This window comes from Gordonia sihwensis NBRC 108236, from assembly GCF_000333035.1.
Classification (GTDB): Bacteria; Actinomycetota; Actinomycetes; order Mycobacteriales; family Mycobacteriaceae; genus Gordonia; species Gordonia sihwensis.
The window spans coordinates 112,608-170,278 of record NZ_BANU01000008.1 but is presented as its reverse complement, the minus strand read 5'-3'; the positions used below and the strand labels follow the sequence as shown (position 1 = coordinate 170,278).

The 57,671-nt window shown below is 70.6% G+C and carries 36 protein-coding genes (2 of these 36 cut by a window edge); 24 read left to right on the top strand and 12 right to left on the bottom strand.

Annotated features, from left to right (window positions below; translation table 11 throughout):
* Positions 1-31,479, top strand: the 3' portion of a protein-coding gene (locus tag GSI01S_RS06295; protein WP_006895634.1) for a non-ribosomal peptide synthase/polyketide synthase. It extends 11,805 nt beyond the left edge of the window; 31,479 of the gene's 43,284 nt are visible here — the last part of the coding sequence; its start codon lies beyond the left edge, outside the window; its stop codon occupies positions 31,477-31,479.
* A 50-nt stretch (positions 31,480-31,529) separates the two neighbouring features.
* Here the strand turns inward: GSI01S_RS06295 and GSI01S_RS06290 are convergent, their stop codons facing one another.
* Together GSI01S_RS06290 and GSI01S_RS19470 are read right to left on the bottom strand one after the other, a co-directional pair.
* Complete coding sequence (locus GSI01S_RS06290) at positions 31,530-32,408, bottom strand: glycosyltransferase family 2 protein (RefSeq protein ID WP_006895633.1); 879 nt, start codon at positions 32,406-32,408, stop codon at positions 31,530-31,532.
* A gap of 211 nt (positions 32,409-32,619) precedes the next feature.
* Complete coding sequence (locus GSI01S_RS19470; protein ID WP_156150513.1) at positions 32,620-32,934, bottom strand: hypothetical protein; 315 nt, start codon at positions 32,932-32,934, stop codon at positions 32,620-32,622.
* A gap of 366 nt (positions 32,935-33,300) precedes the next feature.
* Here GSI01S_RS19470 and GSI01S_RS06280 point away from each other — a divergent pair, with 366 nt between their 5' ends.
* The 5 genes from GSI01S_RS06280 (at position 33,301) to GSI01S_RS06260 (ending at position 38,104) form a co-directional block, all read left to right on the top strand.
* Complete coding sequence (locus GSI01S_RS06280) at positions 33,301-33,525, top strand: MbtH family protein (RefSeq protein WP_006895631.1); 225 nt, start codon at positions 33,301-33,303, stop codon at positions 33,523-33,525.
* Positions 33,526-33,592: 67 nt separating this feature from the next.
* On the top strand, positions 33,593-34,780 hold the full coding sequence (locus GSI01S_RS06275; protein WP_006895630.1) for a sensor histidine kinase: 1,188 nt from the start codon (positions 33,593-33,595) through the stop codon (positions 34,778-34,780).
* Between the two features lie 8 nt (positions 34,781-34,788).
* Complete coding sequence (locus GSI01S_RS06270; RefSeq protein ID WP_231650316.1) at positions 34,789-35,835, top strand: hypothetical protein; 1,047 nt, start codon at positions 34,789-34,791, stop codon at positions 35,833-35,835.
* Positions 35,832-36,992, top strand: coding sequence for an ATP-binding protein (locus GSI01S_RS06265; protein ID WP_101841534.1), 1,161 nt, complete (start codon positions 35,832-35,834; stop codon positions 36,990-36,992). Before GSI01S_RS06270 ends, GSI01S_RS06265 begins: the two co-directional genes overlap by 4 nt.
* Positions 36,977-38,104 (top strand): DUF8320 family protein, encoded by a 1,128-nt coding sequence (locus GSI01S_RS06260; RefSeq protein ID WP_006895627.1) that lies wholly within the window; start codon positions 36,977-36,979, stop codon positions 38,102-38,104. Before GSI01S_RS06265 ends, GSI01S_RS06260 begins: the two co-directional genes overlap by 16 nt.
* 39 nt (positions 38,105-38,143) lie before the next feature.
* Here GSI01S_RS06260 and GSI01S_RS06255 read toward each other — a convergent pair whose 3' ends face one another.
* Both GSI01S_RS06255 and GSI01S_RS06250 read right to left on the bottom strand, forming a co-directional pair.
* A complete protein-coding gene (locus tag GSI01S_RS06255; protein ID WP_006895626.1) occupies positions 38,144-38,653 on the bottom strand; it encodes an MTB12 C-terminal domain-containing protein in 510 nt (169 codons plus the stop codon).
* A 57-nt stretch (positions 38,654-38,710) separates the two neighbouring features.
* Positions 38,711-39,469, bottom strand: a complete 759-nt coding sequence (locus GSI01S_RS06250; protein WP_039867056.1) for an acetoacetate decarboxylase family protein — start codon at positions 39,467-39,469, stop codon at positions 38,711-38,713.
* Positions 39,470-39,639: 170 nt separating this feature from the next.
* Between GSI01S_RS06250 and GSI01S_RS06245 the strand changes: the two genes are divergently transcribed.
* The 10 genes from GSI01S_RS06245 to GSI01S_RS06200 all read left to right on the top strand — a co-directional run bounded on the left by GSI01S_RS06245 (position 39,640) and on the right by GSI01S_RS06200 (position 46,916).
* Positions 39,640-40,332: a response regulator gene (locus GSI01S_RS06245; RefSeq protein ID WP_372452498.1), complete on the top strand. Its 693-nt coding sequence runs from the start codon at positions 39,640-39,642 to the stop codon at positions 40,330-40,332.
* A 227-nt stretch (positions 40,333-40,559) separates the two neighbouring features.
* Positions 40,560-40,844 carry a LuxR C-terminal-related transcriptional regulator gene (locus GSI01S_RS06240; RefSeq protein ID WP_085950743.1) on the top strand — a complete coding sequence of 95 codons (285 nt, stop codon included), beginning with the start codon at positions 40,560-40,562 and terminating at the stop codon, positions 40,842-40,844.
* A 65-nt stretch (positions 40,845-40,909) separates the two neighbouring features.
* A complete protein-coding gene (locus GSI01S_RS06235) occupies positions 40,910-42,088 on the top strand; it encodes a sensor histidine kinase (protein ID WP_006895622.1) in 1,179 nt (392 codons plus the stop codon).
* Positions 42,085-43,173, top strand: coding sequence for a DUF8320 family protein (locus GSI01S_RS20615; RefSeq protein ID WP_006895621.1), 1,089 nt, complete (start codon positions 42,085-42,087; stop codon positions 43,171-43,173). Before GSI01S_RS06235 ends, GSI01S_RS20615 begins: the two co-directional genes overlap by 4 nt.
* 243 nt (positions 43,174-43,416) lie before the next feature.
* A complete protein-coding gene (gene rplN / locus GSI01S_RS06225; RefSeq protein ID WP_006895620.1) occupies positions 43,417-43,785 on the top strand; it encodes a 50S ribosomal protein L14 in 369 nt (122 codons plus the stop codon).
* A 3-nt stretch (positions 43,786-43,788) separates the two neighbouring features.
* Positions 43,789-44,106 carry a 50S ribosomal protein L24 gene (gene rplX / locus GSI01S_RS06220; protein WP_006895619.1) on the top strand — a complete coding sequence of 106 codons (318 nt, stop codon included), beginning with the start codon at positions 43,789-43,791 and terminating at the stop codon, positions 44,104-44,106.
* A 1-nt stretch (position 44,107) separates the two neighbouring features.
* Entirely contained in the window at positions 44,108-44,686 is a 579-nt protein-coding gene (gene rplE, locus GSI01S_RS06215) for a 50S ribosomal protein L5 (RefSeq protein ID WP_006895618.1), read from the top strand.
* 16 nt (positions 44,687-44,702) lie between these two features.
* Positions 44,703-44,888 (top strand): type Z 30S ribosomal protein S14, encoded by a 186-nt coding sequence (locus tag GSI01S_RS06210; RefSeq protein ID WP_006895617.1) that lies wholly within the window; start codon positions 44,703-44,705, stop codon positions 44,886-44,888.
* A gap of 125 nt (positions 44,889-45,013) precedes the next feature.
* Positions 45,014-45,706 carry a DUF6629 family protein gene (locus GSI01S_RS06205; protein WP_006895616.1) on the top strand — a complete coding sequence of 231 codons (693 nt, stop codon included), beginning with the start codon at positions 45,014-45,016 and terminating at the stop codon, positions 45,704-45,706.
* Between the two features lie 43 nt (positions 45,707-45,749).
* On the top strand, positions 45,750-46,916 hold the full coding sequence (locus GSI01S_RS06200; RefSeq protein WP_006895615.1) for an IS256-like element ISGsi1 family transposase: 1,167 nt from the start codon (positions 45,750-45,752) through the stop codon (positions 46,914-46,916).
* A gap of 238 nt (positions 46,917-47,154) precedes the next feature.
* Here the strand turns inward: GSI01S_RS06200 and GSI01S_RS06195 are convergent, their stop codons facing one another.
* Positions 47,155-47,394, bottom strand: a complete 240-nt coding sequence (locus tag GSI01S_RS06195) for a hypothetical protein (RefSeq protein ID WP_006895614.1) — start codon at positions 47,392-47,394, stop codon at positions 47,155-47,157.
* 161 nt (positions 47,395-47,555) lie between these two features.
* Here GSI01S_RS06195 and GSI01S_RS06190 point away from each other — a divergent pair, with 161 nt between their 5' ends.
* Genes GSI01S_RS06190 through moaA form a run of 4 tightly spaced genes read left to right on the top strand, consistent with a single transcriptional unit; the run spans position 47,556 to position 50,204 of the window.
* On the top strand, positions 47,556-48,233 hold the full coding sequence (locus GSI01S_RS06190; protein ID WP_006895613.1) for a trimeric intracellular cation channel family protein: 678 nt from the start codon (positions 47,556-47,558) through the stop codon (positions 48,231-48,233).
* Positions 48,230-48,781 carry a MogA/MoaB family molybdenum cofactor biosynthesis protein gene (locus tag GSI01S_RS06185; protein ID WP_006895612.1) on the top strand — a complete coding sequence of 184 codons (552 nt, stop codon included), beginning with the start codon at positions 48,230-48,232 and terminating at the stop codon, positions 48,779-48,781. The genes GSI01S_RS06190 and GSI01S_RS06185 overlap by 4 nt, the downstream gene beginning before the upstream one ends.
* Positions 48,778-49,206 (top strand): molybdenum cofactor biosynthesis protein MoaE, encoded by a 429-nt coding sequence (locus GSI01S_RS06180; protein WP_006895611.1) that lies wholly within the window; start codon positions 48,778-48,780, stop codon positions 49,204-49,206. Before GSI01S_RS06185 ends, GSI01S_RS06180 begins: the two co-directional genes overlap by 4 nt.
* On the top strand, positions 49,203-50,204 hold the full coding sequence (gene moaA / locus GSI01S_RS06175; RefSeq protein WP_006895610.1) for a GTP 3',8-cyclase MoaA: 1,002 nt from the start codon (positions 49,203-49,205) through the stop codon (positions 50,202-50,204). Before GSI01S_RS06180 ends, moaA begins: the two co-directional genes overlap by 4 nt.
* Before the next feature lie 16 nt (positions 50,205-50,220).
* Here moaA and GSI01S_RS06170 read toward each other — a convergent pair whose 3' ends face one another.
* Genes GSI01S_RS06170 through GSI01S_RS06150 form a run of 5 tightly spaced genes read right to left on the bottom strand, consistent with a single transcriptional unit; the run spans position 50,221 to position 52,976 of the window.
* Complete coding sequence (locus tag GSI01S_RS06170; protein ID WP_006895609.1) at positions 50,221-50,457, bottom strand: MoaD/ThiS family protein; 237 nt, start codon at positions 50,455-50,457, stop codon at positions 50,221-50,223.
* Complete coding sequence (locus GSI01S_RS06165) at positions 50,454-50,699, bottom strand: DUF6457 domain-containing protein (protein ID WP_006895608.1); 246 nt, start codon at positions 50,697-50,699, stop codon at positions 50,454-50,456. Before GSI01S_RS06165 ends, GSI01S_RS06170 begins: the two co-directional genes overlap by 4 nt.
* The gene (gene mobA, locus GSI01S_RS06160; protein ID WP_006895607.1) at positions 50,696-51,283 is read right to left on the bottom strand and encodes a molybdenum cofactor guanylyltransferase; all 588 of its coding nucleotides are present in this window, start codon (positions 51,281-51,283) and stop codon (positions 50,696-50,698) included. Before mobA ends, GSI01S_RS06165 begins: the two co-directional genes overlap by 4 nt.
* Entirely contained in the window at positions 51,280-51,753 is a 474-nt protein-coding gene (gene moaC / locus GSI01S_RS06155; protein WP_006895606.1) for a cyclic pyranopterin monophosphate synthase MoaC, read from the bottom strand. Before moaC ends, mobA begins: the two co-directional genes overlap by 4 nt.
* Positions 51,750-52,976: a molybdopterin molybdotransferase MoeA gene (locus GSI01S_RS06150; protein WP_006895605.1), complete on the bottom strand. Its 1,227-nt coding sequence runs from the start codon at positions 52,974-52,976 to the stop codon at positions 51,750-51,752. The genes moaC and GSI01S_RS06150 overlap by 4 nt, the downstream gene beginning before the upstream one ends.
* Positions 52,977-53,157: 181 nt before the next feature.
* Between GSI01S_RS06150 and GSI01S_RS06145 the strand changes: the two genes are divergently transcribed.
* The 4 genes from GSI01S_RS06145 to GSI01S_RS06130 are packed head-to-tail and all read left to right on the top strand — an operon-like array spanning position 53,158 to position 56,288.
* Positions 53,158-53,568, top strand: a complete 411-nt coding sequence (locus tag GSI01S_RS06145) for a TOBE domain-containing protein (protein WP_006895604.1) — start codon at positions 53,158-53,160, stop codon at positions 53,566-53,568.
* Positions 53,568-54,326, top strand: coding sequence for a molybdate ABC transporter substrate-binding protein (modA, locus tag GSI01S_RS06140; RefSeq protein WP_006895603.1), 759 nt, complete (start codon positions 53,568-53,570; stop codon positions 54,324-54,326). The genes GSI01S_RS06145 and modA overlap by 1 nt, the downstream gene beginning before the upstream one ends.
* 46 nt (positions 54,327-54,372) lie before the next feature.
* Positions 54,373-55,158 carry a molybdate ABC transporter permease subunit gene (modB, locus tag GSI01S_RS06135; RefSeq protein WP_039867053.1) on the top strand — a complete coding sequence of 262 codons (786 nt, stop codon included), beginning with the start codon at positions 54,373-54,375 and terminating at the stop codon, positions 55,156-55,158.
* Entirely contained in the window at positions 55,155-56,288 is a 1,134-nt protein-coding gene (locus tag GSI01S_RS06130) for a sulfate/molybdate ABC transporter ATP-binding protein (protein WP_006895601.1), read from the top strand. The genes modB and GSI01S_RS06130 overlap by 4 nt, the downstream gene beginning before the upstream one ends.
* Here the strand turns inward: GSI01S_RS06130 and GSI01S_RS06125 are convergent.
* Both GSI01S_RS06125 and GSI01S_RS06120 read right to left on the bottom strand, forming a co-directional pair.
* Positions 56,256-56,585 (bottom strand): cupin domain-containing protein, encoded by a 330-nt coding sequence (locus GSI01S_RS06125; protein ID WP_006895600.1) that lies wholly within the window; start codon positions 56,583-56,585, stop codon positions 56,256-56,258. The two genes, GSI01S_RS06130 and GSI01S_RS06125, sit on opposite strands and share 33 nt — an antisense overlap.
* Positions 56,582-57,671, bottom strand: the 3' portion of a protein-coding gene (locus tag GSI01S_RS06120; protein ID WP_006895599.1) for an MFS transporter. 146 nt of this gene lie beyond the right edge of the window; 1,090 of the gene's 1,236 nt are visible here — the last part of the coding sequence; the start codon falls outside the window, past its right edge; the stop codon is at positions 56,582-56,584. The genes GSI01S_RS06125 and GSI01S_RS06120 overlap by 4 nt, the downstream gene beginning before the upstream one ends.

The window sequence follows — 57,671 nt, the reverse complement described above, 5'->3', positions numbered from 1 at the left end:
GTCGGCATGTTCGTCGGCACCCTGGTGCTGCGCACGGAGATCGACGAGAACGCGGCCTTCACCGATCTGCTGGCGCAGGTGCGCGAGCGAGACCTGGGTGCCTTCACCAACACCGAGATCCCGTTCGAGCGTCTCGTGGACGCGCTCAACCCGACCCGGTCCGCGGCGTACCACCCGCTGTTCCAGGTCTCACTGTGGTTCCAGAACATCGCGCGCGCCGAGCTGGAGCTTCCCGGGCTCACCGTCTCCCCCGCCGAGTTCGAGACCGGTCTGTCGCGGTTCGACCTGCAACTCACCGTGACCGACCGGACCGACGCCGAAGGCGCGCCGGGGGAGATCGACGTGGTGCTCACCTACGCCGAGGATCTGTTCGACAGGTCGACGGCGGAGCGTTTCGGCGACCGATTCACGTCGGTGCTGACACAGGTGGCGGCCGATCCCGCGGTGGTGGTCGGCGACATCCCGATCATCGGCGACCAGGAGCGGACCCGGGTCCTGGAGACCTGGAACGCCACCGATCACCGGATCGAATCCATCGATGCGGACAGCGACACGCTCGTGTCCCTCTTCGACGCGCAGGTGGCGCGATCGCCCGAAGCCACCGCCCTCGTATACGAGGGCGAGCAGATCACGTACGCGGAGTTCGACGCGCGAGCCAACCGTCTGGCACGGCATCTCATCTCGATGGGTGTCGGTCCGGAGTCGTTGGTCGGCCTGTCGATCCGCCGTTCGATCGATCTGCTCGTCGGCATGTACGGCATCCTCAAGGCCGGCGGCGCCTACGTGCCGCTCGATCCGGACCACCCCGCGGAGCGCAACGGATACGTTCTGGAGAGCGCCTGCCCGGTGACGGTCGTGACCACGACCGCCGACTCCGGAGCGGTCCCCGCGGACGTGCCGACGCTCGAGATCGACGTCCTCGACCTGTCCGGCGTCGCGGGCACCCCGGTGACCGACGCGGACCGCCGTTCGCCGCTGCGCCCGCAGAATCCGGCGAACCTGATCTACACCTCCGGCTCCACCGGCCGTCCCAAGGGCATCGCGGTGCCGCATGCCGGTCTGGTCAATCAGCTGTGCTGGATGCAGGGCGAATACCAGCTGACCGCCGACGACGCGGTGATGCTCAAGACCCCGATGACCTTCGACGTCTCCGTGTGGGAGTTCTTCTGGACCCTGCAGACCGGTGCCCGCCTCGTCATCGCCCGTCCGGACGGCCACCGGGACCCCGAGTACCTGTCGACGCTGATGCGCGAGCAGAACGTCACCGTGGTCCAGTACGTCCCGTCGATGCTGGCGATGTTCGTGTCGAGCTCGTCCGCGCGGATCCCCGACACCGTCCGCGCCGTGATCGCGATCGGCGAGGCGCTGCCGATCGAGACCGCCGAGGCCTTCCGCGAACTCTCCGCCGCGCCGCTGGACAACCTGTACGGACCCGCGGAGGCGTCGCTCGCCGTCACCTACTGGCGTCACACCGAAGCCGACCAGGGCGTGGTCCCGATCGGCGTCCCGATGTGGAACACCCGCCTGTACGTGCTCGACTCGCGCCTGCAGCCGGTGCCTCCGGGCGTCGCGGGAGAGCTGTACCTGTCGGGCGTCCAGCTGGCGCGCGGCTATCACGGTCGTCCCGACCTGTCGGCGGACCGGTTCGTCGCCGATCCGTTCGGCGCCCCGGGCGAGCGGATGTACCGCACCGGCGACCTGGTCCGGCACCGCGCCACCCCGGACGCCGACGACGCGGGGGTCCTCGAGTACATCGGCCGCACCGACTTCCAGGTCAAGGTGCGCGGAAACCGCATCGAGCTCGGCGAGATCGAGGCGGCCCTGCTGTCCGCGCCCGGCGTCACGCAGGCGGTGGTGCTGGTGCGCCACGACCCGCACACCGGCGACCAGCTGGTCGGCTACGTGGTGGCGCCCGCGGACGTGACCGGCGAGTCGGTCGCGGCGCATGCGGCGGGATCGCTGCCCTCGTACATGGTCCCGGCGGCCGTGGTGGTGATGGACGAGTTCCCCCGGAACAGCAGCGACAAGCTGGACCGGAAGGCGCTGCCCGAGCCGTCCTTCGACCTGCTCGCCGCCGAGTACGTGTCTCCGCGCGACCCGGTCGAGGAGATCATCGCGGGCGTTTTCGCCGGCGTCCTCGGTCTGCCGCGGATCAGCGTCGAGGAGAGCTTCTTCGACGCCGGCGGCAACTCTCTGATCGCGACCCGAGTGATCTCGCAGGTCAGCGACGCACTCGGCGTCGACCTCGGGGTACGCGACCTGTTCGACGCGCCGACGGTCGCCCAACTGGCCGCCCGCGTGGAGCAGAGCGGGGGCGCTTCGCGGCCCGCACTGACCCGGGCCGACCGCGGCGACACCGCACCGCTGTCGCTGGCACAGCAGCGGATGTGGTTCCTCAACCGGTTCGATCCGGCCTCGCCGGCCTACAACCTCCCCCTGCCGGTCCGGATGACCGGTCCGCTCGATGAGCCCGCTCTGCAGGCCGCAGTCCGCGACCTCCTCGACCGGCACGAGTCGCTGCGGACCCGGTTCCCCGACTCCGACAGCGGTCCGTACCAGCAGATCCTGCCGGTCGGCGACGCGGTGCCCGACCTGCGCCCGATCGAGGTCACCCGGGACGGCGTGCAGCAGGCGGTCGCGAAGGCCGTCATGACCGGATTCGACGTCACCGCCGAGGTGCCGCTGCGGGTTCGGCTGCTCCGGGTCACCGACGGTGACCCGCGCGGCGAGCACGTGCTCGTCCTGGTGCTTCACCACATCTCCGGCGACGGTCTGTCGATGGCGCCGCTGGTGCAGGACGTGATGGTGGCCTACGGCGCGCGGGCGGCCGGCGAGCAGCCGGCCTGGGCGCCGCTGGAAGTGCAGTACGCCGATTACGCGATCTGGCAGCGCGACGTGCTCGGCGATCCCGCGGACTCCTCGTCAGTGGCCGCCGCCCAGATCGATTACTGGCGCGAGACCCTCGCCGGGCTGCCCGACCGCCTCGAACTGCCCACCGATCACGAACGCCCGCAGGTGCAGTCGATGCGCGGCGCCATCCATCGCACCCCGATCGGCGCCGAGCTCTACTCCGCGATCGGCGCGTACGCCCGCGCCCGGGGCGTCACGCCGTTCATGGTCCTGCACGCCGCCTATGCGACCGTCTTGGCCGGGTTGACGGGTACCGCGGACATCGCTGTCGGCACCCCCGTCGGCGGTCGTGGCACGCGTGCGCTCGACGACCTGATCGGCATGTTCGTCAACACGCTCGTGCTGCGCACCCGGGTGCGTCCGGACGAGAGCTTCGATGCGCTCGTGGCTCAGGTCCGCGCCGCGGACCTCGCGGCCTTCGAGCACGCCGAGGTCCCGTTCGAGCAGCTGGTCGAGGTTCTCGACGTCACGCGCTCCACCGCGCATTCGCCGCTGTTCCAGGTGGCGCTCGCACTGCAGTCCGAGGCCCCGACGAGCTTCGAGATGGCGGGGCTGGACGTCGAGGCCGTCGACGTCTCGACCGACACGGCCAACATCGATCTCCAGCTCACGGTGCGCGAGAACACCGAGGTCGGCGCCGAAGCCGTCTTCACCTACGCCGCCGATCTCTTCGACGAGCCGACCGTCGAGTCGTTCGGCGACCGCCTGGTCCGCATCCTGCGGGCAGCGGTCGAGGCTCCCGAGACCGCCGTCGGCGATCTTCCTCTCCTCGGCGACGCCGAGCGCGCCGACCTCGTGGACCGGCGCGGCGGGGACGCGGCGGAGCCGCGGACCCTCGCCGATCTGTTCGGCGCCACCGCCGGGCGGCACGCCGACCGCGTCGCTGTCGAGTTCGACGGGCAGAGCCTGACCTACGCCGAGCTCGCCGAGCGCTCCAACCGGCTGGCGCGACGGCTGATCGACCACGGTGCCGGCCCCGACACGGTGGTCGCCCTCGCCATGACCCGATCGATCGACGCGATGGTCTCGATCTGGGCCGTGGCGGCCGCCGGAGCGGCCTACCTGCCGATCGATCCGAAGCTGCCCGCCGACCGCATCACGCACATGGTCTCCGACTCCGGCTCGGTGATCGGTCTGACGCATTCGGCCACCGCCGACACCCTGCCGTCGCAGGCGCGGCCGGTCGACGGCTGGACCCTTCTCGACGACGCAGCGCTGGCGGAGGATCTGGCGGGCCGCTCGGGCGCACCGCTCACCGATGCGGACCGGCGTGCGCCGCTGACCGTCGACGACCTCGCCTACGTGATCTACACGTCCGGCACCACCGGTCTGCCCAAGGGCGTCGCGGTGCCGCACCGCGGGCTGTCGACGCTGGCCGACGACGTCGTCGGGTACTACGAGACCTATCCGGGCGCGCGGATGCTGCAGTTCGCGGCGATCAGCTTCGACGCCGCCGTCGGCGAGATCCTCGCGACCTTCTGCGCGGGTGCGACGATGGTCATCGCCCCGACCGACCTCTACGGCGGTGCCGAACTGGCGGGCTTCATCCGCGATCAGCGGATCACGTCCTTCGTCGGCGCGCCGAACGCGGTGCAGACGGTCGACGCGAGCGAACTCGACCTGGTGACCCGCGTGGTGGTGGGCGGCGACGTGTGTCCGCCGGAACTGGTCGCCCGCTGGGGCGGGAGGCTGCGCAACGCGTACGGGCCCACCGAGACCACCGTGATCGTCACGATGACCGATCCGCTCGCCGCGGGCGAGCCGATCACGATCGGCTCGGCGATGAGCGGCGTGCACACCCTGGTTCTCGACGACCGGCTGCGGCCGGTCCCGGTCGGGACGCCGGGCGAGCTGTACATCACCAACGCCGGCCTCGCGCGCGGCTACCTCGGCCGGCGCGGTCTCACCGCCGAGCGGTTCGTCGCGAACCCGTACGCGGTGGGGAAGCGGATGTACCGCACCGGCGACGTGGTGCGCTGGACCGCAGACGGCGAACTCGCCTACATCGGCCGATCCGACTTCCAGCTGCAGATCCGCGGCTTCCGCGTCGAACTCGGCGAGATCGACGCCGCGCTCACCTCGCACCCCGACGTGGCCTTCGCCGTCACGTTGGGTGTCCCCGGACCGGCCGGCGACACCGTGCTGGTCGGCTACGTCCAGCCGGTGGCCGGAGCTGTCGTCGACACCGATGCGCTGGCGGCGCACGCCGCGCACCGGCTGCCGCCGTACATGGTCCCCGCGGTCATCATGGTGATCGACGAGGTGCCGTTGACCCCGATCGGCAAGGTCGACCGCAAGGCGCTGCCCGCACCGGAGTTCACCCGCGCGGCGGTTCACGTCGCGCCGGTGGGCGAGGTGGAGGTCGGCGTGGCCGAGGTGGTCGGCCGGGTGCTCGGTGCCGAGCGCGTCGGCGCCACCGACGACTTCTTCGACCTCGGCGGCAACTCGCTGATCGCGACGCGCGTCGTCGCGCAGATCAACGCCGAGTTCGGCTCCGACCTGGGAGTGCGGGATCTTTTCGAGGCACGGACCGTCGCCGAACTCGCCACCCGCGTGTCTCGAGGCTCGGCCGACGGCCGCCCGGCGCTGACGCCGCGTGAGCGGGCGGCGCGGGCACCGCTGTCTCTGGCGCAACAGCGAATGTGGTTCCTCAACCGGCTCGACCCCTCGTCGGCGGCGTACAACATCCCGCTGGCGGTCCGGCTCACCGGTGAGCTCGACGCCGATGCCTTCGGCGCCGCGCTGGGCGACGTGGTCGCGCGGCACGAGACGCTGCGCACCGTCTACCCCGATGCGGGGGACGGCGGGCACCAGCAGATCCTCGACGCGGAATCGGCGGGACTGGACCTGATCCGTGACCGGGTCGGCCCGGACGAGGTGGCGGGCCGCGTCGCGGCGCTGGCCACCGAAGGCTTCGACGTGACCGCCGAGGTCCCCATCCGCGCCGCTCTGCTGCGGGTGGCGGAACCGGGCGAGGACGTGACCGATCACGTCTTCGTGCTGGTCCTGCACCACATCGCGTCCGACGCGTCGTCGCTGGCACCGCTGGTCCGCGACGTCATCACCGCCTACACCGCCCGCGCAGCGGGTCACGCCCCGGACTGGGCGCCGTTGCCGGTGCAGTACGCCGACTACGCGATCTGGCAGCGTGAGCTCCTCGGAGACCTGGACGACCCGCACTCGCGCGGTGCACGCCAGCTGGCCTACTGGACCAAGGCGCTCGCCGGGCTCCCCGATCAGCTCGACCTGCCCACCGACCGGTCGCGCCCGGCGCGTCCGTCGATGCGCGGTGGCCGTGTGGAGTTCACCATCGACGGTGAAGTGCATCGCGCGGTCACCGAGATCGGTCGCGCGCACGGCGCGTCGACGTTCATGGTGATGCATGCGGCGCTCTCGGTGCTGCTGGCCCGACTGTCGGCCACCACCGACATCGCGATAGGCACCGCGGTCGCCGGCCGCGGGGAACCCGAACTCGACGGGCTCGTCGGCATGTTCGTCAACACCCTGGTCCTGCGCACCGTGGTGGAGCCCGAAGTCGACTTCGCCGGTGTCCTCGCTCAGACGCGCGCCACCGACCTGGCCGCGTTCGGGCACACCGAACTGCCCTTCGAGCGTCTGGTCGAGGCGATCAGCCCCACCCGCTCGCAGGCGCACCATCCGCTGTTCCAGGTGGCGCTCGACTTCCAGAATGCGGGCGAGGTCGCGGTGGAGCTGCCGGGCCTGGCCATCGCGCCGGAGCAGATCAGCGCCGACGTCGCGAAGTTCGACCTGCAGCTGACGGTCGCCGAGACCGTCGACGAATCGGGTACTCCGGCCGGGATGCGGGCCTCGTTCGACTACGCCACCGACCTCTTCGACGCGTCGACCGTCCAGGTCTTCGCGGAGCGGCTCGTGCGCATCCTGTCGACCGTGGTCGTGGACCCGACGGTGCCGATCGGCGACGTCCCGATCCTGTCGCCGACCGAGAGCGACGAGTTGAGCGCGGTCGCCGGCCCGGCGTCCGTGGCGCCCCGCACCTTCCCGCAGATCCTGGCCGACGCCGTCGCCGACGATCCGAACCGGATCGCGGTGGAGGAGGGCTCCGCGGCGCTCACCTATCGTCAGCTCGACGAGCGGTCGAACCAGCTGGCCCGGCTGCTGGCCGAGCGCGGCATCGGCACCGGCGATTACGTCGCGGTCGCCATGCCGCGATCGATCCGCACCGCGACTGCCGTCTGGGCGATCGTCAAGACCGGCGCGGCGTTCCTGCCGATCGATCCGAGCTATCCGGCCGACCGCATCGCGCACATGCTGACCGATTCGGGTGTACGGATCGGTCTCACGACGTCGACCGAGCGTCCCGAGCTCTCCGGTGAGGTCGACTGGATCGTCTTCGACGAGATCGATGCGCTGCTGGCGGCCGAGTCGGTCGCCGAGGTGACCCCGGTGCGCCGCATGCGCGTGGACTCGCCGGCCTACGTCATCTACACCTCCGGGTCCACCGGTCTGCCCAAGGGCGTCGTGGTGACCCATCGGGGACTGGCGAACCTGGTCGCGGAGCAGCGCGCGCACATGCAGCTGGTCCCCGGCTCGCGGTCGCTGCAGTTCGCGTCACCGAGTTTCGACGCCTCGGTGTTCGAGATGATGATGGCCTTCGGCAGCGCGTCGACGATGGTCGTCGCGCCCGCGGGGCTGCTGGGCGGCGTGGAACTGTCGGACTTCCTGCGCGCGAACCGGGTGACCCACGCCTGCATCACGCCGGCCGCGCTGGCCGCGGCCGATCCGCAGGGACTGGACGACCTGCGCGTGCTGGCCGTGGCGGGCGACGCCTGCCCGCCCGAACTCGTGGCCCGCTGGGCACCCGAGCGCACCATGCTGAACCTGTACGGACCCACCGAGACCACCGTCTGGTGCACGGTGTCCGAGCCCCTGCGTGCGGGTGCGCCGATCACGATCGGCGCACCGACGCGCGGCTTCCGGCTGACCGTGCTCGACGGCCGCCTCCGGCCGGCTCCGGTGGGAGTGGCCGGTGAGCTCTACCTCGCCGGACCGGCCTTGGCCGCCGGCTACCACGATCGCGCCGGGCTGACCGCCGAGCGATTCGTCGCGAACCCGTTCAGCGAGGGCGAGCGGATGTACCGCACCGGCGACGTGGTCCGGTGGACGCGCGACGGGCGGCTCGAGTACGTCGGCCGCTCGGACTTCCAGGTCAAGGTCCGCGGCTTCCGCATCGAACTCGGCGAGATCAGCGGCGCGCTCTCGTGCCACGACAGCGTCGGATTCGTCACCACGGAGGGCGTCACCGCACCCGACGGCGGCACCGCGCTGGTGTCGTACGTGCTGCCCGCTCCCGGACACGTGGTCGACGAGGTCGCGCTGAAATCGTTCGCGGCGGAGTTCCTGCCCGCGTACATGGTTCCCGCTCAGGTCGTCGCACTCGACGAGGTCCCGCTCACGCCTGCGGGCAAGCTGGACCGCCGGGCACTGCCCGCGCCGTCGTTCACCATCGAGGAGGGCGACTACCAGGCGCCCCGCAGCCTCACCGAGGAGATCGTCGCAGGCGTCTTCGCCGAGGTCCTCGGCCTCGAGCGCGTCAGCGTCAGCAGCGGGTTCTTCGACCTCGGCGGCAACTCGCTGTCGGCGACGAAGGTCACCGCGCGCGTCGGCGCGGCGCTCGGCGTGCGCGTCGGGGTCCGCGACCTGTTCGACGCCCCGACGGTGGCCGAGTTCGCCGCCCATCTGGAGACGGCGACCGCCGACGAGCGGCCTCCGCTCACGGCCCGCCCGCGTCCGGATCGGATTCCGCTGTCGCTGGCCCAGCGCCGGATGTGGTTCCTCAATCAGTTCGACACGGAGTCGGCCGCGTACAACGTGCCCCTGGCCGTGCGGTTGAGCGGCGAACTCGACGTCGCCGCCCTCGAACAGGCAGTGGAGGACGTGCTCGCGCGTCACGAGGTGCTCCGCACCGTGTACCCGGACTCCGCCGACGGTCCCTACCAGGAGATTCTCCCGGCCTCTCGCGTGGACATCACGCCGATCCCGGTGACCGAGGCCGAGGTCGTCGCGCGCGCGGTCGACCTGATCTCCGAGGGCTTCGACGTGACCGCGCGGCCGCCGGTGCGGATCGCGCTGCTGGAGCAGAGCCCCCGCGAGCACGTGCTCGTGGTCACCATGCACCACATCACGGCCGACGGTGCGTCGGTCGCGCCCCTCGCCCGCGACATCATGGTCGCGTACACCGCGCGTGCCGCCGGTGCGGCGCCGCAGTGGTCGCCGTTGCCGGTCCAGTACGCCGACTACGCGCTCTGGCAGGGCGAGACGCTCGGCGACGTGGACGATCCGGAGTCACTGCTGGGGCGCCAGCGCGATTACTGGACCGATCGCCTCGCCGGTCTGCCCGAGGTGCTGGACCTGCCGATGGACCGGCCGCGTCCGGCGGTCCAGTCGACGGCCGGTGCGGGCAGCCCGTTCACGATCGACGCCCGCCTGCACAGGCGGCTCCTCGAGGTCGCGGAGGCGCACGACGCGACCCTGTTCATGGTGCTGCACGCGGCCTTCGCCGCGCTGCTGTCCCGGTTGGGCCGCGAATCCGACATCGCGATCGGCACGCCCGTGGCCGGGCGCGGCGAGCAGTCACTCGACGAGTTGGTCGGCGTGTTCGTCAACACCCTGGTGCTGCGTACCCGCGTCGACGGCGGTGCGAGCTTCGCCGACCTGCTGGCGCAGGTCCGGCAGAACGATCTCGCCGCGTTCACCCACGCCGACATGCCCTTCGAGCAACTCGTCGACGTGCTGGCGCCGTCGCGGTCGACGGCGGTCTCGCCGCTTTTCCAGGTGATGTTCACCATGCAGAACAACGCCCCGGCGAGCTTCGACCTGCCGGGTCTGTCGGTGAGCGGACTCACCTCCGACTTCGATGTCGCCAAGTTCGATCTGCAGCTGACCGTGACCGACCGGCGGGACGCCGACGGGTCGCCCGCCGATCTGCCCGCGACGTTCAGCTACGCCACGGCGCTGTTCGACCGGACGACCGTCGAACGCTTCGCCGAGGCCTACCTCGCGGTCCTGCACGGGATCTGCGACGACGCCGACCGCATCGTCGGCGACGTGCCCGTCACCTCCGCGCAGGACCGAGCCGACCTGGCCGCGGTCAACACGACCGCTGCTCCGGTGGAACCGGGCACGCTCGCGGGAGTGTTCGCCGCGCAGGCCGCGCGCACTCCGGACGCCACGGCGCTGGTGTTCGGCTCCGGCGCCTCCCGGCAGAGCCTCACCTACGCGGAGTTCGACGCCCGGACCAACGCGCTCGCACGGATGCTGATCGACGCGGGCGTGGGACCGGACGTCCCGGTGGCACTCGGCCTTCCGCGGTCGCTGGAACTGCTCACCGCGATGTACGCGATCGTCAAGGCCGGCGGCGCCTACGTCCCGGTCGATCCCGACCATCCCGCCGAGCGCACCCTGTACGTGCTCGACTCCGCCTCGCCCGCCGTGCTGCTGACGGCGTCGGACACCGACCTTCCCGCGCCCGACGGGTTGCCGGTGTGGACCGTCGACACGGTGGACCTCGACGGATGGTCGACAGCGCCGATCACCGATGCCGAGCGGTCGGCGCCGCTGCGCGGGACGAACACCGCGTACGTCATCTACACCTCCGGTTCCACCGGCCGCCCCAAGGGCGTCGCGGTGCCGCATTCGGCGATCGTGAATCGCCTCGCCTGGATGCAGCACGAGTACGCGCTCACCCCGGACGACGTTGTGGCGCAGAAGACCCCCGCGACCTTCGACGTGTCGGTGTGGGAGTTCTTCTGGCCGCTGCAGGTGGGCGCGTCGCTCGTCATCGCGCAGCCGGACGGGCACCGCGACCCGCTGTACCTCGCCGAGCTGTTCGAGGCGGAGTCGGTCACCACCGCGCACTTCGTCCCGTCGATGCTGTCGGCGTTCACCGGGGCGGTGGCTCCGGGATCGGTCGGCTCGCTGCGCCAGGTGTTCTGCTCGGGCGAGGCACTGACGCCGCGGGCCGCGCAGGCCTTCGCGGCGTTGAGCGATGCGCGTCTGCACAACCTCTACGGCCCCACCGAGGCGGCCGTCGACGTCACCTACCACGAGGTCACCCCGGCCGACACGGCCGCCGTGCCGATCGGCGCCCCGGTGTGGAACACCGGAGTCCACGTCCTCGACGACCGTCTGCATCCGGTGCCGGTCGGCGTGGCAGGCGAACTGTATCTCGCCGGCGTGCAGCTGGCGCGCGGTTACGTGGGACGCGCGGACCTCACCGCCGACCGCTTCGTGGCGAACCCGGCGGCCGACGGGGAGCGGATGTACCGCACCGGCGACCTGGTCCGATGGGTCCGGACCGACGGCGGGCTGGAACTGGACTACATCGGCCGCACCGACTTCCAGGTCAAGCTTCGCGGTCTGCGCATCGAGCTCGGCGAGATCGAGGCGGCGCTGCTCGATCAGCCGACGGTCGCGCAAGCCGTCGTGGTGGTGCGCGAAGACGTTCCGGGCGCACAGCAGCTCGTCGGCTACGTCGTCGGCGACGTCGCGTCCGGTGAACTCGATGTCGACGCTCTCACCGAGGCGATCTCGGCTCGCCTGCCGGAGTACATGGTGCCCACGGTGCTGATGCCGCTCGACGAGTTCCCGTTGAACGCCTCGGGCAAGCTCGACCGCAAGGCGCTGCCCGCGCCCGACCGGACCGAGTCGGTCACGCAGTACCGCGCACCGGCCGACCGTGTCGAGACCGTGCTCTGCGATCTGGTCGCCGAACTGCTCGGTCTCGACCGCGTGGGTGTGGACGACTCCTTCTTCGCGCTGGGCGGCGACTCGATCATGGCCATTCAGCTGGTCTCGCGCGCCAAGCGCGAGGGCATCGTCCTGCGTCCGGCCCAGGTCTTCGAGCACCGCACCGTCGCCGCGCTGGCGCGGGTGGCCGCCGCCGAGGCCGCAGCCGGCCTGGACGAGCTGCCGGGAGGCGGGGTCGGCGAGGCACCGCTGACGCCGATCATGCACTGGATGATCGAAGACCTCCGTGCGTACGACGAGTTCTCCCAGGCCGTGCTCCTGACGCTCCCCGAGTCCGTCGAGGAGTCGGATCTGGCGGCCGCGATCGCCATGCTGCTCGACCACCACGACGTCCTGCGCGCCCGCCTCGTCACGAGTACCGGAACCGCTGCCGACGCCACCGGTCTGTCCATCGGCCCGGTGGGCTCGGTTCCGGCGGCCGGACTGCTGACCCGCGTCGACGTCGACGCCGCTCCCGGAACCGAGGCCTTCGCCGCGGCCGCGGAGGAACAGATGCGCCGCGCCGGTGCCCGGCTCGATCCGCGGTCCGGCGTGACGACCCAGTTCGTCTGGCTGCACCGCACCGACGGCGGGCGCGACCGTCTGCTGGTCCTGGCCCACCACCTCGTGGTGGACGGTGTCTCGTGGCGGTCGCTGGTTCCCGACCTCGCGCTGGCCTGGTACCGCGTCACCGAGGGGGCCACGGCGGAACTGTCGCCGGTGGCGACGTCGTTCCGCCGCTGGGCCCACGCCCTCGCCGAGGCCGCACCGTCGCGGGCCGGGGAACTCGAGTTCTGGCGTTCCACTCTGACCGGCGACGATCCCGCGCTGGGTGCGCGGTACGCCGACCCCGAGATCGACACCGTCGAGACCGTCGATGACCTGCGGATCGAGTTGCCGCCGCAGATCGCCGAGGCCGTCCTCGGCCGGGTACCGGGAACGGTCCACGGCTCGGCGACCGACTCCCTGATGACCGCGCTGGCACTGGCCGTCGCGGCGTGGCGAGCGGCGCGGGGAGTCCACGCCCCGAGCGCACTCGTCACGCTGGAGGGGCACGGTCGCGAAGAGCAGGCCGTCCCCGGCGCCGACCTGTCCGGCACGGTCGGCTGGTTCACCAGCTCGTACCCGGTGCGCGTCGACCTCTCGGGACTCGACGTCGACGACGCGCTGGCCGGTGGTCCGGCGGCCGGCGCCGCGCTCAAGCGGGTCAAGGAGCAGTTGCGCGCGGTGCCCGACAACGGCATCGGCTACGGCATGCTGCGCTATCTGACCGAGGAGGGGCGCTCGGCGCTCGCCGGACTGCGCACGCCGCAGATCGGCTTCAACTACCTCGGCCGCGTCTCCGCGGGCACCGGGACAGTCGACGACGCCCCGTGGCAGCTCGACGGCGACTCCGGAAGCCTGGGCGGCACGCGTGATGCCGCGATGGCCCTCCCGGCCGCGCTCGACATCAACGCCTCGGCGGTCGACTCCGCCGACGGCACGCGCCTGGGCGCCACTTTCTCCTACGCCACCGGTGTCTTCACCGCCGAACAGGTCCGCGAGATCGCAGATCTGTGGGTGGAGGCGCTCACGGCTCTGACCCGGTACGCGGACGCGCCCGGTGCCGGCGGTCTCACCCCGTCGGATCTGCCGCTGGTGCGGCTCGACCAGCGAGCCGTCGAGGCCGTCGAGGAGCGTCACGGCGACGTGGCCGACATCTGGTCGCTCTCGCCGCTGCAGGAGGGACTGCTCTTCCACGCGCAGTTCGCGGGTGACGAACTCGACGCCTACATGGTGCAGACCGTCCTCACGCTGGAGGGCGTGGTCGATCCCGCCCGCCTCCGCGCGGCGGGCGAGGCACTGCTGCGCAGGCATGCGAACCTCCGGGTCGCTTTCGACTCGATCGACGGACTGCCCGTCCAGGTGGTGCCCGCGGCCGTGAGGCTGCCGTGGGCCGAGGTGGACCTCCGGGCCGCCGCGGACCCGCAAGCGGCCTTCGACGATCTGCTGGCCGCCGACCGCCGGCGCGGCTTCGACATGGCGACGCCGCCGCTGCTGCGGTTCACCCTCGCCCGACTGGGCGAGTCCGACTACCGGATGCTCTCGACCAACCACCACGTCCTGTTGGACGGCTGGTCCACACCGCTGCTGCTCAAGGACCTGCTGTTCCTGTACGCGGCCTCCGGTGACGGCTCGGCGCTGCCCGTCGTCGGCGAGTACCGCGAGTTCCTCGTGTGGCTCTCGCACCGCGACCACCGGTCGTCGCTGACCGCCTGGGCCGCCGCGTTCGACGGACTCGACGAGCCGACACTCGTCGCCGGCGAGGCGACGGCGGCATCGGCCGACTCCGCCGACACCGAACGGCTGCTGCCCGCCGGGTTGACGTCCACCCTCGGCGCACTGGCGCGGGCTCACGGCATCACCCTCAACACCCTCGTCCAGGCGGCGTGGGGTCTGGTGCTGTCGGCGCAGACCGGTCGCAACGACGTCACCTTCGGTACCACCGTCTCCGGCAGGCCCGCGGACCTTCCGGGCGTGGAATCGATGATCGGCCTGTTCATCAACACCCTGCCCGTGCGTGTCACGGTGCGTCCGGGGGAGTCGGCGCAGGAGTTCCTGCGGCGCCTGCAGGCCGAACAGGCGGCACTGCTCGACCACCACTACCTGGGTCTCTCGGAGATCCAGCGCGCGGTGGGCGCGGGCGCGGGATTCGACACGCTGAGCGTCTTCGAGTCGTACCCGGTCGATTCCGAGGCCCTCGCGCAGGCCGCCGACATCGACGGCATGCGGGTCACCGGACTGCGCGGCATGGACTCCACCCACTACCCGCTGACGCTGGTGGCGAGTTCAGCCGACCGTCTCCACCTGCAGCTCAAGTACCTGACCGATCTGTACGACGCCGCCGCGGCGGAGACCGTGCTCGACCGCGTGGAGAGGGTGCTCACCGCATTCGCCGAAACGCCGGAGGCACCGATCGCGTCGATCGGCGTGCTGAGCGACGCCGAGCGTTCCGACGTGCTGGGACTGGGCTTCGTGCCCGGTGTCGCGCCCACGGCCGACACGCTGGCCGATGCGTTCGCCGCGCAGGCGGCGGCCCACGCCGACCGGACCGCCGTGGTCGCGGGCGGCGAGCGGCTGACCTATGCGGAACTGGCCGGACGGGTCGACCGTCTGGCCCGGGTGCTCATCGCCGAGGGCGTCGGGCCCGAGTCGCTGGTCGCGGTCGCCATGCCGCGGACGGCCGACCTGGCCGTGGCGTTGCTCGCGGTGGTCACCGCGGGCGGCGCATACGTGCCCGTCGACGTCACGTACCCGCAGGACCGGCTGTCGTACATGCTCGCCGACGCCTGTCCGACGGTGGTCGTGTCCACCGCCGCCGACGCGGAGTCCCTGCCCGCGCACGAACTGCCCGTCCTGCTGCTCGATTCGCCGGACCTCGCCGAGCGGATGGCGGCGCAGCCGGAGGGCCCGGTGACCGACGCCGACCGACTGGCACCGCTGCGCCCGCAGCATCCCGCGTACGTCATCTACACGTCGGGGTCCACCGGGCGACCCAAGGGCGTGGTGATTCCCCACGTCGACGTGCTGACGCTGATGGCCGACACCCAGCTCGACTTCGGCTTCGACGAGACCGACGTGTGGACCATGTTCCACAGCTACGCCTTCGACTTCTCCGTGTGGGAGCTGTGGGGCCCGCTGCTGCACGGCGGCGCCCTGGTGATCGTCGACTACCTGACCTCGCGTTCGCCGGACGAGTTCCTCGAACTGCTGCGTCGCGAGCGCGTCACGGTCCTCAACCAGACGCCGTCGGCCTTCTATCAGCTGGCCGAAGCCGACCGCGTCGCGGGCGCGGGGGAGGAGTCCGTTCCCGATCTGGCGCTGCGCTACGTCGTCTTCGGCGGCGAGGCGCTCGACCTCGCGCAGTTGGAGCGCTGGTACGAGCGGCACGACGACCAGGAGGTCGCGCTGGTCAACATGTACGGCATCACCGAGACCACGGTGCACGTCAGCTATCTGCCGCTCGACCGCGAGTTCGCCCGCGCGTCCAAGGCCAGCGTCATCGGGCGCGGACTGCCGGGCATGGGCGTCTACGTCCTCGACTCCCGGCTGCAGCCCGCACCGGTGGGCGTCGTCGGCGAGATGTACGTCCACGGCGGCCAGCTGGCGCGCGGCTATCTCGGCCGTCCCGACCTGTCGGCCGAGCGATTCGTGGCGGATCCGTTCGGTGCGCCCGGCGAACGCATGTACCGCTCCGGCGACCTGGCCCGCTGGAACGCCGACGGACAGCTGGAGTATCTGGGCCGCAGCGACTTCCAGGTGCAGTTGCGCGGATTCCGGATCGAACTCGGTGAGATCGAGTCCGCGCTGATGCGGTATCGCGGTGTGGCCGCCTCCGCGGTGGTCGTGCACACCGACGAGCACACCGGCGACCGCCTCGTCGGCTACGTGGTGCCCGAGGCCGGCGCCCACGTGGAGCCCGGCGCGGTGCTGGACCACGTCAGCGGATTCCTGGCCGCGTACATGGTCCCGTCGACGATCGTCGTGCTCGACGAGTTCCCGCTGACGGCCAACGGCAAGCTCGACCGCCGAGCGCTGCCCGCCCCCGACACGGCAGGTGCCGCGACGGAGTTCGTCGCCCCGCGCGATGCGGTCGAGCAGGCGATCGTCGACGTCTTCGCCGAGGTGCTCGGAGTCGACCGCGTCGGCGTTCACGACGGCTTCTTCGATCTGGGCGGCAACTCGCTGGTCGCGACCCGGGTGGTGGCGCGCGTCAACGCGGCGCTCGACGCCGAGTTCGGCGTGCGGGACCTGTTCGACGCGCCGTCGGCCGCCGAGTTGGCCCAGTGCTACGAGCGGACCGGCCGGACCGCCGAGCGCCCGGCGCTGGTCGCCGGGCCGCGACCGGACCGGGTGCCGCTCTCGCTGGCTCAGCAGCGGATGTGGTTCCTCGCGCAGTTCGACCCGTCGTCGCCCGCATACAACATTCCGATGGCGATTCGCCTCACCGGCGATCTCGACGTGGATGCCCTCGCCGCCGCGATCACCGACGTGCTGGAGCGGCACGAGTCGCTGCGCACCCGCTTCCCGGACTCGGCCGACGGGCCCTACCAGGATGTGCTGCCGACCGCGGCGGTCCCGGTGGACCTGACACCGGTCGCCGTCGACGCGGCGGATCTGCTTCCCGCGGTCGCGGACGTCCTCGGCTCCGGCTTCGATGTGACGGCCGCTCCGCCGGTGCGGGTGCGGCTGCTCCAGGTGGCCGACACCGACGTCGCCGAGCACGTGCTGGTGATGGTGGTCCATCACATCAGCGCCGACGGCATGTCGATGGCACCGCTGGCGCGGGACGTGATGGTGGCCTACACGGCGCGCGCCGCGGGCGAGGCGCCCGGCTGGTCGCCGCTGGAGGTGCAGTACGCCGACTACGCCGTCTGGCAGCGGGCGGTCCTCGGCGACGAGAACGATCCGGAGTCGGTGGCCGCGCGGCAGATCGGCTTCTGGCGGAGCGAACTCGCCGGCCTGCCCGACGCACTCGACCTGCCCACCGACCGTCCGCGTCCGGTGGAGCAGTCGATGGCCGGAGCCCGGCACGTGTTCGAGATCGGCGAGGACGTGCGCCGAGCGGTGGCCGACCTGGCGGCCGCGCATCGTGCGACGCCGTTCATGGTCGTGCACGCGGCGCTGGCGGTGCTGCTCTCGCGGCTGGCTCGGGAGACCGACATCGCCGTCGGCACTCCGATCGGCGGCCGCGGCGAGGCCGCGCTCGACGATCTCGTCGGCATGTTCGTCAACACCGTCGTGCTGCGTTCGCAGATCGACGGCGACGAGACCTTCGCCGGATTGCTCGATCGCGTGCGCCAGTCCGACCTCGCGGCGTTCGGGCACGTCGACGTGCCCTTCGAGCAGCTCGTCGAGGCGCTCAATCCGGTGCGCTCGACGTCGCATCACCCGTTGTTCCAGGTCTCGCTGTCACTGCAGAATCAGCAGCGGGCCGAGCTCGAACTGCCCGGGCTCACGGTCGGTGCGCTCGACCCGGGCGTCGAGGTGACTCAGTTCGACCTCGACCTGACACTCGGCGACGCCGTCACCGAGGACGGCGAGCCGAATGGGATGTACGCCTACTTCGTCTACGCCACCGAACTGTTCGACGCCTCGACCGTCGCGACGATCGCCGAGAGGTTCGTCCGGCTGCTGACGTCGCTGACCGCCGATCCCGAACAGCGGGTGGGCGACGCGGCCTGGCTGTCGGAGGCAGAGCGCGCCGCGGTGCTCGCCGACGGCGCGGGCCCGGCCGTCGAGGTCGCCGAGCGGACTCTGCTGGCGCGCTACGAACGTCAGGTGGCCGCCACCCCGGATGCGGTCGCGGTCGTCTACGAGGGCCGCGAGATCAGCTACCGGGACTTCGACGCGCAGGCCAACCGCTGGGCGCGCCGGCTCATCGGCGCCGGCGTGGGACCGGACACGGTGGTCGCGATCGCCGTGTCGCGGTCGGTGGAGATGCTGACCGCGATGTACGCGGTCGCCAAGGCCGGCGGCGCCTACGTCGCGATCGACCCGGAACAGCCGCGCGAGCGTTCGGCCTACGTGCTCGACTCGGCCGAGCCGGCCGTCGTGATCTCCACCGAGGCCGACCGCGGGGCACTGCCCGACGGCGTCGAGCCGATCCTCCTCGAGGACGAAGCGGTCGCGGGTCTGTCGCCGGAACCGGTGACCGACGCCGACCGGATCGTTCCGCTGCGCGGCGACCACCTCGCGTACCTGATCTACACCTCCGGCTCCACCGGCCTCCCCAAGGGCGTGGCACTCACCCAGCAGGCGATCGCGAACTACCTCGCGTGGATCGTCGACCGGTACTCGCTGGACGAGTCGTCCCGAGTGGTGCAGAAGGCTCCCGCGACCTTCGACGTCTCGGTCTGGGAGACGTTCGCGGTCACCCAGGTGGGCGGTCGCGTCGTCGTGGCCGCTCCGGGCGGACACCGCGACCCGGACTATCTGGCCCGACTCATCGCCGAGCAGCGGGTCACCGTCGCGGAGTTCGTTCCGTCGCTGCTCAGCGCGTTCCTCACCGCGGGCCACGCATCCGCACTCGACTCGCTCGAGTACGTCGTGGCGGGCGGCGAGGAACTGTCGGCCGGACTCCTGAAGGAGTTCACCGCGGCCACCGGCACCGTCATCGACAACACCTACGGTCCGACGGAGACCACCGTCGGCATCCTGTTCGAGCCAGCGGTCCAAGCGCTCGGCGAGGTCGCGACGGTGCCGATCGGGCGTCCGTCGTGGAACGCCGGCGCTCTGGTGCTCGACGACCGTCTGCACCCGGTTCCCGTGGGCTCGGCGGGCGAGCTGTACCTGACCGGCGTCCAGTTGGCCCGCGGGTACCTCGGCCGCCCCGATCTGACGGCCGAACGGTTCGTGGCCGATCCGTTCGCGGCCGACGGCACCCGGATGTACCGCACCGGCGATCTGGTGCGATGGAACCACGCCGGACGGCTGGAGTTCCTGGGGCGCACCGACTTCCAGGTGAAGCTGCGCGGCCTGCGCATCGAGCTGGGCGAGATCGAGGCGGCGCTGGCGAGCCACCCCGAGGTGGACCAGACGGCCGTGATCCTCCATCACGATGACCACGTCGGCGATCAGCTGGTCGCGTACGTGGTCGCAGCCGGCGTCGAGGCTCTCGACGCGGGCGAACTGAAGACGTACCTCGGGACGCGACTGCCCGCGTACATGGTGCCCGCCGCATTCGTCGCGCTCGACGAGATGCCGCTGGGCGCCAGCGGCAAACTCGATCGACGCGCTCTCCCGGCGCCGCACCTCGAGGCGGACGCGGGCGAGTACGTGGCTCCGCGGTCGCCGGTCGAGGAGGTCGTCGCGGGAGTGGTGGCCGAGGTGCTCGGCCTCGATCGGGTCGGCGTCACCGACGACTTCTTCGCGCTCGGCGGCAACTCGCTGGTCGCCACCCGGGTGATCGCTCGGGTCAACGAGGCTCTCGGCTCCGACCTCGGCGTGCGCGCCCTGTTCGACGCACCGACCGTCGGCGGGCTCGCCGAGACGGCCGAGCGGACCGGCACCGGCCGGACCCGCCCCGCACTGGCGCCGCAGCCGCGCCCGGAGCGGATCCCGCTCTCGCTCGCGCAGCAGCGCATGTGGTTCCTGAACCGGTACGACCCGGAGTCGGCGGCGTACAACGTCCCGCTGGCCGTGCGATTGTCGGGCGAACTCGACACCTCGGCGATGGCTCAGGCCGTCCGGGACGTGGTGATCCGGCACGAGTCGATCCGCACGGTCTTCCCGGCCGGAGACGACGGCCCCTACCAGTCGATCCGGCCCGCCGACGAGGTCCTCGGCGACCTCGCACCGGTCGACGTGGCCGCCGGCGAGATCGCCGGTGTCGTCCGAGACTTCGCGCTGGCGCCCTTCGACGTGACGGCTCAGGCCCCGCTGCGCGTGGCCCTGTACCGGATCGCCCCCGACGAGCACGTGCTGGCGTTCGTGGTCCACCACATCGTCGGCGACGGCTCGTCGACGGCGCCGCTGGCACGTGACGTCATGGTGGCGTACCTGGCGCGCTCGGCGGGCTCGGAGCCCGGCTGGGCGCCGCTGCAGGTCCAGTACGCCGACTTCGCGATCTGGCAGCGGTCGCTGCTGGGGGCGGAGGACGACCCGGCGTCGCTGGCGGCACAGCAGGTGCAGTACTGGCAGAGCACGCTCGCGGGCCTTCCCGAGGTTCTCGACCTGCCGACCGACCGGCCGCGTCCGGCGGACCGGTCGCAGCAGGGCGCGAGCGTCGGCTTCGAACTCGACGCGCGGGTCCACGACGGCCTGCGGAACATCGCGTCCGAGGGCGGCGCCACCATGTTCATGGTGGTCCACGCGGCGCTGGCGACACTGCTCGCGCGACTGTCGAGCAGCTCCGACATCGCGATCGGCACGCCGATCGCGGGCCGCGGTGAGCGCGCCCTCGACGATCTGATCGGCATGTTCGTCAACACCCTGGTGCTGCGCACCCAGGTGGAACCGGACGCCGGCTTCGCCGATCTGCTGTCGCAGACCCGGGGTGCCGACCTCGGTGCCTTCGCCAACGCCGACCTGCCGTTCGAGAGGCTGGTCGACATCCTCGATCCGGTGCGCTCCAGCGCGCATTCGCCGCTGTTCCAGGTGGTGCTGTCCACCGAGGACATCGGCGAGGAGCGGTTCGAGCTCCCGGGGCTCACGGTCACCGGGCTGGCCGACGACACCCACGTGGAGAAGTTCGACCTCGAACTGTCGTACCGTGAGCGCTTCGACGACGACGGTCGTCCGGCCGGGCTCGCGCTGACCTTCGGCTACGCCACCGACATCTTCGACGAGAGCTCCGTCCGGGCGTTCAGCGACCGCCTCACGCGCATCCTGGCCGCGGTGGCTGCGGACGCCCGGGTGCGGATCGGCGACATCGAACTCCTCGAGGACGCCGAGATCGAGGCGCTCGCACCGGTCCGCGGCGCCGCACCGGCCGGACCGGCGACCCTCGCCGAGATGCTCACGTCCACGGCCTCGGCGAACTCCGCGTCCACCGCACTGGTGCTCGGCGACGAGGCCATCGGCTACGCCGAACTCGACGAACGCTCCAACCGGCTGGCGCGGGTGCTGATCGCCCGCGGCGCGGGCCCGGAGACCGTGGTCGCGCTCGGCATGGCGCGCTCGATCGACTCCGTCGTGGCCATGTGGGCCATCGCCAAGTCCGGCGCGGCCTTCCTGCCGGTGGACCCGGGATACCCGGCCGACCGCATCGCACACATGCTGACCGATTCCGGTGCGGTCCTGGGCGTGACGACATCGGCCTGGCGCGACGCCTTCGGCTCCGTCGGCCGATGGCTCACACTCGACGACGCGGACACCGCGAGCGCGGTGGACGCGGCCTCGGCCGCGGCGATCACCGATGCCGAGCGCACAGCCGCGCTGCACGTCGCGCAGACCGCCTACCTCATCTACACCTCCGGCTCCACCGGTCTGCCCAAGGGCGTCGCGGTGACCCACGAGGGCCTGATGAACTTCGCGACCGAACTGCGGGAGCGCTGCGGAACCAGGCCGGGTTCGCGGGTCCTGCACTTCGCATCGCCGAGCTTCGACGCGTCGGTGCTGGAGTACCTGCTGGCCTTCGGGGCCGGTGCCACCTTCGTGATCGCACCGACCTCGGTGTACGGCGGCGACGACCTGGCCGAGCTGCTGCGGCGTCACGATGTGACGCACGCCTTCATCACTCCGGCCGCGCTCGCCTCCGTCCACGAGACGGGCATGGACCAGCTGGAGATGATCGGCGTCGGCGGCGACGTCTGCCCGCCCGAACTGGTCGTCCGCTGGGCGCCCGGGCGCCGCATGTTCAACATGTACGGTCCCACCGAGGCGACTATCTCGGTCACGATCGACGGGCCGCTGCAGCCCGCCGAACCCGTCACCATCGGGTCGCCGAACCGCGGTGTGGAAGCACTCGTGCTCGACGCCCGGCTGCGGCCGGTGGCCGTCGGCGTGCCCGGTGAGCTGTACGTGGCGGGGCCGGCTCTGGCGCGCGGCTACCACGATCGACTCGGTCTGAGCGCCGAGCGATTCGTCGCGAACCCGTACGGCGGGAACGGGGCGCGCATGTACCGCACCGGCGACCTCGTTCGCTGGGTCGAGGCTGAGCGCGGACTGTCCCTGGAGTACCTCGGCCGCTCCGACCAGCAGGTCAAGGTCCGCGGCTTCCGTATCGAACTCGGCGAGATCAACGCCGTGCTGGCCGCCCACACGGCGGTGGAGTTCGTGCACACCAGCGGTCACGTCACCGACGGCGGCGACACCCTGCTCGTGTCGTACGTGCTGCCCTCGAACGGCGAGGAGCTCGCAGTGCGTGAACTTCTGGCGTTCGCCGGCGAGCGGCTGCCGGGCTACATGGTGCCCGCCGCGATCGTGATTCTGGACGAGATTCCGCTGACCCCCGCGGGCAAGCTCGACGTCCGGGCGCTGCCCGCCCCCGAGATCACCGAGACGGCCGGAACCTATGTGCCGCCGCGCACCCCGACCGAGGAGATCCTCGCGGGCGTCTTCGCCGAGGTGCTCGGCGTGTCCCGCGCCGGATCGACCGACGGGTTCTTCGATCTCGGCGGCAACTCGCTGTCGGCCACGCGCGTCACGGCGCGCGTCAACGCGGTGCTCGGCGCCGACCTCGCGGTTCGCGACGTGTTCGACGCACCGACGGTGGCCGGTCTGGCCGCGCTGATCGACGCCCGGCGCGGCTCGGGAGCGGACCGCCCCGCGCTGGTCCCGGTCCATCGCCCGCACCGGATCCCGTTGTCGCCGGCGCAGCGACGGATGTGGTTCCTGAACCAGTTCGATCCCGAGTCGGCCGCGTACAACATCCCGCTCGCGGTGCGTCTGACGGGCGAACTCGACGTGGACGCGCTGCGTGCGGCGATCGCCGACGTGGTCGCGCGGCATGAGACGCTGCGCACGGTGTACCCGGCTGTCGGCCGGGAACCGCATCAGGTGATCCTGCCCGCCGACACCGTTCCCGATCTGCCGGTGATCGAAGTGTCCGCCGACCGGATCGTCGACGAGGTGACCGCGTTCGCGGCCCGCGGCTTCGACGTCACAGCGGCGCCGCCCCTGCGGATGGAACTGCTGGAGGCGGCACCCGACGAGCGCGTGCTAGTGGTCGTGATCCATCACATCTCCGGCGACGGCTCGTCGACCGCACCGTTGGTGCGCGACGTGATGGTCGCGTACGCCTCCCGTGCCGCGGGCATGGCGCCGCAGTGGACGCCGCTTCCGGTGCAGTACGCGGACTTCGCCGTCTGGCAGCGGGAACTCCTCGGCGATGAGCGCGACCCGCAGTCGCGTGCGGCACGTCAGCTGGCCTTCTGGACCGAGGCACTCGCCGATCTGCCCGCGCAGATCGAGCTGCCCGCCGATCGGCCGCGCCCGCGCGTGCAGTCGCTCGACGGCGGCGCGGTGGCGGTCACCGTCGACGCGGACACCCACCGCGGCCTGATCGAGGTGGCGCGGGATCGCGGGGCGAGCGTCTTCATGGTCGTCCACGCCGCGCTGTCGGCGCTGCTCGCGGGGCTGTCGGGGTCGTCGGACATCGCCGTCGGCACCCCCACCGCGGGCCGTGGAGACGCCGCGCTCGACGATCTCGTCGGCATGTTCGTCGGCACCCTGGTGCTGCGTGCCCAGGTGGAGCCCGGCATCACGTACGCCGAGTTGATCGACCAGGTTCGCGAGTTCGACCTGGCGGCGTTCGGCAACGCCGACATCCCGTTCGAACGTCTGGTGGAGGTTCTCGATCCCGAACGGTCGACCGCGCACTCGCCGCTGTTCCAGGTGATGCTCTCGTTCCAGAACCTCGAGCGCGAAGACCTGGAACTGCCGGGCCTGACGGTCTCGGCGGTCGGCTCGGGACCGGAACCGGCGAGGTTCGATCTGTCGATCGGCGTCGAGGAGGGATACGCCGACGACGGCAGCCCGGCGGAGATCGCGGTCTCGTTCGGCTACGCGACGGCGTTGTTCGACGAGTCCACCGTGCGCGGTTTCGGCGACGCCTTCGTCCGGGTGCTGCGGGCACTGGTCGCCGATCCGGACGCGGCGGTCGGCGATGCGCCGCTCGCCGGCGAGGACGACCGTTCGGCACTCGCCGCGGTCAACGCCACCGGGCACGATCTCGTCCCCGCGACGCTCGCGGACCTGTTCGACGCGCAGGTCGCGCGGACGCCGGACGCCGAGGCACTGGTCTTCGAGGGCCGACGACTGTCGTACGCGGACTTCGACGCTCAGGCCAATGCCCTGGCGCGGAAGCTGATCGACGCCGGTGTGGGACCGGACGTGCACGTCGCCCTGGCGGCGCGCCGCTCGCTCGACCTGCTGGTCGGCATGTACGCGGTGATCAAGGCGGGCGGTGCGTACGTGCCGGTCGACCCGGACCACCCCGCCGAGCGAACTCAGTACGTCCTCGAATCGGCGGCACCGCAGGTGGTGCTCGCCGGCACAGGCGTGGACCTCGAGGTGCCCGACGGTGTCCCGGTGTGGACGCTGGGTGCGATCGACGTCGACGGCTACCCCGACGGTCCGGTGACCGATTCCGAACGGCTCGCACCGTTGCGCGGAACGAACATCGCGTACGTGATCTACACCTCCGGGTCCACGGGGCGCCCGAAGGGCGTCGCGGTCCCGCACTCCGGTGTGGTCAACCGGCTCGCGTGGATGCAGTCGGCCTACCCGCTGACCTCGGACGATGCGGTGGTGCAGAAGACGCCGTCGACCTTCGACGTGTCGGTGTGGGAGTTCTTCTGGCCCTTGCAGGTCGGTGCGTCCCTGGTGATCGCCCGGCCGGACGGCCATCGCGACCCGCAGTACCTCGCCGATCTCATCGAGGCCGAGTCGGTGACGACTGCGCACTTCGTGCCGTCGATGCTCTCCGCGTTCACCTCGCTCGTGGAGCCCGGTCGGGTTCCGTCGCTGCGGCAGGTGTTCTGCTCGGGTGAGGCGCTGACCCCGCAGGCCGCACAGGCCTTCGCCGCGCTGAGTCCGGCGCGACTGCACAACCTGTACGGTCCCACCGAGGCGTCGGTGGATGTGACGTTCCACGAGTACACCGCCGCAGACACCGTGACCGTGCCGATCGGCCGGCCGGTGTGGAACACCCGACTGCACGTGCTCGACGCACGCCTGAACCCGGTGCCGATCGGGGTGGCCGGTGAGCTGTATCTGGCGGGCGTGCAGTTGGCCCGCGGTTACGTCGGACGCCCGGATCTGTCGGCGGACCGCTTCGTGGCGGACCCACATGCGCCGGGCGAGCGGATGTACCGCACCGGTGACCTCGTCAAATGGGTGCGGACCGCGGACGGTGAGGGCATCGAGTTGGTCTACATCGGGCGCACCGACTTCCAGGTGAAGCTGCGCGGACTGCGGATCGAGCTCGGCGAGATCGAGTCGGTCCTGCTGGAGCAGCCGGGTGTGGCACAGGCCGTGGTGCTGGTGCGCGAAGACATCCCCGGCGCTGCGCAATTGGTCGGCTACGTGACGGCCGCTGCGGGGGAGAGCCTCGACGTCGACGCGCTCACCGCGGCACTGTCGGTGCGGTTGCCGGAGTACATGGTTCCCGCGGTGCTCATGGTGCTGCCGGCGTTTCCGCTGAACGCCTCGGGCAAACTCGACCGGAAGGCGCTGCCTGCACCCGACACGCAGTCGCGGTCGCAGACCTACCGTGCGCCCTCCACCCACACCGAGGCGGTCCTGGCGCAGCTGATCGCCGAACTCCTCGGCGCCGAGCGAGTCGGTGTGGACGATTCGTTCTTCACCCTCGGCGGCGACTCGATCATGGCGATCCAGCTCGTGTCGCGGGCCAAGAGCGCGGGGATCCTGCTCACGCCGAGGATGGTCTTCGAGCACCGCACGGTGGCCGCGCTGGCGGTGGCCGCCGAGGCGGCGGAGCTGGTGACCCTCGACGAGTTGCCGGGAGGCGGGGTCGGCGACGTTCCGATGCCGCCGATCGGCCGGTGGATGATCGAGCACGGGCGCAGCTACTCGCGGTTCTCGCAGGCCGAAGTGTTGGCGCTGCCGCGCACCGCCGCGTTCGAGGATCTGACCGCGGCGCTCGGCGCGGTCGTCGACCATCACGACATGCTGCGTGCCCGTCTGGTGGACGCCGACGGCGTCACCTCGCTGCACGTGGCGGAGGCCGGGTCGGTCGATCCGTCCGGCATCCTGACGCAGGTGCGGTACTCGGGAGAGTTCACCGCCGCGGCGTCCGCCGCACTCGAGGCGGCCGGCACCCGGCTCGATCCATGGGCCGGCCGGATGGTCCAGGCCGTGTGGCTGGTCGGCGACGACGCCGACGGGCTCGGCCACCTGCTCGTGGTGGTCCACCACCTCGCGGTCGACGGGGTGTCGTGGCCCATCCTGGCCGCCGACCTCACGGTGGCCTGGGGGCGCATCGCGAGCGGAGAACCGGTGCAGTTGCCCGAGGTGGGAACCTCCTTCCGGCGCTGGATGCACGGACTCGCCGACCTCGCCTCGACCGACGATGCGGCCGATCGCACCCACTTCTGGGAGTCGGTGCTCGAGGGCCCCGACCCGGATCTGGGCTCGCGCCCGCTCGACCCGGCGCTCGACCTCGTCGAGACCGTGGAGGAGTTCCGCGTGGTGGTTCCCGACGACGTCACCGACGCCGTTCTGAACCGGGTGCCCGAGGCCTTCCACGGATCGGTGGACGATTCACTGCTGACGGCGCTGGCCCTGGCGCTGGTCGCCTGGCGAGCCGAACGCGGTGTCGACGAGTCGACGGCACTGGTGACGCTGGAGGGCCACGGCCGTGAGGAGCAATTGCTCCCCGGCGCGGACCTGTCGCGGACCGTGGGCTGGTTCACCTCGCAGTATCCGGTCCGGCTCGACGTCTCCGGCATCGACCTGGACGACGCCTTCGCAGCGGGACCCGAGCTGGGTCGGGCGGTGAAGGCGGTCAAGGAGCAGTTGGCCGCCGTACCCGATCGCGGCGTCGACTACGGTCTGCTGCGCAGGATGAACCCGGAGACGGCGGCACGTCTGTCCACGCTGCGCACACCGCAGATCGGGTTCAACTACCTCGGACGGCGCGCCGGCGAGACACCGCAGGCAGCCGAGCAGCGGGGCGAGGCCGTGAATCTCGGCGGCACGCGCAACCCCGACATGGTGGTGCCTGCGCTGCTCGACGTGAACGCGGTCGCGGTCGGTTCGTCGCTGACGGCCGACTGGGCGTACGCCGGTGGCGTCCTGACCCGCGACGAGGTGGCGCGCCTGGCCGATCTGTGGGTGGCGGCGCTGACGGCTCTCGCGCGGCACACCGACCGGGCCGACGCGGGTGGGCACACCCCGTCGGACTTCGACCTGGTGTCGGTGAGCCAGCGTCAGATCGACGCCTGGGAGAGCGCCTACGGCGGCGTCGACGACGTGTGGTCGCTGTCGCCGCTGCAGGAGGGTCTCGTCTACCAGTCGCAGATCGCGACCGACGACGAGGACTTCTACCAAGTACAGATGGTGCTGAAGCTCGGTGGCCGGGTGGACGCCGACCGGCTCCGCGCTGCGGGGCAGGCTATCCTGGACCGCTACCCGAACCTGCGCGTGGCCTTCAGCTACGACGCGGGTGTCGCGGCGCAGGTGGTGCTCGACGGAGTGGAACTGCCCTTCCGATCGGTGTCGATGACGCAGGTGCCCGAAGCCGAACGGGATGAGGCGCTGCGGCGTCTGCTCGACGACGACCGGCGGAGCGGATTCGATCTGTCCCGGCCGCCGATGCTGCGCTTCACCCTCGTCGAGATGGCCGACGGCGATCACCGGCTGGCGGTCCTGGTCCATCACGCACTGGTCGACGGCTGGTCGACGCCGCTGTTCCTGCGGGAGCTGTTCGTGCTCTACGCGACGCACGGCGACGCGACCCACCTGCCGCCCGCGCGGTCGTACCGGGACTTCCTGGTGTGGCTCTCGAAGCAGGACCGCGCACAGTCGCTGTCGGTGTGGCGGGACGTCCTCGACGGCGTCGACGAGCCGACCCTGGTGGTCGGCGACGCGGTCGACCACGGATCGTCGTCCCGTGAGCTCGCGGTGACGCTGGACGCCGAACTGTCGCAGCGACTCAACGCCCTGGGCCGCGACCGCGGGTTCACGATGAACACCGTGGTGCAGGCGGGATGGGCACTCGTGGTGTCGGCGCTGACCGGACGCGACGACGTCGTCTTCGGCGCCACCGTCTCGGGACGGCCACCGCAGCTCGACGGCGTCGAGGAGATGATCGGCCTGTTCATCAACACCCTGCCGGTGCGGGTTCGCATCCGCGGCGGGGAGCGGCTCGAGGATCTGCTCGCACGCATCCAGACCGAACAGACCGATCTGCTCGACCATCACTACGTCGGCATGCCGGAGATTCAGGCGGTCGCCGGGCCGGGCGCCGGGTTCGACACCCTCGCGGTGTTCGAGTCGTACCCCGACGTCGAGGCGGGCGAGGGCGGCGACATCGACGGAATGACGGTGGAGGGTCTGACGGGCACCGACACGGTCCACTACCCGCTGGCGCTGGCCGCGGAGTACACGGACTCGCTGGTGCTGCGGCTCAAGTACCTCGACGGCGCCTTCTCGCCGGAGCGGGCACAGGGCGTGATGGACGTCCTGGTGGGGGCGATCACCGCGTTCGCCGAGCAGCAGACGGCGCGAGTGGTGGAGCTGGACCTGATGGACCCGGCGCAGCGCGCCGCCCTGGTGCCGGCGACCGGACGCGCGGCCTACCCGTACGCGTCGATGGCGGACATGTTCGCCGCCGCCGCGGCGGTCGACCCGGACGCGCTCGCCGTCGTCGCGCGGGAGCGCTCGGTCACGTACCGCGAACTCGACGAGTACTCCAACCGGCTGGCCCGCGAGCTGATGGCACGCGGCGTCGGTACCGAGGACGTCGTGGCGATCGCGATCGGCCGCTCGGTGGAGTCGGTGGCCGCGGTGTGGGCCGTCGTCAAATCGGGCGCGGCGTACCTGCCGGTGGACCCGAACTATCCGACCGACCGCATCGAGCACATGCTCACCGACTCCGGATCGGTCCTCGGGCTCACCGTGACCGCGCATCGGGGCGGCCCGAGCGGCGGACTGGAGTGGATCGTCCTCGACGATCCCGCGCACCACGCGCAGATCCAGGGCCGGCCGGCCGGTCCGGTCACCGACGAGGTGCGACTGCGGCCGATCCGGCCGGAGACCGCCGCGTACATGATCTACACGTCCGGGTCGACGGGTATGCCGAAGGGCGTCGTGGTGGTCCATCGGGACGTGGCCGGATCGGCGCAGGACGCGCGGGTGCGGATGGCGATCGCTCCGGGCGACCGGATGCTGCACGTCATCTCGCCGAGCTTCGACGGTTCGGTGGGCGAGTACCTGATCGCGTTCGGCGCGGCCGCGACAATGGTCGTCGCCCCGCCGGAGGTGTTCGGCGGAGCCGAACTCGCCGACCTCCTGCGCGCCGAGCGGGTGACCCACCTGCTGATGACTCCGGGTGCGCTGGCCTCGGTGAACCCGGCCGGACTCGACGATCTCCGCGTCGTCGCGGTGGGCGGCGAGGCGTGCCCGCCGGAGCTGGTGGAGCGCTGGGCGCCGGGACGCCTGTTCGTCAACGTGTACGGCCCCACCGAGGCGCTGGTCTGGTCCAACTGGATCGCCGTGGAGGCCGGGCAGCGAGTCACGATCGGTGCGCCGCGTGCCGGTTTCGGGGCAGTGGTGCTCGACGCGAACCTGCGGCCGGTGGCCGCGGGCGTGGTCGGCGAGCTGTACCTGATGGGGCCGGGTCTGGCGCGCGGCTATCACCGGCGCCCGAGTCTGACCGCCGAGCGGTTCGTGCCGAATCCGTTCGGAGAGCCGGGTGACCGCATGTACCGCACCGGCGACGTGGTCCGTTGGATTCCGGGCGGCGAGCTGAGCGGAGACGAGTGGGTGCTCGACTACGTCGGGCGGTCCGACTTCCAGGTCAAGATCCGAGGGTTCCGCATCGAGCTCGGCGAGATCGAGTCCGCGCTGAGCGCGCACCCGAGCGTCGACTTCGCACACGTCATCGGCGTTCCCGGACCGGGCGGACAGACCGTGCTGGCCGCCTACGTCCTGCCCGTGGAGGGGGCGGCGGTGGATCCCGACGCCCTGTCCGAGTTCGTCGCCCGCACGCTGCCCGCGTACATGGTTCCGGCGGCGGTGGTCGCGATCGATCACGTGCCGCTGACCGGTGCGGGCAAGATCGACCGGAAGGCTCTGCCGGTGCCGGAGTTCGCCGAACGTGCGCCGTACGTCCCGCCGTCCACGGACGAGGAGCAGATGCTGGTGGACGCGTTCGAGCGGGTGCTGGGCACCACCGACGTCGGAATCGACGACGGCTTCTTCGATCTGGGCGGTCATTCGTTGCTCGCGACCAGGCTCGTCGGCCTGATCAGCGACGAACTCGGCCTGCGGGTGCCGATGCAGTGGATGTTCGCCGATGCGACACCGCGCCGGATCGCCGAACGGCTCTCGGAGCTCGGTGCCGAGGACACCGGTGACGATCTGCAGGTGCTGCTCCCGCTCCGGACCGAGGGCCGGGCCGCCCCGCTGTTCTGCGTCCATCCGTTCATCGGCCTGTCGTGGTCGTACGGCGGGCTGACCGGATACCTCCCCGACCGTCCGGTGTACGGCATCCAGTCGCCGGTGCTGTCCGGCGGTGAGATGCCGCAGACCGTGGAAGAGGTGGCGGCGCTGTACCTGGCGAAGATCCGCGAGGTGCAGCCGGAGGGTCCGTACCACCTGCTCGGCTGGTCGCTCGGCGGTGTCATCGCGCACGCGATGGCCGTCGCACTCCGGGCCGACGGTCAGCAGGTGGCGACCCTGGCGATGCTCGACAGTCACCTGTCGCTGTCGGAGGTCGGTGAGGCAGCCGCCGCGGACAACATGGGCGAGGTCCTCGCCGGACTCGGTTTCGATTCGTCGATGCTCGCCGGACTCGAGGGTGTCAGCACCGAGCGGTTGTTCGAACTGCTTCCGCAGATGCCGGGCCTGCCGCCCTCATTGGTCGGCAAGGACCTGCGGGCGATGCTGCCGGACACCGATCTGGTGGCGCGGCAGATCGAGTCGTACCGCCCGCAGCTCTTCGACGGCCGGGTGGACTACTTCGCGGCGCGTCAGGGCCGGCTGCGGCGGGACGATCCGAGCGAGGACTGGACCGATGCGGCCGAGGCGATCGTGGTCTTCGACGTGGACGCGAGCCACAACGACATGACCACACCGCACGCGCTGGCACAGATCGGGCCCATCCTGGCACGGCTGCTGGAGGGACGCCCGTGAGACGAGTCCGCCGGGGATCGTGACCCGATCCCCGGCGGCGCCGCTCGGATTCAGACGCGGGCGGTGTCGCTCGGGTCGTCGCTTCGGAAGATCCGGCGGAACGACATCGTCCCGGTCTTCGCGTCGTACGCGCGGGTCGGCAGCCAGGTGAACAGGTGCAGGACCCGGTTGTTCAGCACCTGCAGGCGGCTCTTGCGGGCTTCGCCGTGCAGCCCGTGGATGCGGTAGGTCTCCGGCAACTGCCGCATGTACCGGCCGTACGAACGCGGGCTGCTGCGGAAACGGCGCGCCGAGCTGTCGGCGGCCATGCCGACGATGAAGGCGATCCGATAGCCGGCCTCCCGGCAGCACAGCGACAGATCCAAGTCCTCGTACACGTCCGTGCGGTCGGAGACGGCGTCCCGGATCGTGGGCCACACCGCGGTGCGCAGAACGCTGTTGCCGCCGGTGGCCATGTGCAGACCGACGATTCCGCGCGGGTCGTCGGACTTGGCCCGCACCCGCGCGATGAGCCGCTGATTCGACTTCTCGAAGGTCTTCTTGAACGGAGAGTCGAACGGGGTGAGGGGGCCGGTGGCGAGCACCACGTCGTCGGGCATGTCGGCGAAGAACTCCCGGATGGAGCGGGCCCAGCCGGGGTGCGGAACCGTGTCGGCGTCCAGGCGCGCCGTCAGTTCACTCGTCGAGGCCTCGAATCCGGCGTTGCGCGCGAATATCAGTCCGGGGCGGGTCTCGCTGACCAGACGGATCCGCGGCTCCCGCGCGCTGCACTCGCTGACGATCTCGGCGGTGCGGTCGGTCGAACCGTTGTCGACCACGATGATCTCGTTGAGGTCCTCGATCTGTTCGCAGAGACGGGTCAGCGTCTGCGCGATCGAATCCTCCTCGTTGAGCGCCGGAACCATGACGGAGAGAGTTGGGTGAGTCACAAAGCCGAACCCTACCGCCCAATGCGGACAGTTCGGAGTTTGTCGGCGGACAGATCTGGGTGTGTCGGCGTTTCAGATGAATCTGCGATCAGATCCGTCGAATCGGACACGCTACCCGCCCCAAGTCGTGTGTGATCTATATCGCAGACTCAACACTCGCGATGTGGATCGGAAGCTGTAACAGAATGATCGGGGTCGGCCGATAGTCCGTTCAGCTGACAGATTGAAGGCGCCGCTCTTCAACGCCCGTGCCGTGGTACGCGTTGAGCCAGCGGATGGCCGAAGAGACGATGCGAAGGTCCTCATGGGGCCCGACGGTGCGGAGGCGATAGGGGAGAAGGTTCATGAGCGCGGCGAACAGCGCGGCGTTCGCCGAGTGGTCGGAGTAACCGCCGGCCTCGAGGCGGCAAGCGATCTCGTCCGCGAGTTCGGCATAGGTGACCGGCTTGCCCGCGAGGCGGACGGCGACGAGCCGCGGCATCGTGATGCTGCGGTCTTCGATGCGTTCGAGCAGATCGCTACTCATGGTGATCACCTGTACTTCTCTAGCTGCCGCTGTGGTCGTGCGTTTGAATGAGTATGTCCTGCTGACAACGGTCCGCGATAGGGGTTAGTTCCCAGAACTGCTCGCGATCGGTCCGAACGTATGTGCAGGCGGTCCGGTTTGCCGCTGTTTTTGCAGGTGAGCGCGGTGCTGCGGGGCCTCTGTGGCCAAAGTTGCAATTGTTTAACAAAGCACATCGCAGCGCGCGCCCGGCATGTTTTTGCGGAATCGGCCGCCGGGCTGCGATTATCGTCAGGTGTGACCGGTTGACTGGCCGGAGGATGAGGCCCGCCGGGCTCTGCTGTGTGGGCCGCCGCACCGGACTGCGGCGGCCGGAAGGAATGAGTGATGACCAACCCGTTCGACGATGAAGACGGCCGGTTCTACGTTCTGGTGAACGCGGAGAACCAGCATTCGCTGTGGCCGACGTTCGCGGACATCCCGGCCGGCTGGACCAAGGTGTTCGGCGAGGACAGTCGAGAAGCGTGCCTGGAGTACGTGGAGAAGAACTGGACCGACTTGCGCCCGCAGAGTCTGATCGACGCGATGGAAGCAGACCAGAAGAACGCCTGACCGGCCCGTTCGGGCGACGTTTCACGCTTGGGGAAACCGCGGTCTCGCCGGGTCGGGAGAGGGAGCGATGCCGGCTAGTCGATCGGTGCCGTCGGTGTCGGCGCGGATGCAGGCGACCGGCACCACCGTATTCGGCTTCACCTATCTCGGTATCTTCTTCCTCGCGCCCGGCGATCTCGACCGCTACTTCGCGCTCACCGGCCACTGGTGGCGGTGGCTGGGCATCGCCGTCGTCCTGGCTTCCGCGCTCGCCGTCGTCGCCGTCGGGGTCACCCGCCGGATCGATCGGCTCGAACCGGTGGCCGTCGGCTGTGCCCTCGCCTTCCTCGCGCTGATCGCCGGGTGGGACGGGCACGTGGGCCAGGTTCCGGCGAACGGGTTCGATCACGGCATCGTCTTCATCCCCCAGATCGCGAGCTGCCTGCTGGTGTTGTGCGGCAGGCTCGGCTTCGCGGTCGCGAACCTCGTGGTCGCCGGCGGGCTCAGCCTTCTCGTCGCCTCGATCGCCTCGGGAGGCGTGGCCTGGGTGGACCTCGCCGCGGGACTGTGGGTTCTGGCCCTCGCCGGAATCTATCTGGGCATCTGCTGGGCGGTGATGAGCGCAGCGCACCGGTTCGACGAACAGCGGCAGGAGGCGGCCGCGCGAGCCGTGGCACTGCTGCGGAGCAACGTCCGCGACGCCGAACGGCGCCGGATCGACGCGATGGTGCACGACCGCCTCATCGCGCTCCTGACGGCTCTGCGACCCGGGCCGCTGTCCGTGGGCCTTCGGCAGAACATCTCGGGTGTGCTCGACGAACTCGCGAACTGGTCGACCGAGGTGGAGCCGGGCGCGGAGCGGATCCGGGCGACCGAGTTCCTGCAGCGACTGCGTCTGTCCGTCGACGATCTCGGTTCCGGGGTCGAGGTGGAAGCCGTGGTCTCCGCTCCGCCGGGCACCGAGTTCCCGGCCGCGGCGGCCGACACCGTGATCGAAGCGGTCGGGGAAGCGGTACGCAACTTCCATCGGCACGCCGGCCCCGAGGCGTCCGGCGCCGTGCTCTGCGGCGTGGGGCCCGACCGGATCAGTGCGGTGGTCGTGGACGACGGAGTCGGATTCGACCCGGAGGCGATTCCTGCGCACCGCATCGGGGTGGCCCTCGGGATTCTGGAACGGATGCGCCAGCTCGACGGCGGCACCAGCCGGGTGGTCAGTGCTCCGGGCGCCGGAACCCGAGTGGAACTCGGCTGGGCCGATCCGGGCGCTGACCGGTGAGCGCCGCTGTGGAGCCCAGAAGAACGATCACCGAACCTGCGGTGCGTCGTGCACCGATGGTGGTGGTGTTGGCCGGATACCTCGTTGCGCTGGGCATTCTGATGGCGGTCCGCGGTGCGGTGGAACCGCGGGGCTTCGCGTACTGGGTCGGCGCCGGCTGCGGGCTGGCGCTCTACACCGCGGCTTTCGCGGTGACGCTCTCTCCGCCCCCGGGGCGATTCGGCCGTAGCCCGGCACTGGTGGCCATCGGTCTGACGCTGGTGGCGCAGGCGGTGGTGTGGGTGGCCGTCGCGGCCGACGGTGTCACCGACGCCCACGCATACCTGCCGATGTTCGTCACGGCCTTCGTGCTGGAGACACTGCTGGTGTTCCGCAGCCGGGCCGTGATCGCCTGGGTGGGTGCACTGAGCGGCATCGCCCTCGGTCTGGTGCTCGGCGCGGTCACCGGCGCGACCCACTGGTGGAGCACCGTCCAGACCACGACGGCGGTGCTCCTCGCCGCAGCCACGGCGGCCACGGCGATGCTGTCGCCGCTGTTCCGGGAACTCGACGCGCTGGCCGCCAGACACGAGCGCGCCTCCGACGAGGAGGGCGCGGGGAAGGCTGCGCTGCTGGCACGTGAGGAGCGGATCGCGCGGATCGACGGGAGGGTGCGTCCGCTGCTGGAGAACGTGCTCGACGCCGATCAGGTCACCGGAGCCGACGTCCGGACCGCACGGCTGATCGAGGCCCTCCTGCGCGATGGCATCCGAGCGCCGTCATTCGACACCTCCGAGGTCCGCAGGGCGGTGTGGCGCGCGAGAGACCGCGGCGTGTCGGTGACCCTGCTCGACGACGGCGGCCTGAGCGAGGTGACCGTCGACGAAGCCGCAGTGATCCTGGCGCAGGTCTCGACGGTCCTGTGCGCCGAACTCGACGCATTATCCGAAGGCGAGGTGGTGGCCCGCGTGGCGCCGCCCGGCCGCTGCCCGGTGGCATCGGTGACGGTGGCGCACGGCGGCACTCGGCGGCGGGTCGAGTTCAGCGGCGGACGCACCCGGGTGGTGGAGTCGTGAACGAACTCCGGATGCGGCGCGGCGCCGCGGTCTGCATGGCGATCACATCGCTGCTCGTGCCGACCCTGATGCTCGCGTACTACGACCAGGTGGTGGTCCTGGTGGAGGTGTGGTGGCTCCCGGTCAGCATCTCGCTCGTCGGCGGATCGGCGACGGCCCTGCTCCTGGACGCGTCGTTCGGGAACGGGCGCCGCGTAGGTCCGCTCTCCCTGCTCCTCGGCGTCGCCAATGCGGCCGCCGTGGTGCTGTGGCTCGTCGCGTGGAAAGGCGGTGCGGCGCCGTCGACGTACGGGTCGCCGCCGATCTGGCCCGCCAACACCGTGGTCCTGCCCGCCGTGGTGATGGCGACGGTGTACCGGCCCCGGGTGACGGTGACGTACACGGCATTCGTGCTGATCCTGCTCGCGACCGCGCAGCAGTACGTGAAGCAGGGGCAACTCGGCACCATCGGCTATGCGAACTCGTTGCTGACCGCCACACTGGTCGGTGTGTTCCTCACGGTGGAGTACTCGATGATGCGTGCGCTGCGCGAGACCGATGCGCGCCGGGACCGAATCCTGGCGGCGAGTGCGAATGCCGCGAGTCGAGCCGCCCGGACGGCTGAGCGAGAGCGGCTCGACGCGGTGGTGCGCGACGGAGTGGTCGCGATGCTCAGACTGGTGTCGGAGAACCCGGCCGACGCCGAGACGAGGAGGGAGGCGGCCACGGCGCTCGCCGACCTCGATGGCCGTTCGGCCCCCTACCGGCCGCCCCTGCACGTCTCGGCTCGCGAGTCGGTCCTCCGGCTGCGAGAGGCGGTGAACGCGATCGGCGACGACACGATGATCGACCTCCGGGTCGACGATCCGGAGATCGAGTACCCGCACGTGCTCGTCGAGTCACTCGTCGACGCGGCCGCCGAAGCGGTCGCCAACGCGGTCACCCATGCCGGGCCGGGATCCTCGCGCGCACTCGTCGGTGTCTTCGACGCACACCTCATCCGTCTCCGGATCGTCGACGACGGCGTCGGCTTCGATCCGGACCGCGTGCCGCCCGACCGTGCGGGCATCGAACTCGGAATCCTCCGCCGCATGCGCGAACAGCCCGGCGGCGGCGCCTGGATCGATTCCTCGGCGTCCGACGGAACGATGGTGTCGCTGGAATGGCGCAGGCCGTGACCGCGACGGTCCGCCGCGCCCCGCACCCGTCCGGCGACGCGCGGCCCGGCCGGGGACCGGAGACCATGGCGGAGATGCTCGGTCTCGGCCGCCCCGGACTGCGGGTGGCCGTGGGAGCGGTGATGGTCGCGTACGTGGTGGTGGAACTGTTCCTGCCACGGCTCGACCTCAGCTTCGCACAGCTCACTGCGATGGTCGTCGGATCGATCGGTCTGGCCGCATCGTTGTGTCTGGCGACCTGCGGTGTGGACGACCCGCTGTCGCGGCCGGCGGCGATCGTCGTGGTCTGTCTCGGCGCGGCCTCGGGCGCGGTGGTGTGGTGGTCGATTCCGGTGGGACCGGCCAACTGGGTGCGCCCCAGCGCGCCGATGATCGCGTACGCGGTCGCGATGTGTCTGCTGATCGTGCGCGGCCGGGCGAGGTGGGCGTGGTTGGGGTTCGTGCTGGTGATCGGACTGTCGTGCGTGGCGGTGGCGGCGTGGGGCTGGCGTCCGGGCACGGCGGTCCCGGTGGCGCTGCGCATGCTCGCGGCGATGGTGCCGGCCTCGCTGATGATGCTCTACGTCCGGCCGCTGCTGGCGTTCGCCCGCGTGCTCGACCGCCGCGAGGTCGCGGCCGTCCAAGCGAGCGCTGCGCACGAGGCGACGCTGATTCAGCGGCGCGCGCAGCTCGACGCCCTCAACGAGGAGGTCCGGCCCTTTCTGGAACGACTCTCCGTCGGTGACGGGTTCTCGCCCGGCGAGGTGATGCGGGCGCGACTGGTGGAGGCCGAGCTGAGGGATGAGGTCCGCGGCCGCGGCTGGATGTCGCAGCCCGTGCGGGACGCCGCGGCGGCGGCGCGGGAGCGCGGTGTCGATGTCAGGCTGTTCGACGACCGGCGGGTCGACGCGCGGGGCGGGGTCGCCGACGGCCCCCTCCACGCCGAACTCGTCGCGGTGCTCACCCGGGCGCGGCGGGGCGGGGTGACCGCCCGTCTGCTTCCTGCCGGCCGGGACGTGGTGGCGTCCATCGGCGAATCCGACGGCACCCGCACGCGGCGGCGCGTGTGCGCGGTCTCGACCGCCGGTGAACTGGCCTGGAGAGACGACACCGGCGGCGCATCCTCGGACTGAGGAGCGCCGCCGGTGCGGAGACTGAGTCGAGATCCCCGGTCAGTGCTTGGGCATCATCGAGGTCAGCGTGGTGACCGAGGCGCCGGCCAGCTTCCACTGTCCGTCCTGCTTCACCATCGCGAGCTGGATGTCGACCGGTGCCGGAGCGTGCGGCGACTTGACGGCGGTCACGGCCACCGCCTTGTTCTCACCGTCGGCCTTGACCGACTTCACGGTGTAGGCGTCGGGGGTGTAGCCGGCCGGACCGGAGGCCTTGGCGAAGGCGTTGAGCGCCTCGGCCGACCCGGGAGTCGAGGTGTCGACGACCTTGGAGAGGTCGTCGATCGAGGTGTTGCCGTCGACCGCGGTCCGGATGATCTCCTGTGCCTTGGCGTTGTCGAGGCCTTCGACACCGGCCATGGCGCTCGATTCGACGCTCGCCGACTGCGAAGCGGAGGCGGTGCTCGCGGTGTCGTCGTCGGAGTTCGAGCATGCCGCCAGCAGTGCGGTGGTGGCGGCGACGGCCGCGAGCGCGGCGGCGGGGCGACGGAGGTTTCGGATGGCGGTCATGGCTCTCCTAGTGGTCAGACGGGATTATTTAGGCAAGCCTAACAGCAGATGTCGCCGTCAGGGTGCCGGGGTGAGCACGGTCGCATCGTCGAAGGTCATCGACAGGTCGGCCACCGACGACGCCATCAGCGCGCGCCGGGACAGATCCAGGCGCCGCAGTTCGTCCGCGATCGGGTGGTCGCCCAGCGTCAGGCGCGCGCCACCCAGTCGGGTCCTGGTTCCCGAGGTGGAGGTCAGACGCCACGGGGTCCGGCGCGCGACGCCGTCGAGTTGCGAATACGCCTGCAGAACGGTGTCGCGCGCGCTGTCGGGAACCGGGACGCCACGGCTCACGGTGAGGTCGGCGATGAGCCTGCCGTCCTGGCTGACGCGTCCGTGCTTCACCGCCGAGTCGTGGTCGACCTCGAAATCGGCGAGGATCTTCGGGAAGCCCCAGATCCCGCGGCCGGCCGCCAGAGTGAACTCGCCGTCCACCGGCAGATCGTGGATCAACGCATGGGCGTCGGCCGACGCCAGGGATCGCATCGCGGACAGCGCCGAGGCCTGCCGCCCGGGCGGCTGCATGAGGAAGCAGACGCCGAACTCGTTGTACGGCCCGAGGTCGCCGTCCCGGTAGTCGACGAAGACGAGCATGCACAGTGCTCGTCCGCGGCGCACCTGCAACGGTGCCAGGTCCAGGTCGCCGCGGCGGCGGACGGCGGCGCGCACGGCTTCGGTGTCGGCGGTGAACCCGGCGACGAAGCAGCGTGCCGACCGGATCCGTACGGGCATCTCGACGTCGACGCCCAGAACGTCGTGAACTCGCATGTCAGTCATCTGTCTCACGCTACGTCGTGAGTCTGGCGTTGCGGGTGAGTTCCCTGGTGAAGGAGATGGCGCATGTCACGGACTTTGGTCCCCCGAACGAAGGAACACCGAGATCTTGTCGGAGGCGTTCGATACTTTGAAGACGTCCGAGATGTTCGTATCGGACAGGGGATGGGGAGATGACGAAGCACATGGACGACGACGGCGGTCCGCGGACGCCCGAGTCCGGGATCGTTCGCGTCGGGATGGTCGACGACCACCAGTCGCCGGTATGGGGGATCGAAAGGATTCTGGAGCGTCAGGACGACCTCGAACTCGTCGGCTCCGCACCCACCGTGGCCGAGCTCCTGGACAAGGCGACGGATCTCGACGTCGTGATCCTCGACCTGCGTCTCAATGACGGAACCACCCCGCGGGAGAACGTCAGCACGCTCGCCGATCACGGCATCGTGACGGTCGTCTACACCTCCGGTGAGCATCCGGACCTGCTGCGCTCGGCTGCCCGCGCGGGGACGCTCGCGGTGGTTCTCAAGTCCGCCTCCGAGGAGGAGATCCTCGCCGCGATCCGCGCCGCGGCCGGCGGCGAGGAAGTGCTGACCACCGAGTGGGCGGCCGCCATCGACGGTGACCCGAACCTCGATGCCGTCGACCTGAGTCCGCAGCTGCAACGAGTGCTGACGCTGTATGCGTCCGGCGGGACGTCGGTCAGCGTCGGACAGGAGTTGGGTGTCACCCCGGACACGGTCAACGAGTACCTGAAGCGGATCCGGCAGAAGTACGCCGATGCGGGCCGTCCCACGCGCACCAAACTCGACCTGTTCAAACGTGCGGTCGAAGACGGCTGGCTCCCGATGCCGCTCCGGGACTCCTGAGGGGCCTTCTCCGCTGCTCACATGCCGTGCGTCACAGCGCGCGGAACGCCCGAAGATGTCCCTATTTCTGGGTCTACCGGGGCGGCGACGCCGTTCGTAACGTTGATTGTGAGCCTGGGCGATTCCTGTTCAGGTGCCAACCACAGCCGGTCGGGGATTTGACAGGAGGATCGCCTGTGAGCGTTGCCGAACTCGAGGTCGGAATCAACGATGGGCGGGTGCCCCGCATGACGGCGCCGGTGGTCGATGCAGCAGTACTGCCGCATCTGGTCGTCGCACCTCCGTCGCGACCCGCACTGTCGACACGTGAGGTCGAAGTGCTCCTCGCGTGGATGGCGGCGGAGTCGAAAGAGGACGCCGCGAACAAACTCTTCATCTCTCAGTCGACCGTGAGCACGCATATTTCGCGGATTCGTGCCAAGTACGCGGCCGTCGGCCGCCCGGCACCGACGAAAGCGCACCTTCTCGCTCGCGCATTGCAGGACGGGTATACGACACTAGAGGAGTGGTGACCCGGACTTTCATCAGAAGTCGCCGCCCGCTGTCCGGATCTCCGGACGGCGGGCGGCGACATTCGATGGGAACGGTTCTCGGCGGCGACCCTCAGCGTGACCGCGTCCGAACCTCCCTGGCCAGGTTCGTCGGAATCGGCTATCTCATCTACGCGGTGATCGCGCTGCCGCAGATGGCGTCTGAAGCCGATGGACGGCTGCCGCAGTGGTACCCGGTGGCCGCCGCCCTGCTCGCCTTCGGCCCGGGCTTCGCACTGTTGGCGGCCTCGCTGGTGAGAGCCTGGCATCGCGGCATCGCGGCCCTTGCACTCTCGTGCGCGATCGGCCTGTTCGCCGCGGCGGTGCTGTGGCTGGCGCTGTGCCGCGCCGAGACACAGAGCCCGGCGTTCTGGATCCTCGACTTCGCCGGCCTGGTGGGCATGGCAGCGGTCCTGGTGCGGCCGGTCCGCGAGGCGATCGCACTGCTGGCCGTCGCCAAGCTTCTGGGTGCGATGGTCGCGGTCTGGTACGTCACCGGCGCCGATGTGTGGTCGGCGGTGGAGGAGGCGCTCTTCGGGATCGTGTTCACGTCGGTGTGTGTTCTGTTGGCCCATCGGGTGCTGCGGCTCGGCGCGGAACTCGACGAGTCCCGATCGAAAGCCGAATCGGCAGTCGCTCAGGGAGTGGCAGAGGTGGAGGCGGCGCGGGTCGACGCCCTCATTCACGACTATGTGCTCTCGACCTTCGTGGCGGTGGCGGCCGACCGGGACGACCCACGAGTGGCCGACCAGGCCGCCGGTGCACTCGAGGCGCTGGACCGGCTGGCCGATGAAGCGGGAACGCCCGACGACGTGGGCGCCAGGGAGGCGGTGGCCCGGCTGCGGGCGGTGATCGCGCGGATCGACGGCGATCTGCCGGTGACGGTCGAGATCGACGACCACGCGATCGCCTGTCCCGACACGGTGATCTCGGCGTTGGCCGAGGCAGCCGCCGAGGCCGTGCGTAACAGCGTCGTCCACGCCGGCGCCGCGGCTGCGACGGCGGTGTTCATCGGAATCGGGCCCGACCTGATCCAGATCGTGGTGACCGACGACGGGGTGGGCTTCGATCCCGAATCGGTGTCGGCGGACCGCCTCGGGCTGGCGCTGAGCATCCGCCATCGCGTCGGCGCGCTCCGCGGTGGAGAGGCCGTCGTCGTCAGCAGGCCGGGACAGGGCTGCACTGTCCGTCTGCGCTGGTCACCGGCGGCGGTGAGCGTCGGATGACCGCGCCGGATCGGGTTGCGGCAGACCGCGCCGCCCAGCAGGGGAGTGCCGACGTCGCGACCGTGCTCGGTCTGCGGAGCCGGGGCGCGGCGCTGGTGGTGGCCTGTGCTTGGACGGCGTTCGCCGCACTCGGTCTGGCCAGCGGCGACGTGCGGGCGCCGGCCGCGTATGTCGGCGGGTTCGTGATCCTGGGCGCCGGCTGGGTCGCCGGACTGCGCTCGCCGTCCGACCCGATGCGGCCGTGGCACGCGGTCGCCGTGGCGGCGTCCGGCGTGGCCGCGTCCGGGCTGTCCGTCTGGGCGGCCGAGGTGAGCGACCGTGCGGCAGTCTTGTCACTCGGCGGCGCCGTGGCATTGACGTCGCTGGTCCTCGCGGTGCGCGGGCAGATCGCGATCGCGTGGGCGGGCGGACTCCTGGGCGTGCTCGCCACGGCCGTGGCGGCCCAGGCTCGCGACATCGACTTCGTGACGGCGGCGCAGATCGCGGTGCCCGGGAACATCGGGATACTGGCAGCGGCCACCTTCTTCGCGATGATCATCCGGCCACGCGTCCGGCAGATCAGTGCCATGCGCAGGCTGCGAGAACGGGGCCTGCGAGAACGGGGCCTGGGGGAACGGGGCGGGGCGGACGGGGAGCCCCTGGCGGTCCGCGGCGACCGCATCCGACAGCTGCAGGACGGGGTGCGGCCGCTGCTCGAGCGCATCGCCTCGGGTGAACCGCTGACCGACCGGGAAGTGGCGATGTGTCTGCTCGTGGAGGCCGGCTTGCGCGACCGCATCCGGGCTCCGGGGCTCGATGTCCCCGAACTGGCCGAGGCCGCGTGGCAGGCGCGAGCACGCGGCGTCCGCGTGCTGCTGCTGGACGACCGGAAGGCAGCGCCGGTCCTCGACAGCACCGTGCTGCACGACGTCCGGCAGGCCGCCGTCGGGGTGCTGACGGGGGCGCGCGCCGGCGCGCAGGTCACGGTGCGGCTCCTGCCCGAGCGGCGAGACCGGTACGCCACGATCGCCGTCGCCGAGGACGGTTCCGCCCGCAGGATCGACTTTCCACCGGAGCCCGCCGAAGGCGGACGGCCGGCACGGTGAGCACTCGCAGGCGAGGTTTCCCCAGGTCCCGGCGCTGAACTGATTTGGCTGCAGCAGGGGGATCGGCCTACACTAGAGCGGTTGCCTGCGGCGTGTGCGCCGCGAGTCGAGCCGCGAACCCACTGCGGCGTCCTCCGGAATCCGGGGAACGCCCAGGCAGGCGCGGGTTTCGATGGTGACAGACCGTGTGCGTCGGGTCGGAAATCCGGCGGACATAAGTATCCAGGTCAAGGAGACTACGCAGTGATTCAGCAGGAATCGCGGCTGCGCGTGGCCGACAACACCGGTGCGAAGGAGATCCTCTGCATCCGTGTTCTCGGTGGATCGTCGCGGCGCTACGCCGGCGTGGGTGACGTCATCGTCGCCACCGTCAAGGACGCCATCCCCGGCGGAAACATCAAGAAGGGTGAGGTCGTCAAGGCCGTCATCGTGCGCACCGTCAAGGAGCGCCGTCGCCCGGACGGCTCGTACATCAAGTTCGATGAGAACGCGGCCGTCATCCTCAAGAACGAGAGCGACCCGCGCGGTACCCGCATCTTCGGCCCGGTCGGCCGCGAGCTGCGTGACAAGCGCTTCATGAAGATCGTTTCGCTCGCACCGGAGGTGATCTGACCCATGAAGATCCATAAGGGTGACACCGTCATCGTCATCGCGGGCAAGGACAAGGGCGCCAAGGGCAAGGTCATCGAGGCCTACCCGAAGCGCGAGCGCGTGCTCGTCGAGGGCGTCAACCGCATCAAGAAGCACACCAGCGCCTCGGCGAACGAGCGCGGTGCGGAGTCCGGCGGCATCGTGACGCAGGAGGCTCCGATCCACGTCTCGAACGTGATGATCGTCGACGCCGACGGCAACCCGACCCGCGTCGGTTACCGCCGCGACGAGGAGACCGGCAAGAACGTCCGCATCTCCCGCAAGACCGGGAAGGACATCTGATATGACCACTTCTGAGAAGGTCCAGCCTCGCCTGAAGCTCAAGTACCGCGAGGAGATCAAGGGCAAGCTGAACGAAGAGTTCAACTACGCCAACGTCATGCAGATCCCCGGCGTCGTCAAGGTCGTCGTGAACATGGGTGTCGGCGACGCCGCCCGTGACGCCAAGCTGATCAACGGTGCCGTCGCCGACCTGGCGCTCATCACCGGTCAGGCTCCGGAGATCCGCCGCGCCCGCAAGTCCATCGCGCAGTTCAAGCTGCGTGAGGGCATGCCGATCGGTGCGCGCGTCACCCTCCGCGGCGACCGCATGTGGGAGTTCCTCGATCGCCTCGTGTCGATCGCCCTCCCGCGTATCCGCGACTTCCGCGGTCTGAGCGACCGCCAGTTCGACGGCAACGGCAACTACACCTTCGGCCTCAACGAGCAGTCGATGTTCCACGAGATCAACATCGACTCGATCGACCGGCCGCGTGGCATGGACATCACGGTCGTCACCTCGGCCACCACGGACGACGAAGGCCGTGCGCTGCTTCGCGCTCTGGGCTTCCCGTTCAAGAGCAACGACGCAGCCGCGAACTGAGATAGGGACAACTGAGATGGCAAAGAAGGCTCTGGTCAACAAGGCCAACAAGAAGCCCAAGTTCGCAGTCCGGGGTTACACCCGCTGCAACAAGTGCGGACGCCCGCACTCGGTGTACCGCAAGTTCGGCCTGTGCCGCGTCTGCTTCCGCGACATGGCGCACGCCGGCGAGCTGCCGGGTGTGCAGAAGTCCAGCTGGTGACTTCCCGCCGATAGGCATGTGACGAGGACCCGTCTCCTTCAAGGAGGCGGGTCCTCGTCCGTTCTGCGGCGCGGCCGAGGGTGAATGTCCGCTGCCGTGCCCGCGCGAGTGGCAGGATTCGACGCATGTGCTTCAGCGCGACTGCGAGTTTCGTGGGCGCCGGTGTGATCACCGCGGTGGGCGCCACCACCCTGTGCCTGGTCCGGGATGTGCGGCAGCTGCCCTTCGCGGCGCTGCCGTTGCTCTTCGGGGTGCATCAGGCGCTGGAGGGATGGACTTGGCTGGCGCTCGGCGACCGCAGCGAGGCGCTGCTCTCCGGCGCAGGCGTGCACATGTGGGTGATGTTCGCGTGGGCCGTGCTGCCTGCCTACATCCCGTGGGCCGTGTGGCTGATGGAATCGGAGCCACACCGGCGCCGGTTGCAGACGGTTCCGCTGGGAGTCGGCGCGGTGCTCGCGGTGTACATGCTGTATCTCGCGATCCAGCCCGGTATCAGCGTCGCGGTGGTCGACGGCAACCTCGACTACCGGCTCGGCGTCCCGTTCAGTGCTGCCTGGCTGGCCGTTCCCTATGTGTTCGCCACCTGCGTCGCGCCGATGTCGAGCTCGCACCGCTACGTCGTCGCGATGGGAGCGGGCAATCTCGTCGCGATGAGCGTCGCCGCGGTGATGAACGCCGCGGGATACGCCTCGATCTGGTGCACCTTCGCCGCATTCCTCAGCTTGATCGTGTTCGCACACTTCGCGGTGGAACAGCGGAACCGGAGGCGGGTTAAAGGCCAACATGTGTGTACAGATCCGCTGATTTCTGATGCCTGACCTCGGGTGATGGTGGGTCGAACATGCTTTGAAAGCATGTTCGGTGTCAGGTTCTCGGAATTCCCCATCCTGTGGTGTATGCGGTCGCAAGCTCGTCAAGAACGGAACCACCAGCGCCGGCCGCACCCGCTGGCGCTGCAAGGACTGCGGCGCCTCCAGCACCCAGAAGCGCCCCGATGTCACCCGCAAAGCCGAGCTCACCGCGTTCCACACCTGGCTCCTGCACGGCCGACAGCCCGACCACGTCATCGCCCGCACCTTCCGCCGCTCACGCTCCTGGTGCTGGAACATCGAAGTCCCGCCACCACCGCCGCTGACCGAGCCGGCACAGGTGTTGATGCTCGATGGCACCTACTTCCAATCCTGGTGCCTGCTGATCGCCTTCGACGGCACCCACGTCGTCGACTGGCAATGGTGTGACCGCGAGAAGAAGATCGCCTGGCAGCAGATCCTGCAACGCCAACCCGCCCCACGCATCGCGGTCATCGACGGCGGCCGCGGGCTGCTCTCAGCGATCTCCGACGACTGGCCCACCACCCGAGTCCAACGCTGCTACTTCCACATCTTCCAGACCATCCGCCGCCACCACACGTACAACCCGAGAACTGACGCAGCACGCCAAATCATCTCTCTGACAACAGCTTTGATGAACATCCGCAACGCCGACCAGGCCGTGCTGTGGCTGCAGGCCTACAACGACTGGGAGCATGAACACGACCGATTCCTCCGGCATCGGACCTACGCCCGCCCGCACACCGTCCGCCCCCGAGGCGTCGCCGAGGCCAGCACCTGGTGGTACACCCACCGCGACCTCCGCCGCACCCGCGGCCTGTTCCGCAAGCTCATCGCCGCCGAGCACCTGTTCACCTGGATCGACCCCCGCCTGACCGACGAGGACCACCCGCTCCCGCGGACCACCTCACCTCTCGAAGGCGGCCCCAACAAGGCCCTCAAGGACCTGTTCCGCACCCATCGAGGGTTCCTCACCGAACACGCCCGCCGGGCCGCCGAATGGAAACTGAACAGCCTCACCGCCCACCCACACGATCCGTGGAGCCTGGTCCGCGCCGAGCACTACAACCCACCGCCGCCACGACCGAAGGAAACTCCGCTCGAAGACGAGCAGATCGGACCGGCCGCCTACGACACCGGCTTCAACTGGGAAGACGGCAACGGTATCCAACACGGCTGGGGAGGACGAAACCGATAAACCACCCCGACGCCACGCCCGGGCCGTACACACATTTTGGCCTTTAACCCCCGGAGGCTCGCCGCGTAGCGTCCAGACACCGATGGCCCCACCGTATTCGGCGAGGCCATCGGGTTCGGGACGGGATGCGGCGCATCCGTGGTTCGCAAGGGTCCGGCGGATGTCGGATGAGTCCGATCTCGCAGCCGGTCCGGTCAGGTGCACTGACAGCGTACGGCGCGTCGGCTCCGACCGCAGGCTAATGCGATTCGGACGGGGTGCGCTTGCGCCCGGCGAGCAGGTACACGGTGGGCAGGAGCCCCGCGGAGTTCACTCCGCCGAGCACCACGGTCCAGACCAGTTTCGGGCCGTTGACCTGGCTCTTGTCGCGTGACCGCAGATCGCGGATCGCCCAGACGCGCAGGCCCGCGTCGACCGCGGCCATCGAGATGATCCCCGCACGTGCGGCGGGTGAGAGTTCGGCCCACTTCTTCCTCATGTCTCCAGTCTGCCAGGCTCCGCGGACCCGCGGAGCCGGCGACGGGGATTCCGCTGCTCACCAGGCGCGGTGCCTGCGCTAGATTCACCTCGGGCTGATCGGGCCTCGGACGCCTCACGCGTCTGCCGCATGCAGGTCGAAGACGGACTCGGAGGTGGTCGATGTCGGTGTGGCTGTCCTCGAACCTCGACAACGCCGCGTCGCTGGTCCACCACGGCGGCGAACTGGCGGGGATCGTGGCCTTCGCGGCGTCCGGTGCGCTGCTGTCCGTGCGGCGCGACCTCGACGTCGTGGGCATCGTGCTGCTGGCCGCGGCGACCGCGCTCGGCGGAGGCATCATCCGCGACGTGATCATCGGGAAGACGCCTCCGACGGCCTTCACCGACCTGCGTCTGGTGGCAGTGGCCGTCGCGACCGCGCTCGTGATCTTCGTGTGGCACCCGCCGGCCCGGCTGACCCGATGGCCGCTGGAGGTGGCCGATGCGGTGGGTCTCGGCCTGTTCGCGGTCACCGGCACCGTGACCGCCTACGAGCACGGGCTCAGCGCGCCCAGCGCGGCGATGCTCGGTCTGACGACGGCGATCGGCGGCGGCATCATCCGGGACGTGCTCTCCGGATCGGTGCCCGCGGTGCTGCGGTCAAACGAGCATCTCTACGCGATTCCGTCGCTGGTCGGCGCGGCGGTGACGGCGCTGCTGCTGCACCTCGGCGTCTATCGGCCGTGGGTGGGGTTGCTGTGCGCGGCGCTGGTGACCGTGGTTCGTCTGGCGTCGCTGCGCTACGGCTGGCACGGTCCGCGCCCCTGGTACACCAAGACGGCGCGGCGGGACGATCGATGAGCACCGGAATGAAACGGCCGTGCGGTTCACGCCGCGGCATCGGACGTGGCACGCTCGAAGGTGTGGATTCCAAGCAGAAGCGCGCGACGGTGATCACCGTCTCCGACCGGTCGTTCGCCGGCGAACGCGAGGACGTCTCCGGTCCGCTGGCGGCCGATCTCCTCGGGGAGGCGGGCTGGAGCGCCGAGGTGATCGTCGTCCCCGACGATCGCGACGCGATCTCGAGTGTGATCGTCGAAGTGGTGGAGGCCGGTTCGGGTCTTGTCGTCACGACCGGCGGCACCGGCGTCTCGCCCCGCGATGTGACGCCCGAGGCCACGGCACCGCTGCTGACGCGTGAACTGCCCGGCGTGGCAGAGGAGATCCGGCGGGTCGGCATCGCGGCACTGCCGCACGCGATGCTCTCCAGGGGCGTCGCGGGCATGCGGCGCGGTTCCCTCGTGGTGAATCTGGCGGGGTCGACCGGCGCGGTGCGCGACGGTGTCCCCGTGATCGTGCAGATCGCCGAGCACGCCGTCGCTCAGGCCGCCGGAGGCGATCACCGATGATCGTCCTCGCCCGGATCAGTGACGTCGACCTCGACGTCGCGGCCCATGTGAACGCCGTAGCGGCACCGGATGCGGGCGCCACCGCGCTGTTCGTGGGGACGGTGCGCGACAACGATCCCGACGCGCGCGGGCAGGTAGTGGAACTGGAGTACAGCGCTCACCCCGACAGCGAGCGCATCCTGCGCGAGATCGCGGAGCGCGTCGACCGACCCGGAGTGCGGATCGCGGTCAGCCACCGGGTCGGCCGGCTGCCGGTCGGCGGCGTCGCGATCGTCGCAGCGGTCTCGTCGGTGCATCGCGGTGACGCCTTCGACCTCGATCGCGATCTGGTGGAGACGGTGAAGGCCGAACTGCCGATATGGAAGAAGCAGATCGAGAGCGACGGCTCGCACACGTGGGTCGGCTTGGGCCGGGTCGCGACATGACCGGCCGCGAGCTCGTCGATCGATTCGGCCGCGTGCACCGAGATCTCCGGATCTCCCTGACCGACCGGTGCAACCTCCGGTGCACCTACTGCATGCCCGCCGAGGGCGTGCCGTGGATCCCGCGTCCCGAACTGCTGACCACCGACGAGATCATCCGTCTGGCGTCGGTCTTCGCGTCGCTGGGGATCGTCGAGGTACGGCTGACCGGGGGCGAGCCGCTGCTGCTACCCGACCTGGCCGACGTGGTGCACCGGCTCTCGGCGATCGAGGGCGCGGACGGACCGCTGCGCGTCTCCATCACCACCAACGGGATCGGACTGGACACGCGGGCTCGGGAGCTGGCCGATGCGGGTCTGGAGAGATTCAACATCAGCCTCGACACGCTGCGAGCGGACCGGTTCGCGACGCTGACCCGCCGGGACCGGCTCGACGACGTGCTCCGCGGGATCGCCGCCGCACAGGCCACCGGCCTCACGCCGCTCAAGATCAACACCGTCGCGATGCACGGCGTCAACGACGACGAGCTGACCGACCTCGTCCGTTTCGCGCGCGAGCACGGCGCTCAATTGCGATTCATCGAGCAGATGCCGCTCGATGCCGGGCACACCTGGTCGAGGGCGCAGATGGTCACCGGTGACGACATCCTCGCGGCCCTGTCGGCGGAGTTCGCCCTCAGCGCGTGCGACGACCGCGGCTCGAATCCGGCACAGCTGTACACGGTCGACGGCGGGCCCACCACCGTCGGGGTCATCGCCTCGGTGACCGCGCCGTTCTGCGGTTCATGCGACCGGGTGCGACTCACCGCCGACGGACAGCTCCGGAACTGCCTGTTCGCACGCGGTGAATCGGATCTGCGTGCGCTGCTGCGTTCCGGGGCACCGGACGAACGGATCGAGTCGGCCATCCGCGAGTCGGTGACCGCGAAGCTCGCCGGACACGGCATCGACGATCCCGGCTTCCTGCAGCCCGACCGTCCGATGTCCGCGATCGGCGGGTGAGCCCGAGCCGGTGCCGTCAGCCGCCGGCGAAGGGCGGCAGGACGTCCACGGTGGCGTCGGCCGCCGCGACCGTCTCGTCGGTGGCGCGGACCCCGTCCACCAGGATCGAACAGCAGCTCAGCACTCGCTCGAACTCGGGGCCCAGTTCTCCGGACAGCCGAGCCTTCAAGTCGCCGACCGCCGCGGAACCGTCAGCGGTCTGCTCCGAACGGCCCGCGGCCTCCGCGGCTCCCGCGAAGTAACGGATGATCATTCGGCCGATCTCTTCTCCACCAGTTCGTGCACCCGTGCGGCCGCATCCTCTGCCGACATGCCGTTCGCGACGGCGAGGCCGATCAGATAGGTCGTGATGGGGCCGGCCGGGCGCAGGATCGAGTGAGCGACATCGCGGGTCACATCCAGCAGCAGCGCGGTGGGCACCTCGGCCTCATTCCGACCCAGGGCCGGGGCGAGTTCCTGCGCCCAGCGGTCCAGGCCGGGGGGATAGGCGGTCACGATTCGTCCTCCGTATCGACGGTTCGGGTGGTCAACCGATAATCGCGCACGTCGTCCCAGGTGTCGAGGTCGATCGCGGCGCCGGCTCGGTCGACCACCGTGCGCAGCGACAGCCCCGCGGTCAGCGCCCGCATCGACGCGTCACGCGCACTGGTCAGCGCGGCGACCGCCCGGCGAAGCGACTCCGTCCGGTACCGTCCCGCCAGCCACTGGATCCGGCCGTCGGCGTCTTCCAGGACCACCGCGTCGTCCACGGCGGCGAGAGCGACGTCCCGGAGTTGCGCGACCACCGCCTCGGCGCGGGGCAGGTCGCAGGCGAGCAGCCACACCTCGGCGCTGTCGCCGACGGCCCCGAGTGCCGCGGCCAGTCCGGCCACCGGACCGCCGAACGGGGGATCCTCCCGGATCACCCGCACACCCGGCCGGCCCACGCTCTGCGGTCCGACCGCGATCACCGGGTCGGCGCCGGCGAGTGCGTCGTACACGGCGTCGATCAGCGTGCGCCCGCCGATGTCGATACTTGCCTTGTCGGCACCGCCCATGCGGGCGGCACGACCTCCGGCGAGCACGATGGCCGCGGTCATCGCACCCAGTCGCCGCTCTTGCCGCCGGTCTTGCGCACCAGCCGGACGTTCTCGATCTCGACCGATTTGTCGAGGCCCTTCACCATGTCGACGAGCGCCAGCGCGGCGACGCTGACGGCGGTGAGCGCCTCCATCTCCACCCCCGTGCGATCGGCGGTGCGGACCGTCGCCGAGACGGTGACGCCGTCGTCGACGATCGCGAGGTCGACGGCCGCGCCGTGCACGCCGATCACATGGGCCAGCGGCAGCAGTTCCGGAGTGCGTTTGGCGGCCGAGATGCCCGCGATGCGCGCCACCGCCAGCACATCCCCCTTAGGGACCGCGCCGTCGCGGAGGGCGGCGACGATCTGCGGCGAGCACCGGACGAAGCCCTGCGCGGTCGCACTGCGGACCGTCGGATTCTTCTCGGTCACGTCGACCATGCGTGCCTGGCCCGCATCGTCCAGGTGAGTGAAGGGGCCGCCGCTCATGACAGCACCATCACGGTGACGGGATCTCCCTCGAATATCTCCACCACGTCCGCGGGCACGATCGCCAGCGCGGAGGCGTCGGCGAGCGAGGACACCAGGTGTGAGCCACTGCCGCCGCGGGAGGCCGGCCGGACGGTCTGTGCGTCGGCCACCGCGGGAAGGATCTGGACCCGGTCGGCGCGGCTGCGCCAGCCCGTCGCGGCGCGCCGGACCACGCGCGGGCGATCGAGGTCGGTGTGCCCGGCCATCTTCCGCAGGGCCGGCCGCACGAACATCTCGAACGACACCGCGACGCTGACCGGGTTGCCGGGCAGGCAGAACACCGGGATCCCGGTGCGTTCGGCGCTCGGGGCGCGCACCCCGAGTAGCCCGAAGCCCTGCGGTTTGCCGGGCTGCATCGCCACGGTGGTGAACTCGATGCCGACCACCCCGTTCAGGACCGCTTTGACCACGTCGAACGCGCCGACGCTGGCGCCGCCGGTGAGGACGACCGCGTCCACGTCCGGATCGGCGAGAGTCCGCCGGAGGGCTTCCTCGTCGTCCTCGACGGTCGCCGTCCAGCCCACTTCGGCGCCCGCCTCCGCCACCGCGGCCGACAGCAGCACGGAGTTGGATTCCGGGATCTGCCCGCGGCGGGGCGTCTGCGAGGGTTCGACGAGTTCGGTTCCGGTCGAGATCACAGCGACCCGGGGCCGGCGGTAGGCCAGGACCCGGTCGTGTCCGGCCGACGCGATCGCCGACACCTGCCACGGGCCGAGAACCGTGCCCGCCGAAACGGCGACGGCGCCCGCCGGTGCGTCCTCGCCGGATCGCCGGATGTGGGCGTGCGGTTTCGGTTCCACCGTGACGGTCACGCTGTCCGGGGGCGTCGCCAGGATCTCGGTGCCGAGATCCGTGTGCTCCAGGGGGACGATCGCGTCGGCGTCGGTGGGAACCGGCGCGCCGGTCATGATCCGGACGGCCTCTCCGGCGCCGATCGGCGGGTCGTCCGGACTGCCCGCGGGAACGTCGGCGACCACCTTCAGCGTCGCGCCCACCGCTGCGTCGACGCGCCGGACGGCGTAACCGTCCATCGCGGAGTTGTCGAACAGCGGGACCGGCCACCGGTTGGTGACGTCCTCGGCGAGGACGAGCCCGGCCGCACTGTGAATGGAGAGGATGGTCGCGGGCAGGCGCGACACGGTTGTCTGAATCCGGGAGCGGTGCTCGTCGACGGTGATCACTCGGGACTCCGGTCCGCACGCAAAGGCATGGCCTCAGCCTATCGGCTCGGGATCGGTCGGGTGCGCAGCCCGGGAGCGCAGGCGCCGGTCGCGGTCGGCGGAGGGCCCGGGCGATCGCGAGTCCTCAGATGCGCACCGCAAGGCGAGCGAGCTGCCGCAGATGCGTATAGATTCAGTCGTTATGACCGTGTTTCGGATTCGGCAAGCCGCGGACCTCCTCGGCGTCAGCGACGACACCCTCCGCAGATGGATCGAACAGGGCCGGATCGCATCGGGGACCGACGACTCGGGCCGCGCCACTGTCGACGGTGCCGACCTCGCAGGCTTTCTCGCCTCCGCGGAATCGGGGCGCCACGATCCGGTGACGCGCGGCACCAGCGCTCGGAACCGCTTCGTCGGGATCGTCACACATGTTCAGTCCGACCCGGTGATGAGCCAGGTGGAGATGCGCAGCGGCCCGCACCGGGTGGTGTCGCTGATGTCGACCGAGGCGGTGAGGGAACTCGGATTGGAAGTGGGCTCCCTTGCGACCGCGACGGTCAAAGCGACGGCGGTGGTCGTGGAGACCCCGTCGGGAAGGAGTGCCGTCTGATGAAGAAGTTCGTGGCCGCAGTGCTCGGACTGATGCTGCTGGTAGCCGGATGCAGCAGTCAGGAGCAGGCGTCGGCCGGTGCCTCGGCGCCGATCAGGATCTTCGCCGCGGCCTCGCTGCAGGGATCGTTCGACGAACTGGCCAAGTCCTTCACCGCGGCGCACCCGGAGTACTCGGTGGCGCCGATCGTGTACGACGGCTCGCAGGCCCTCGCGACCCAGATCGTGGAGGGCGCCGACGTCGACGTCATCGCCTTCGCGGACCAGTCGAGTCTCACGCCGGTCACCGACGCCGGTGTCACCGACGCGGGCACCGTCTTCGCGACCAATACGATGCAGATCGCCGTCGCGCCGGGCAACCCGAAGCACGTCACGAGCCTGGCCGACCTGACGAAGCCCGGAGTCACCACCGTGCTCTGCGCTCCGGAGGTGCCCTGTGGCAAGGCTTCACGCAAGCTGCTCGCCGCCGCGCACGTCGACGTCTCGCCGGTCAGCGAGGAGACCAACGTGACCTCGGTGGTCAACCGCGTCGAGGCGGGCGAGGCCGACGCCGGTCTGGTCTACAAGACCGATGTGGCCGCCTCGAACGGCAAGCTGATCGGCATCACTCCCGCCGACGTTCAGGTCGCGGTCAACCGTTACCCGATCGCGGTGTCGAAGAAGGCTCCGTCGCCGGCGGCCGCCGCTGCCTTCACCGCCTACGTCCTCTCGCCCGCAGGACAGAAGATCCTGGCGAAGTACGGTTTCGGCGCGCCGTGACCGGTTCCCGGCCCGAGGCCGCCACGTCGCCACCGAGGCCCCGGTGATGCTGCCGAAGGCGCTGTACGTGCCCGCGCTGGTCGCGCTGGCTCTGTTGGTCGCGCCCATCGTCGGGTTGATCTCGCGGGTGCGGTGGGAGACGCTCGGCGCCGACCTCTTCTCGTCGGCATCGCTGACGGCACTGTGGCTGTCGCTGGTCACCGCGGCCTGTGCGACCGCCGCGTGCGCTGTGATCGGCACCCCGCTGGCCGTGGTGATCGCCCGCGCGCCGCAGCGCTGGGCGTCGGTGCTGCGCGCGACGGTCCTGATCCCCCTGGTGCTGCCGCCGATGGTCGGCGGACTGGCGCTGCTGTCGTTGCTGGGTCGGTCGGGGCTGGTCGGCAAGCCGGTGTTCGAGGCGACGGGCTACAGCCTGCCGTACACGACTGCCGCGGTGGTGGTGGCGCAGACGTTCGTCGCCATGCCGTTCTACGTCATCGCGGTCGAGGGTGCGCTGCGAACCGCAGGCGACGGCTACGAGCAGATCGCCTCGACCCTCGGAGCCGGCCGTTGGCGCGTGCTGTCGCGGATCACGCTTCCGCTCGTGCTGCCGGGTCTGGCCGCCGGTGGGGCGCTCGCCTTCGCACGCGCGCTCGGCGAGTTCGGGGCGACGGCACTGTTCGCGGGGAACTCTCCGGGCGTCACCCGGACCATGCCCCTGGCCATCTACACCGCCTTCAACGGGGTGGGCGTCACGCAGGATTCGGCGGTTGCGCTCTCGTTGCTGTTGCTGGTGAGTACCGCGGTGATCGTGCTCGGGCTGCGGTCGTGGCGAACGGACGCGGTCCGGTGAGCGGCCAGCCGCTCACCGCGCGCATCGAGATCCGCCGAGCGCAGTTCACCGTCTCGGCCGCGTTCGAGGTGCCGGACGGGGAGTGCCTGGCGGTACTGGGACCGAACGGTGCGGGCAAGTCGACGCTCCTGGGCGCGCTGGCGGGTCTCATCCGGCCGACCGCGGGCGAGATCCGCCTGGGTGGACGAGTCCTCGACGGCCGCGTCCACGTCCCGCCCGAGCAGCGCAGAGTGACCTTGCTCGAGCAGAAGCCCCGGCTCTTCCCGCACCTGTCGGTCGTCGACAATCTGGCCTTCGGGCCGCGTGCCCAGGGCCGATCCCGGCGGCAGGCGCGCGCGGTCGCGGAGGGCTGGCTCGATCGGATCGGTCTGCCCGATGCGGGCGGGTGGAAGCCGCATCGCCTCTCGGGCGGCCAGCAGCAGCGGGTCGCGATCGCCCGCGCGCTCGCCGCCGAACCCGAGGTGCTGCTGCTCGATGAGCCCTTCGCCGCGCTCGATGCGGCCAGCGCTCCGCAGATCCGGCGGATGCTCTCCGACGAGCTCGCGCGCACGGGGACCACCAGCGTCCTGGTGACACACGAGTTGGCGGACGCATGGCAGTGGGCGAGCCGGTGTCTGGTGATCGAGTCGGGCACCGTCGTCGAGGAGACGACGCCGGCGCAGATGGCCGCGGCGCCGGCTCATCCGTTCAGCGCAGCCCTGGCGGGATACGCGGTGGTGCACGGCGTCTGGAGTGAGGGCGCCCTGGTGACCGGGGACGATGTGCTGCCGGCGGTCGCGGTCGAGGACGTCGCGGACGGGGCCCGGGCGTTCGGGATCGTGGTTCCGCACGAGGTCACGGTGTCCCGGACGTCGGGCGCGGTCCGGAGCCGGGTGCGTTCGGTGTCGGTGCACGCGGGCCGGGTACTCGTCGAGAGCGACGGCGGTCTGGTGGCGCAGACTCCGGTGGGTGCGGTGCCGCCGGGTGTCGGAGAACAGGCGTGGTTCACCCCGACCGGGATGCGAGTTCGGCGCTTGCGCACGCCCGATGAGATTTCGGCTCCCGGACGGGGCTGTGAGCCCCGTCCGGGAGCCGAAATCTCCGCCGGCCCGCCGAGGTCAGCGCAGGGCGACGGTCAGCAGGACCGCTGAGTCGTCGTCGGCGACCAGTCCGTGCCGGGTCGGGGGAATATCGGTGAGGGCGCCGGCGCCCCCTTCCCAGTCGCCGTCCTCACAGGTCAGCCGAACGCGGCCATGGAGGACCTGGAGGGTCGCCTCGCCGGGACTCTCGTGGTCGGACAGCTCGGCGCCGGCGCGGAGCGCGATCACGGTGTGCCGCAGCCGGTGGTCGCTGTGACCGCGCACCGTGCGTCCGGCGCGCCCGGAGTGCGCTTCGCGCGCCTCGGACAGGAGTTCCTCGACCACTTCGGGTAACGACACCGCGCTCATGCCGACGCCTCCGCCCGCTCACGTTCGGCCTCACTCTTCGGGATGCCGAAGACGGTGAACAGACACGCCGCCGCCGCGAAGGCCACCAGGAGCCCGAGGCCGATCGTGTACGAGTGCTCCACCGCGTTGTAGGTCGCGCCCATCACCAGCGGCGGGAAGAAGCCGCCGAGGCCACCCGCCGCACCGACCAGGCCGGTGACCGCGCCCACGCGTGCGGGCGGTGAGGCCAGCGACACCCAGGCGAAGACCGAACCCGATCCCATTCCCATCATCATCGCCATCAGGATGAAGTCGACCGCGGCCAGCCCGCTGCCGAGGTCGGGCTTGGTCATCATCCACACGGCCAGCACTGCGGCGCCGCCGCACGAGATCGCGGTGATGATCCGCGGCCCGAACTTGTCGGAGAGTGCACCGCCGACCGGTCGCATCACCACCGCGGCGATGGCGAATCCGGCGGTGCGGGCGCCGGCCGACTTCAGGTCGGTGATGTCGTAGACGTCGTTCAAGTACGTCGGCAGGTAGGTGGAGAAAGCGACGAATCCGCCGAACGCCGCCGCATACAGGAAGGACATCTGCCAGGTGATCGGCAGCTTGAGAGCGCCGACGAGCTTCGGCACCGCCGACTCGGTGTTCGGCTCCCACGCCGGGGCCTCGCGCATGAACATCCAGCAGGCCACCGCGACCACCACCAGCGCCACCGCGATGATGATGTGCGTGGGGAAGTAGCCGAACCATTCGCGGAACCGCGGCGTGAAGAACGCCGAGAGCGCCGTCCCGCCCATCCCGGCGCCGAAGACGCCGGTCGCGAAACCGCGGCGACTGGGTTCGTACCAGCTGTTCAGGAACGGGATGCCGACGGCGAAGGTGGTGCCCGCGATGCCGAGGAAGAAGCCGATCACCAGCAACATCGGGTACGACTTCAGCTCACCGGCCACCGCCACCAGAATCACGAAGGGCGCCGAGATCAGCAGCAGCGCGGTGAACATGATGCGGCCGCCGTAGCGGGGCGTCAGCACGCCGACGACGATCCGGCCGAGGGAGCCGACGAGGATCGGCACCGCGACGAGCACGGACTTCTGCGTGGAG

What these genes read in the sequence shown, in the direction of transcription:
- GSI01S_RS19470 (WP_156150513.1), bottom strand. Translation starts at nt 32,934, where the DNA reads ATGAGTAGCGATCTGCTCGAACGCATCGAAGACCGCAGCATCACGATG.
- GSI01S_RS06280 (WP_006895631.1), top strand. Translation starts at nt 33,301, where the DNA reads ATGACCAACCCGTTCGACGATGAAGACGGCCGGTTCTACGTTCTGGTG.
- GSI01S_RS06275 (WP_006895630.1), top strand. Translation starts at nt 33,593, where the DNA reads ATGCCGGCTAGTCGATCGGTGCCGTCGGTGTCGGCGCGGATGCAGGCG.
- GSI01S_RS06260 (WP_006895627.1), top strand. Translation starts at nt 36,977, where the DNA reads ATGGCGCAGGCCGTGACCGCGACGGTCCGCCGCGCCCCGCACCCGTCC.
- GSI01S_RS06255 (WP_006895626.1), bottom strand. Translation starts at nt 38,653, where the DNA reads ATGACCGCCATCCGAAACCTCCGTCGCCCCGCCGCCGCGCTCGCGGCC.
- GSI01S_RS06250 (WP_039867056.1), bottom strand. Translation starts at nt 39,469, where the DNA reads ATGACTGACATGCGAGTTCACGACGTTCTGGGCGTCGACGTCGAGATG.
- GSI01S_RS06245 (WP_372452498.1), top strand. Translation starts at nt 39,640, where the DNA reads ATGACGAAGCACATGGACGACGACGGCGGTCCGCGGACGCCCGAGTCC.
- GSI01S_RS06240 (WP_085950743.1), top strand. Translation starts at nt 40,560, where the DNA reads ATGACGGCGCCGGTGGTCGATGCAGCAGTACTGCCGCATCTGGTCGTC.
- GSI01S_RS06235 (WP_006895622.1), top strand. Translation starts at nt 40,910, where the DNA reads ATGGGAACGGTTCTCGGCGGCGACCCTCAGCGTGACCGCGTCCGAACC.
- GSI01S_RS20615 (WP_006895621.1), top strand. Translation starts at nt 42,085, where the DNA reads ATGACCGCGCCGGATCGGGTTGCGGCAGACCGCGCCGCCCAGCAGGGG.
- rplX (WP_006895619.1), top strand. Translation starts at nt 43,789, where the DNA reads ATGAAGATCCATAAGGGTGACACCGTCATCGTCATCGCGGGCAAGGAC.
- rplE (WP_006895618.1), top strand. Translation starts at nt 44,108, where the DNA reads ATGACCACTTCTGAGAAGGTCCAGCCTCGCCTGAAGCTCAAGTACCGC.
- GSI01S_RS06210 (WP_006895617.1), top strand. Translation starts at nt 44,703, where the DNA reads ATGGCAAAGAAGGCTCTGGTCAACAAGGCCAACAAGAAGCCCAAGTTC.
- GSI01S_RS06205 (WP_006895616.1), top strand. Translation starts at nt 45,014, where the DNA reads ATGTGCTTCAGCGCGACTGCGAGTTTCGTGGGCGCCGGTGTGATCACC.
- GSI01S_RS06195 (WP_006895614.1), bottom strand. Translation starts at nt 47,394, where the DNA reads ATGAGGAAGAAGTGGGCCGAACTCTCACCCGCCGCACGTGCGGGGATC.
- GSI01S_RS06190 (WP_006895613.1), top strand. Translation starts at nt 47,556, where the DNA reads ATGTCGGTGTGGCTGTCCTCGAACCTCGACAACGCCGCGTCGCTGGTC.
- GSI01S_RS06185 (WP_006895612.1), top strand. Translation starts at nt 48,230, where the DNA reads ATGAGCACCGGAATGAAACGGCCGTGCGGTTCACGCCGCGGCATCGGA.
- GSI01S_RS06180 (WP_006895611.1), top strand. Translation starts at nt 48,778, where the DNA reads ATGATCGTCCTCGCCCGGATCAGTGACGTCGACCTCGACGTCGCGGCC.
- moaA (WP_006895610.1), top strand. Translation starts at nt 49,203, where the DNA reads ATGACCGGCCGCGAGCTCGTCGATCGATTCGGCCGCGTGCACCGAGAT.
- GSI01S_RS06170 (WP_006895609.1), bottom strand. Translation starts at nt 50,457, where the DNA reads ATGATCATCCGTTACTTCGCGGGAGCCGCGGAGGCCGCGGGCCGTTCG.
- mobA (WP_006895607.1), bottom strand. Translation starts at nt 51,283, where the DNA reads ATGACCGCGGCCATCGTGCTCGCCGGAGGTCGTGCCGCCCGCATGGGC.
- moaC (WP_006895606.1), bottom strand. Translation starts at nt 51,753, where the DNA reads ATGAGCGGCGGCCCCTTCACTCACCTGGACGATGCGGGCCAGGCACGC.
- GSI01S_RS06145 (WP_006895604.1), top strand. Translation starts at nt 53,158, where the DNA reads ATGACCGTGTTTCGGATTCGGCAAGCCGCGGACCTCCTCGGCGTCAGC.
- modA (WP_006895603.1), top strand. Translation starts at nt 53,568, where the DNA reads ATGAAGAAGTTCGTGGCCGCAGTGCTCGGACTGATGCTGCTGGTAGCC.
- modB (WP_039867053.1), top strand. Translation starts at nt 54,373, where the DNA reads ATGCTGCCGAAGGCGCTGTACGTGCCCGCGCTGGTCGCGCTGGCTCTG.
- GSI01S_RS06125 (WP_006895600.1), bottom strand. Translation starts at nt 56,585, where the DNA reads ATGAGCGCGGTGTCGTTACCCGAAGTGGTCGAGGAACTCCTGTCCGAG.